This is a genomic window from Cryobacterium sp. N22 (assembly GCF_002929555.1).
Taxonomy (GTDB): Bacteria; Actinomycetota; Actinomycetes; order Actinomycetales; family Microbacteriaceae; genus Cryobacterium.
This window is the reverse complement of sequence record NZ_PJJP01000039.1, coordinates 456904-514574: the sequence shown is the minus strand read 5'-3', so window position 1 is coordinate 514574 and position 57671 is coordinate 456904. Positions and strand designations below refer to the sequence as shown.

At 67.9% G+C, this 57671-nt stretch carries 46 protein-coding genes and 1 tRNA gene (1 of these 47 running past the window's edge); 41 read left to right on the top strand and 6 right to left on the bottom strand.

The features are described from left to right. From CXY76_RS17810 to CXY76_RS17800, 3 genes are all read left to right on the top strand, one after another. Positions 1 to 19, top strand: the end of a protein-coding gene (locus tag CXY76_RS17810; protein WP_104166852.1) for a response regulator transcription factor. The gene continues 668 nt to the left of window position 1, outside the view; 19 of the gene's 687 nt are visible here — the last part of the coding sequence; its start codon lies off the left edge, out of view; its stop codon occupies positions 17 to 19. Further along, positions 16 to 1122 carry a HAMP domain-containing sensor histidine kinase gene (locus tag CXY76_RS17805; protein ID WP_104166851.1) on the top strand — a complete coding sequence of 369 codons (1107 nt, stop codon included), beginning with the start codon at positions 16 to 18 and terminating at the stop codon, positions 1120 to 1122. The genes CXY76_RS17810 and CXY76_RS17805 overlap by 4 nt, the downstream gene beginning before the upstream one ends. 95 nt (positions 1123 to 1217) lie before the next feature. Beyond that, a complete protein-coding gene (locus CXY76_RS17800) occupies positions 1218 to 1796 on the top strand; it encodes a M15 family metallopeptidase (protein ID WP_199190351.1) in 579 nt (192 codons plus the stop codon). A gap of 53 nt (positions 1797 to 1849) precedes the next feature. Here the strand turns inward: CXY76_RS17800 and CXY76_RS17795 are convergent, their stop codons facing one another. Beyond that, on the bottom strand, positions 1850 to 2254 hold the full coding sequence (locus CXY76_RS17795) for a hypothetical protein (RefSeq protein WP_104166850.1): 405 nt from the start codon (positions 2252 to 2254) through the stop codon (positions 1850 to 1852). A 106-nt stretch (positions 2255 to 2360) separates the two neighbouring features. Further along, a complete protein-coding gene (locus CXY76_RS17790; protein WP_104166849.1) occupies positions 2361 to 3032 on the bottom strand; it encodes a GAP family protein in 672 nt (223 codons plus the stop codon). Positions 3033 to 3163: 131 nt separating this feature from the next. Between CXY76_RS17790 and CXY76_RS17785 the strand changes: the two genes are divergently transcribed. From CXY76_RS17785 to CXY76_RS17660, 26 genes are all read left to right on the top strand, one after another. Then, the gene (locus tag CXY76_RS17785; RefSeq protein ID WP_158253937.1) at positions 3164 to 4306 is read left to right on the top strand and encodes a hypothetical protein; all 1143 of its coding nucleotides are present in this window, start codon (positions 3164 to 3166) and stop codon (positions 4304 to 4306) included. A 50-nt stretch (positions 4307 to 4356) separates the two neighbouring features. Continuing rightward, positions 4357 to 5004, top strand: a complete 648-nt coding sequence (locus CXY76_RS17780) for a hypothetical protein (protein WP_146073488.1) — start codon at positions 4357 to 4359, stop codon at positions 5002 to 5004. Between the two features lie 138 nt (positions 5005 to 5142). Further along, the gene (locus CXY76_RS17775; RefSeq protein WP_104166846.1) at positions 5143 to 6123 is read left to right on the top strand and encodes a C4-dicarboxylate transporter; all 981 of its coding nucleotides are present in this window, start codon (positions 5143 to 5145) and stop codon (positions 6121 to 6123) included. Between the two features lie 73 nt (positions 6124 to 6196). Next, a complete protein-coding gene (locus CXY76_RS17770; protein ID WP_104166845.1) occupies positions 6197 to 7531 on the top strand; it encodes a phosphoribosyltransferase family protein in 1335 nt (444 codons plus the stop codon). 210 nt (positions 7532 to 7741) lie between these two features. Next, positions 7742 to 12109 (top strand): FtsK/SpoIIIE domain-containing protein, encoded by a 4368-nt coding sequence (locus tag CXY76_RS19790; RefSeq protein ID WP_158253936.1) that lies wholly within the window; start codon positions 7742 to 7744, stop codon positions 12107 to 12109. 1 nt (position 12110) lies between these two features. Beyond that, positions 12111 to 12674, top strand: a complete 564-nt coding sequence (locus CXY76_RS17760) for a hypothetical protein (protein ID WP_104166841.1) — start codon at positions 12111 to 12113, stop codon at positions 12672 to 12674. Further along, complete coding sequence (locus CXY76_RS17755; RefSeq protein ID WP_104166839.1) at positions 12671 to 13630, top strand: hypothetical protein; 960 nt, start codon at positions 12671 to 12673, stop codon at positions 13628 to 13630. The genes CXY76_RS17760 and CXY76_RS17755 overlap by 4 nt, the downstream gene beginning before the upstream one ends. Next, the gene (locus CXY76_RS19465) at positions 13620 to 15707 is read left to right on the top strand and encodes a hypothetical protein (protein ID WP_158253935.1); all 2088 of its coding nucleotides are present in this window, start codon (positions 13620 to 13622) and stop codon (positions 15705 to 15707) included. Before CXY76_RS17755 ends, CXY76_RS19465 begins: the two co-directional genes overlap by 11 nt. 241 nt (positions 15708 to 15948) lie before the next feature. Next, positions 15949 to 16269, top strand: coding sequence for a hypothetical protein (locus tag CXY76_RS17745; protein ID WP_146073487.1), 321 nt, complete (start codon positions 15949 to 15951; stop codon positions 16267 to 16269). Between the two features lie 122 nt (positions 16270 to 16391). Next, complete coding sequence (locus CXY76_RS17740) at positions 16392 to 16778, top strand: WXG100 family type VII secretion target (RefSeq protein WP_233199992.1); 387 nt, start codon at positions 16392 to 16394, stop codon at positions 16776 to 16778. Positions 16779 to 16830: 52 nt separating this feature from the next. Continuing rightward, complete coding sequence (locus tag CXY76_RS17735; protein ID WP_104166835.1) at positions 16831 to 17130, top strand: hypothetical protein; 300 nt, start codon at positions 16831 to 16833, stop codon at positions 17128 to 17130. Next, the gene (locus tag CXY76_RS17730; protein ID WP_104166833.1) at positions 17127 to 19043 is read left to right on the top strand and encodes a hypothetical protein; all 1917 of its coding nucleotides are present in this window, start codon (positions 17127 to 17129) and stop codon (positions 19041 to 19043) included. Before CXY76_RS17735 ends, CXY76_RS17730 begins: the two co-directional genes overlap by 4 nt. Positions 19044 to 19078: 35 nt before the next feature. Next, positions 19079 to 19606, top strand: coding sequence for a hypothetical protein (locus CXY76_RS17725; RefSeq protein ID WP_158253934.1), 528 nt, complete (start codon positions 19079 to 19081; stop codon positions 19604 to 19606). Between the two features lie 121 nt (positions 19607 to 19727). Continuing rightward, a complete protein-coding gene (locus tag CXY76_RS17720; RefSeq protein WP_104166829.1) occupies positions 19728 to 20456 on the top strand; it encodes an SAF domain-containing protein in 729 nt (242 codons plus the stop codon). A 3-nt stretch (positions 20457 to 20459) separates the two neighbouring features. Next, positions 20460 to 21305, top strand: coding sequence for a hypothetical protein (locus CXY76_RS17715; RefSeq protein ID WP_104166827.1), 846 nt, complete (start codon positions 20460 to 20462; stop codon positions 21303 to 21305). Further along, entirely contained in the window at positions 21302 to 22861 is a 1560-nt protein-coding gene (locus CXY76_RS17710) for a CpaF family protein (protein ID WP_104166825.1), read from the top strand. The genes CXY76_RS17715 and CXY76_RS17710 overlap by 4 nt, the downstream gene beginning before the upstream one ends. Further along, the gene (locus CXY76_RS17705) at positions 22858 to 23742 is read left to right on the top strand and encodes a type II secretion system F family protein (protein ID WP_104166823.1); all 885 of its coding nucleotides are present in this window, start codon (positions 22858 to 22860) and stop codon (positions 23740 to 23742) included. The genes CXY76_RS17710 and CXY76_RS17705 overlap by 4 nt, the downstream gene beginning before the upstream one ends. A 1-nt stretch (position 23743) precedes the next feature. Beyond that, positions 23744 to 24622: a type II secretion system F family protein gene (locus CXY76_RS17700; RefSeq protein ID WP_103460404.1), complete on the top strand. Its 879-nt coding sequence runs from the start codon at positions 23744 to 23746 to the stop codon at positions 24620 to 24622. A 51-nt stretch (positions 24623 to 24673) separates the two neighbouring features. Then, positions 24674 to 24865, top strand: a complete 192-nt coding sequence (locus CXY76_RS17695; protein ID WP_103479793.1) for a hypothetical protein — start codon at positions 24674 to 24676, stop codon at positions 24863 to 24865. A gap of 85 nt (positions 24866 to 24950) precedes the next feature. Further along, positions 24951 to 25292 carry a TadE/TadG family type IV pilus assembly protein gene (locus CXY76_RS17690; RefSeq protein ID WP_233199990.1) on the top strand — a complete coding sequence of 114 codons (342 nt, stop codon included), beginning with the start codon at positions 24951 to 24953 and terminating at the stop codon, positions 25290 to 25292. After that, positions 25289 to 25744 carry a TadE/TadG family type IV pilus assembly protein gene (locus CXY76_RS17685; RefSeq protein WP_233199988.1) on the top strand — a complete coding sequence of 152 codons (456 nt, stop codon included), beginning with the start codon at positions 25289 to 25291 and terminating at the stop codon, positions 25742 to 25744. The genes CXY76_RS17690 and CXY76_RS17685 overlap by 4 nt, the downstream gene beginning before the upstream one ends. A 53-nt stretch (positions 25745 to 25797) precedes the next feature. Beyond that, the gene (locus CXY76_RS19460) at positions 25798 to 26439 is read left to right on the top strand and encodes a hypothetical protein (RefSeq protein WP_158253933.1); all 642 of its coding nucleotides are present in this window, start codon (positions 25798 to 25800) and stop codon (positions 26437 to 26439) included. A 611-nt stretch (positions 26440 to 27050) separates the two neighbouring features. Next, positions 27051 to 27425 carry a hypothetical protein gene (locus CXY76_RS17675; protein ID WP_233199986.1) on the top strand — a complete coding sequence of 125 codons (375 nt, stop codon included), beginning with the start codon at positions 27051 to 27053 and terminating at the stop codon, positions 27423 to 27425. Between the two features lie 80 nt (positions 27426 to 27505). Beyond that, positions 27506 to 27853, top strand: a complete 348-nt coding sequence (locus CXY76_RS17670; RefSeq protein WP_146073485.1) for a hypothetical protein — start codon at positions 27506 to 27508, stop codon at positions 27851 to 27853. A gap of 20 nt (positions 27854 to 27873) precedes the next feature. Continuing rightward, positions 27874 to 30693, top strand: a complete 2820-nt coding sequence (locus CXY76_RS17665) for a LysM peptidoglycan-binding domain-containing protein (RefSeq protein WP_158253932.1) — start codon at positions 27874 to 27876, stop codon at positions 30691 to 30693. Between the two features lie 88 nt (positions 30694 to 30781). After that, positions 30782 to 31882, top strand: a complete 1101-nt coding sequence (locus tag CXY76_RS17660; protein WP_104166813.1) for a DUF475 domain-containing protein — start codon at positions 30782 to 30784, stop codon at positions 31880 to 31882. Positions 31883 to 31884: 2 nt separating this feature from the next. Here CXY76_RS17660 and CXY76_RS17655 read toward each other — a convergent pair whose 3' ends face one another. Continuing rightward, on the bottom strand, positions 31885 to 32262 hold the full coding sequence (locus CXY76_RS17655; RefSeq protein ID WP_104166811.1) for a YciI family protein: 378 nt from the start codon (positions 32260 to 32262) through the stop codon (positions 31885 to 31887). A gap of 21 nt (positions 32263 to 32283) precedes the next feature. Continuing rightward, on the bottom strand, positions 32284 to 32922 hold the full coding sequence (locus tag CXY76_RS17650; RefSeq protein ID WP_104166809.1) for an MBL fold metallo-hydrolase: 639 nt from the start codon (positions 32920 to 32922) through the stop codon (positions 32284 to 32286). 145 nt (positions 32923 to 33067) lie between these two features. On the opposite strand from CXY76_RS17650, the gene CXY76_RS17645 reads away from it, so the two are divergent. Together CXY76_RS17645 and CXY76_RS17640 are read left to right on the top strand one after the other, a co-directional pair. Then, a tRNA-Glu gene (locus CXY76_RS17645) sits at positions 33068 to 33143 on the top strand. 152 nt (positions 33144 to 33295) lie between these two features. Beyond that, positions 33296 to 33856 (top strand): DoxX family protein, encoded by a 561-nt coding sequence (locus tag CXY76_RS17640; RefSeq protein ID WP_104166807.1) that lies wholly within the window; start codon positions 33296 to 33298, stop codon positions 33854 to 33856. A gap of 94 nt (positions 33857 to 33950) precedes the next feature. On the opposite strand, the gene CXY76_RS17635 is transcribed toward CXY76_RS17640, so the two are convergent. Beyond that, the gene (locus CXY76_RS17635) at positions 33951 to 34244 is read right to left on the bottom strand and encodes a 2TM domain-containing protein (protein ID WP_104166806.1); all 294 of its coding nucleotides are present in this window, start codon (positions 34242 to 34244) and stop codon (positions 33951 to 33953) included. Between the two features lie 199 nt (positions 34245 to 34443). On the opposite strand from CXY76_RS17635, the gene CXY76_RS17630 reads away from it, so the two are divergent. The 10 genes from CXY76_RS17630 to CXY76_RS17585 all read left to right on the top strand — a co-directional run bounded on the left by CXY76_RS17630 (position 34444) and on the right by CXY76_RS17585 (position 55551). Continuing rightward, positions 34444 to 35325, top strand: coding sequence for a PP2C family serine/threonine-protein phosphatase (locus CXY76_RS17630; protein WP_104166804.1), 882 nt, complete (start codon positions 34444 to 34446; stop codon positions 35323 to 35325). A 21-nt stretch (positions 35326 to 35346) separates the two neighbouring features. Continuing rightward, a complete protein-coding gene (locus tag CXY76_RS17625; RefSeq protein ID WP_104166802.1) occupies positions 35347 to 36669 on the top strand; it encodes an FHA domain-containing protein in 1323 nt (440 codons plus the stop codon). Next, positions 36669 to 38384 (top strand): serine/threonine-protein kinase, encoded by a 1716-nt coding sequence (locus tag CXY76_RS17620; RefSeq protein WP_104166799.1) that lies wholly within the window; start codon positions 36669 to 36671, stop codon positions 38382 to 38384. Before CXY76_RS17625 ends, CXY76_RS17620 begins: the two co-directional genes overlap by 1 nt. Continuing rightward, on the top strand, positions 38368 to 39147 hold the full coding sequence (locus CXY76_RS17615) for a hypothetical protein (protein WP_369826176.1): 780 nt from the start codon (positions 38368 to 38370) through the stop codon (positions 39145 to 39147). The genes CXY76_RS17620 and CXY76_RS17615 overlap by 17 nt, the downstream gene beginning before the upstream one ends. A gap of 143 nt (positions 39148 to 39290) precedes the next feature. Further along, positions 39291 to 44591, top strand: coding sequence for an Ig-like domain-containing protein (locus tag CXY76_RS17610; RefSeq protein WP_146073484.1), 5301 nt, complete (start codon positions 39291 to 39293; stop codon positions 44589 to 44591). A gap of 206 nt (positions 44592 to 44797) precedes the next feature. Next, complete coding sequence (locus CXY76_RS17605; RefSeq protein WP_146073483.1) at positions 44798 to 50077, top strand: Ig-like domain-containing protein; 5280 nt, start codon at positions 44798 to 44800, stop codon at positions 50075 to 50077. 13 nt (positions 50078 to 50090) lie between these two features. Further along, positions 50091 to 51059, top strand: a complete 969-nt coding sequence (locus tag CXY76_RS17600) for a MoxR family ATPase (RefSeq protein ID WP_104166791.1) — start codon at positions 50091 to 50093, stop codon at positions 51057 to 51059. Further along, positions 51056 to 52357, top strand: a complete 1302-nt coding sequence (locus CXY76_RS17595; RefSeq protein WP_104166789.1) for a DUF58 domain-containing protein — start codon at positions 51056 to 51058, stop codon at positions 52355 to 52357. The genes CXY76_RS17600 and CXY76_RS17595 overlap by 4 nt, the downstream gene beginning before the upstream one ends. A 119-nt stretch (positions 52358 to 52476) precedes the next feature. Further along, positions 52477 to 54870, top strand: coding sequence for a transglutaminase domain-containing protein (locus tag CXY76_RS17590; RefSeq protein WP_158253931.1), 2394 nt, complete (start codon positions 52477 to 52479; stop codon positions 54868 to 54870). A gap of 9 nt (positions 54871 to 54879) precedes the next feature. Next, entirely contained in the window at positions 54880 to 55551 is a 672-nt protein-coding gene (locus CXY76_RS17585; RefSeq protein ID WP_146073482.1) for an FHA domain-containing protein, read from the top strand. Between the two features lie 3 nt (positions 55552 to 55554). On the opposite strand, the gene CXY76_RS17580 is transcribed toward CXY76_RS17585, so the two are convergent. Continuing rightward, positions 55555 to 57219, bottom strand: coding sequence for an MFS transporter (locus CXY76_RS17580; RefSeq protein ID WP_158253930.1), 1665 nt, complete (start codon positions 57217 to 57219; stop codon positions 55555 to 55557). Between the last annotated feature and the right edge of the window lie 452 nt (positions 57220 to 57671).

Below are 57671 nucleotides of genomic sequence, written 5' to 3'. Positions count from 1 at the left end.
CGTCACGGGCCGCTCATGAGCGCCCGACTCCGGCTGACCCTCAGCTACGCGGGCTTCCTCCTCGTGGCCGGCATCGCGCTCATGGCCCTCGTGTTCTACATCCTCCGATTCGTGCCCGACGGGAACTTGGACAACGGCGGCCCGTTCATGCCGAATCGCAGCGACCTGCTCGCCGTGCTCTGGCCCCGCACCTGGCAGGTGCTCCTCGTGCTCCTGGCGATCGGGTTCGGCGGCGGCTGGTTCCTGGCGGGCCGGATGCTGCGCCCGTTGGAGCAGATCAACGGGGTCGCCCGCCGCGTCGCCGCCGGGTCGCTCGATCATCGCGTGCACCTCCGCGGCCCGCACGACGAGTTCCGCGAGCTTGCCGAGACCTTCGATTCGATGCTCGACCGGCTGCAGGGTTCGTTTGAGGAACAACGCCGGTTCGCCGCGAACGCCGCGCACGAATTGCGGACCCCGTACGCCATCGAACGATCGATGCTGGATGTCGCGCTGGCCGATCCCGCCGCACAGGATCTGGGGAGGTTGCTCAGTCGGCTGGACGAGACGAACCGGCGTGGCATCGAGGTGGTCGAGGCACTCCTCGCCCTGGCGACCATTGACGCCGGTCACCCCATCGAACACGCCCCGATCGACGTGGCCGAAACCGTCGGCGACGTCATCCGTGAACTCCGCCCGCTCGCCGACGAGGCCGGGGTCACCATCTCCAGCGTGCTTGGTGAGGGCGACATCGATGGCAGCAGCACGCTGGTGCGGCAGGTCGCCGCCAACCTCATCCTCAACGGCATCCGCCACAACACGACATCGGACGGCTGGGTCACGGTGCGCACCGAGACCGTGGCCGACGGTGGCGTGGAGCTCACCGTCAGCAACTCGGGGCCGGTCGTGGCCCCCGCCGTGCTGGGCACGCTGACGGAGCCCTTCATCCGCGGAGCCGGCCGCGTCGGCAGCCGATCAGCAGGCCCGGGCACGGGGCCGGTGGGCAGCGGACTGGGTCTCGCTCTTGTGGCCCGAGTGGTCGACGTGCACGACGCGGTGCTTGACATCACAGCGCGCTCGGCCGGCGGGCTCGACGTGACGGTGCGGTTCCCCGGCCCGGGTTCCGCCACCTCCCGGCGGTGACCTGGGGCGTATCGGAAACATATCCAAATTCCGAAACGCTCCCGCAACGGCGCCCCTGATGGACTGAAGTCTCCACGAATTAAGGAGACGCACCAGTGTTGAAGAAGAGAAGCGCCGCCGCCATGCTCGGCCTGTTGCTGCTCGGCGGGTTGGCTGTCGGCCTGATCGCCCTGACCGGACCGTCCCGCGACGACGCTGCCGTCGCTGGCGGGCTCTGGCCCGCCGGCCCCGCTGTGGGCGTTGAGGACGGCGCGATCGAGGAAGGCGAGGCGGTCTCTCCCTTCGCTGACGACCTGCCGGCCATCGCGAAGCTCGAGCCCGGGCTGCGCTCGGCCATGCAGGACGCCGCGCGCGACGCCATTGCCGACGGCATCGACTTCGTCGTGACGAGCGGATGGCGAAGTGCCGCTTACCAGCAGTCGCTGCTCGACGCCGCGGTGATCGAGTACGGCAGCGCGGAGGTTGCGGGGGAGTTCGTGCTCTCGCCGGAGCAGTCCAAACACGTCACCGGCGAGGCCGTGGACATCGGGCGAACCGATGCGGACAGCTGGCTCAGCCAGCATGGAGCCGACTATGGGCTCTGCCAGATCTACGCCAACGAGATGTGGCACTTCGAACTCGCGACAAGCCCAGACGGAGAGTGCCCGACGCAGCTCATGAACGCCGGTGGCTAGATTCGCCGGTCGGGGCTTTGGTGGTCGCCGATTGTCACGGGCAGCTCAGGTGCCTAGAGCACGTAACGCGTGTCCCATCCGTACTCGGCGAAGAACAACGCCTCTGAGTAGGTCAGCTCGATGGGGAACGTGAGTGTGCGCATCCGATCGCGAAGGTAGGCAACCGTCTCGAGGGTGTCCGGTTCTCCCGCCGTGGATTTTTCCGGAACGCTGATGAGCTCGCTGCCTGGCCCGACGACCACCTGCACGACCATCTCATCGCCGTCGCTGTTGACCGCGGGTAGTTGGAACAACTCGGAGTCGTGGCCCCCCGGAAACGCGACGACCAACTCCAGAAGCGCATCCGCGGCCCCATCTGTGGTCAGGAACGATTCTCCGCAATACGAGACTCTCTTCATGGACCTACCGATTCCCTGCCTTGTCGACGCAAACCCGCCGAGAGAGACGGCAGCCGTCATGAACGGATGCGATTCCTCTCCCGGGGACCGACTGTCGATGCGTCAAGGTACCAGTGGAAGGTCGTTGACCGCAGTCGGCGCAAAAGGGGACCAGAAGTTCTTCCGGTCAGAACGATCCGATGCCCTTGCCGATGAGGACGACGCCGATCACGAGCAGCAGCACGGCCATCACCGTGGCGTTGTTGTGCACCAACCACCCGCGGAGCGCCTCAAGGGGGCCGGCCATCCGGTTCGATGCTGCGAGGTAGGCGATGACGGGCAGGGCAACCGTCGACGCGGCGATCACGGTGAACACGACGATTGCGACGGTTGTGGAGCCCACGCTGAGCCCGGCGGAGCCGATCGATACCCCGGCGGCGGCGCCGAGGAGCAGGTTCTTCGGGTTGAGTCCCGAGAGCGCGATGCCGAGCACGAGGCCGCGTCCGGCGGTCATGGAATCGATGGCGGCCATCCACTTCGGCAGCGGCGGGTCTGCGTCGCCCGCGGGTCGCGACCGCCACTGTCTCGCGGCCAGGAACAGCAGTGCCGCTCCGAGCACCAGCTTGACGACGCCGGCGACCGGCTGCGAGCCGTCGTCGCCGGGCTCGGGGAGGAGCGATGAGAGGAGCGTGAATGCCGTGACGACCACCACCACCCCGAGCACCCAGCCGATCAGGAAGCCCACGCTCGTGCCGCGGGCCTTCGGCGAGAGGAGCATCAGGATGGCGGCGATGATGGGGATGGGACTGATGGCGATGCCGAGCGCGAGCGGGAGGATCTCGCCGATGACGGAATTCATGGTGTCCTCCTCCGAGGCAGTCCGCGTGCGGTCAGTATCACCGGCCCCCCGGCCGGGCGAAAGAGGCGTGCGACGAAACGGTTGGGCGCGATCGCGTTCGCGCGCGCACTAACGTGAGTGTCGGGGGATCGATGACCATGGAACTACGCTGGTTGACCGCGCCGGCTGACGAGGTCGCTGCGGCGATGGCGTCCGTGCGCCGTGACTCCCGGCCGAAGTGGGTGCCGACGCGGCGGCAGGTGCTCGTGCATGTGAACAACTGCCTGATCCTGTGGTACCTCTTCATCGTCTTCATGACATTCGGTGTGCGCGTCGACGTGTATCACGACGGCCAGGCAGACGCGTCCGACATCGGCGGTCTCACGGTGACCATGACGATTCTCGCCGGCTGGCTCTTCGGGACTTACTGGCTACATCGCTGGGCGGCCAGGCCGCCGTCGCCGCGCACCCGGCTGAAAGAATGGCGGCAGACCCTGACCGCCCTAGCGAACGGTTTCGAATACCGGCCGAGTTCGGTCGCGACGTTTTCGTCGCTGATCACCACTCCCAGCCGCGGAGTGAGTGAGCATCCACGTTTCGTCGCGCCCGGTGTCGAGTTCGGCAATCTGGTGCGCCGGGCCGGCCGGTCGGGTACCTGGCACTATCTCGCCGTCAGGCTGCCCGCGCCGCTGCCGCACCTGATCCTTGACGCGACCTCGAACAACCGGCTCGGCAGCGACCTGCCCGGAGGAATCGACCGCGCCCAGCGATTGTCTCTCGAGGGAAACTTCGACCGATGGTTCCACCTGTACGCGCCGATGACATACCGGTCGGACGCGCTGTATCTGCTCACGCCCGACGTGATGGCGGCGCTCATCGACACCGCAAGCGACTACAACATAGAAATCGTCGACGACACCCTGGTCTTCTTCACCTCGTCAGCTGTCGACTTCGGCACGCCAGAGCCTTGGCAGGCCGTCCACGCAATCCTCGCCGACGTCGCTTCACGAATCGCAGCCAGCGCCCGACGATATCGCGATGAACGCGTACCCGGGCAAGAGATCCCACTCGTGATCTCGGCAATCAACGCCGCGCTCAAGAATCCCGACGTGGTGTGGGTTGCGCCGCGCCCCCGTATCGGGCCAGACGGACGCCGCCTCAACTTCCGGGACCGCACCAACGGCTTCTGGTCGATGCTCGGCGGGCTTGGCTGGTTCGTTTTTCTCACCTTGCTCTACGTGGTGCCCGGGATCTTCGCCTTTGCGGGGCTGATGTCCATCATTGACGGCCGGTAGGCGCGCGACGACCGGCGTCACAGCGAACCGTCGGGTCTATGGTTGGCGGCATGAGCCCGGACGATACACCCGCTCGAGTTGGATGGGCGAGCGCCATGATGGTGTTGGGCGGACTGCTTTCGGCCGCGCTCTGGCTCGTCTTCACCACGGTGCATGGCCCGACGTCGTTCAACGAAGACCGCGCTGTTCTGGGCGGCTCGATGCTGTTCTGGGGCATGTTGCTCGGTGGTATTCCGAATCTGCTGATTGCAACGGGGCTGGTCCTTCTCGCGTCGCGTCTGGTGCCGACTCCGGGCCGCGTTGCACGGGTCGGCTACGTGCTGCTACTGATCGGGCTCATCGTTCCGGCGCTCGTCGATCTGAGCATCCAGGCCTTGGGGGCACCCTTCTTGCTACCTGTCGCCGCAATCGGCCTGGCCCTGCTCGCTGTGGGTACGCGGCGCAACCCACGAGTCAGCAGGCCGAGCCGCCTTCTGTTGCTGCTGATTGGAGTACTCCTCGCGAGTGCCTTCGCCTGGGCCTTGCTGCCGAGTACGCTGACGGACCCGATCGGCGGCTACCGAATCTACGGCGTTGTCGCGCATCTCGGGGCGGGCATCTGCTGGGTCCTGTTCGGTATCAGCGTCCTGCGGGCGCGAGCGCTCTCCGAGCCGGCTGCAAACAGGATTCCTGGACCCATACATGGGGACTCACTGTGACGAAGGTCCCGCCCGACCCCGCGTAGCGTGGACCGGGCGGGATCGGGATGCTGGACGATGTGATGGGCACGACGCTCACCGCTCACCGCTCACCGCTCACCGCTCACCGTTCACGTCCGTCCGCGAGGAGACCATCGCATGAGAACCGCCCCGTTGTCGCGCGCCCGCACCGGCCGGGCCCCGCTCAGCAGCCTCGGCATCCCGTTCGGGCTCTCCGGCCTTGCCGGCACCTGGACCATGGCCGCCCACACTTCCCTCGCGCCGCCCATCATCGCCGAGGGGCTGTGGATGCTCGCCGCAGCCGCCTGGATCGTCGTCGTCACGAACTACCTGTGGCGATCCCGTAATCGAGGCGGAAGCATCCGCGAAGACCTGCGCGACCCTGTGCAGGGCGCCTTCGCCTCGCTCGCACCGACGTCGGCGATGCTCGTCTGCACGCACTACGCGCAGTATCTCCCGCTCGCCGGCCGCATCGCCACGGGAGTCTTCATGATCATCGGCCTGCTTTTCGGCGCTTGGTTTCTCGCTCAGCTCGCGCTCCGGGAGCGCAGCATCGACACCGTCCACGCCGGCTACCTGTTGCCCACGGTCGCCGCCGCGTTCATCGTCGGGCAGGGCGCAGGCACCTTCGGCTGGACGCTGCTGGGCGAAGCGGCCATCGCCGTCGGGATCCTCTTCTGGCTGATTCTGGGCACGATCATCCTGGCGCGGATGGCGTTCCGCCCCACCCCGCCCGCCGCTCTCCTACCGACCTTCGCGATCTGGTCCGCGCCCCCGGCCGTGGCGGGAAACGCCTGGTTCGCCGTCAACGGCGGCCGCATCGACCTGATCGAGACCATGTTGCTCGGCACGTTCGTCGTGCTGATCCTGGTGCAGCTGATGATGCTGGGCGCCTACTGGCGGCTGCCCTTCACGCTGGGGTTCTGGGCCTTCACCTTCACCGCCGCCTCCAGCGGAACGTATGCGGCACATTGGCTGGCGCTCTGGGGCGGCCCTGGTCACGCGGTGTGGGCGTGGCTGGCCATTGGGCTCGCCACGGTGCTGATCGGGAGCATCGCCGTGCGATCCGTGGCCCTGCTGAGCAGGCACAGCCTTCGTTCGACAGCGTCGGCGGCGTGAGGGTCTCAAACAGCTGAGACCGACGCAGCCCCGGTGACTAGCGCCCGGCTGACTCGGGGACGATCATGGGCCGATGGTGCTCTTCACTGATCGCGTCGAGGCCGGCCGCCGGCTGGCCCTGCAGCTCGACTACCTGCGTGGGCAGGACATCGTTGTGCTCGGTATACCCCGTGGGGGAGTGCCGGTGGCGTTCGAGGTCGCCGCAGCGCTCGACGTGCCGCTCGACGTCATCGTCGTGCGCAAGCTCGGTGTGCCCTTCCAGCCCGAATTCGCGATGGGCGCCATCGGCGAGGGCGGGGAGCAACTCATCGACGAATCGACCGTGGCCTTGACCGGGGTGACCGACGCCGAGGTGAGCGCGGTCGAAGCCCGCGAGCGGGTGAACCTTGACGCGCGGGTGGCGCGGCTTCGGCCGGGACGCAGCCGGATCCCGCTCGATGGCCGTACCGTCGTGATCGTCGATGATGGGGTGGCCACCGGGGCGACCGCACGGGTGGCCTGCGACGTGGCCCGCCGGTTCGGCGCCGAGAACGTGATCCTCGCGGTGCCCGTAATTGCCGCCTCGACCCTGGCGGAGATGACCGGCGCCGACGACATCGTCTACCTGGCGGCACCGGAGACCTTCTGGGCGGTGGGCCAGTTTTACACCGACTTCTCGGCCACCACCGACGACGAGGTCGCCCGGCTGCTCGACGAGGCGGCCCGCCGGCTCACCGGACCGTCGGGCACCACGACTCCGAGCCCCGAGGCGGGCGTCGACGACGAGGTCGAGATTCCCGTCGACGTCGTGACCCTGAACGGGCACCTGCACCTGCCCGTGTCGCCGACCGGAGTGGTGCTCTTCGCCCACGGCAGCGGCAGCAGCCGGCACAGCCCCCGCAACCAGTACGTGGCCGATGTGCTGTTCGAGGCAGGGCTGGGCATCCTTTTGTTCGACCTGCTCACGCCGGAGGAGGAGCTGGACCGTGGCAACGTCTTCGACATCGAGCTGCTGGGCCGGCGATTGGCCGCCGTCACGCACTGGCTGACCGAGAGGCCCGAGACCGCCGGATGCCGCATCGGCTACTTCGGCGCCAGCACCGGAGCCGCCGCGGCGCTCTGGGCGGCCGGCGAGCCGGGCACACACATCGCCGCCGTCGTCTCCCGTGGCGGCCGACCGGATCTGGCCGGCACCAGACTGCCGCTGGTGACCGCCCCCACCCTGCTCATCGTCGGCGGTGCCGATATCACCGTGCTGGAGGTCAACCGCGAGGCGCAGAAACACCTGCGCTGCGAAAACAGTCTGGCCGTGGTGCCCGGGGCCACCCACCTGTTCGAGGAACCGGGTGCCCTGGGCGCCGTTGCCGAGCTGGCCGCCGACTGGTTCGCCCGCCACCTGTTGCCGGCGAGCACCGGGGCGCCCGCCTAGCTGCTCGAAGTTGCCCGATCAGAGGCAAAAAGCACCGCCCAGGGGGCCCGATGCCGTATGGTCGCCCCTGGGGGAACAACGATGAAGCTTCGACTTGCCGTAAAAGATTCGTCCGGGTTGGTGGGCGATGTCGTCGTGACGGCGGATGTCACCGCGACGGTCAGTGATATCGCCAGACACCTCTCGAGCCGAACGGTTCGGGGAACGCCGGTGCTTTCGCCAGAGACGGCAGGCGCAGGGCCGGCCCCGGACCTCACCCTGCGAGCGGAATACCCCGGCCGGGTCCAGGCCCGGCTGCTCAACCCGTCGGCCACCATCCACGAGTCGAATCTGCGCTCCGGCTGCACCGTCGAAGTGGTCTCCAGCCTGGAGCGCCGAGACGGCGACGACCTCTTCGGCACCGCCGCCGCGATCGTGCGGGTGCTCGAAGGCCCGGATGCCGGGAACGAGTTCACCATCGCCACCGGCGTCAACTACGTCGGCGGCGCCCCCGACTCGCAGGTGCCGCTGACCGACCCGAATGTGTCGCGCCGCCACGCCTCCATCACGGTGGGCGACACCATCAGCGTCACCGACCTGAACTCGGCCAACGGCCTCACCGTCGACGGCGCCCTCTGCCACCGCTCGCTGCTCTCGGCCTCGTCCCGGCTGCAGCTGGGCGCATCCGTGCTCATGGTCATCCCGCTGCCGGTGCCCGCCGGGGCGTCGGCGGAACCGGCCGCCGCGGACTTCTCCCGCTCACCGCGCGTTGAGCCGGTCTATCTCGGCCGCACCTTCACCGCACCCGAGCTGCCCAACCCGCCGGAGAAGCAGCGCTTCCCGACCCTGGCCCTGATCGCCCCAGTGGTCATGGGCGCGGTGCTGTTCCTGGCCACCCGGCAGGTGTACACGCTCCTGTTCATCGCCATGGCCCCGATCATCCTGCTCGGCACCTGGATCGACAACCGCATCCAGGGTCGCCGTAAGGGTCGCGCCGAGAACGCACGCTTCGACGCCGCCGTCGTCGACCTCGAAGACAGCCTGGCGGAGGAACGCGAAAGCCAGATCGACGCCCGGCTGGCCGAATCGCCGTCCGCCGCCGCCATCGCCACCGCAATGCAGGAGCACTCCGCGTTGCTGTGGACCCGCAAACCCGAACACGCCAGCTTTCTCGAGGTGCGCCTGGGCCTGGGCGCACAGCGCAGCCGCAGCACCATCGCCCTGCCGTCCAAGCACACCGGCACCGTGGACGAGTGGCACCGGGTGAACGCCATCATCGACGAATACGCCCAGGTGGACGGCGTGCCCGTCTCGGAAAACCTCGCCCGCTGCGGTGCTCTCGGCATCGCCGGCTCGTCGACCCAGGCGGCGGATGCGGCCCGCGCCGTGATCACCCAATTGGTCGGCCTGCATTCCCCGGCCGACCTCGTCGTCATGGCGTTCGCCGGCGGCGACGCCACCGCAGACTGGGCCTGGCTGAAATGGCTGCCGCACGTGAACTCCCCGCACAGTCCGCTGCGGGTCAACGGCCTCGCCGCGGACTTCCCTGCCGCGACGGCCCTGTTGGCCGCCCTGGAGGGCCTGATCGCGGCCCGTCGCACGGCCGGATCCGGCGCCGAGCAGGTGCGGTCGCGGTTGACCGAATCGCGCACGGCCACCGACGACCTGGCCGCCGCGGTGGACCGGCTCCCGGCCCGACCGGCGATCATCGTGCTGGTCACCAACGAAGCGCCCGCCGACCGGTCCCGCCTGGTCGCGCTCAGCGAAGAGGGCGCCGACCACGGCGTTTTCCTGGTCTGGCTGGCACCCTCCGTGGCGGCGCTGCCCGTGGTCTGCCGCACCTACCTCGACGTGCAGCCCGCCGGCACGAACGTCGGGTTCGTGCGTGTCGGGCGCACGGTGGCCCTGGCGACCCTGGAAACCGTGGACCCGGCCGGTGCCGCGACCGCCGCCAGGGCGCTGGCTCCGGTCGAAGACATCGGCGCCCGGGTGCTCGACGAAACCGACCTGCCGCACAGCGTCAACTTCCTCGACCTCTACGACGGTGACGTGGCCGACGACACCGCGGCGGTCCTGCAGCGTTGGGTGAAGAACGACAGCCTCAGTTCGAGCTGGGTGCCCGGCACCTCGCGTGAGGCCGGCGGCATCCGTGCCCTCGTCGGGCAGGGCGCCAGTGAACCGTTCTACCTCGACCTGCGCACGCACGGCCCGCACGCCCTCGTCGGCGGCACGACCGGGTCGGGCAAGAGCGAATTCCTGCAGACCTGGATCATGGGCATCGCCGCGGAATACGCGCCGGACCGGGTGACCTTCCTGCTCGTGGACTACAAGGGCGGCGCCGCATTCGCCGAGTGCGTCGACCTGCCGCACACCGTGGGCCTGGTCACCGACCTTAACCCGCACCTCGTGCGCCGGGCGCTCACGTCGCTGCGCGCCGAGCTGAGGTTCCGTGAGCACCTGCTGAACAGTAAGGGCGCCAAAGACCTCGAGACGCTGGAGAAGCGTTCCGACCCGGATGCCCCGCCGGCGCTGATCCTGATGATCGACGAATTCGCCGCCCTCGCCTCCGAGGTGCCGGAGTTCGTCGACGGCGTCATCGACGTGGCCCAGCGCGGCCGGTCGCTCGGCCTGCACCTGGTGATGGCCACCCAGCGGCCCGCCGGCGTGATCAAAGACAGCCTGCGCGCCAACACCAACCTGCGGGTGGCGCTGCGGGTGGCCGACGAGGCCGACAGCCAGGACGTGCTCGGCGTGGCAGATGCCGCGGGCTTCGACCCGGGAACCCCCGGTCGGGCCGCGGCCAAGCTCGGCCCCGGCCGGGTGCTCGACTTCCAAACCGCCTACCTCGGCGGCCTGACCCCGCCCGCGTCGGCCTCGGTGCCGGCACCGGATGTGGAGGTCGCCGACCTGTCCTTCGGCCCCGGGGCCACCTGGGCCAGCAACGTCGCCCGCCCCCGCAGTGCCGGCGGAGCCCGCGACATCGAACGCCTGGCCCGCACCATCGCCGGCGCCGCGGACAGCCGCGACCTGGCCCTGCCCCGCAAGCCCTGGCTCGACCAGCTGCCGGCCCTGTTCGACTTGGCCGGGCTGCCCGTCGCCGGCGAGGGGCTGCTGCCGGTGGGGATGCTCGACGAACCCGAGGAACAACGCCAGTCCCCGTTCGTCCTGGACCTCGACACCATCGGCAACCTGGTCATCCTCGGCACCGGCGGGGCGGGCAAAACCGCGGCGCTCCGCACGATCGCGGTGGCCGCCTCGGCGGCGGCCGAGACGCATCCGGTCGCCGTCTACGGACTCGACTTCGCCGGCGGCGGCCTGAGCATGCTCGAGTCGCTACCCACCGTGGGCGCGGTGATCGCCGGCGACGACACCGAACGGGCCGCCCGCCTGTTCAAGGACCTCGCCCAGCTGGTGGACGACCGGGCCGCCCGGTTCGCGCTGGCCAGGGCCGGCTCGCTCGGCGACTACCGGCGCATCACCGCCGTCGCGGAACCGCGCGTGCTCGTTCTCATGGACGGGATGGCGGCGTTCCGCGCCGACTACGAATTCCGCGGCGCCGGCGAACTGTTCGACAGGTTCCTCAAGCTCGCCGCCACCGGCCGGCAGGTGGGCGTGCACTTTGTGCTCACCGCCGACCGCTCGGGGGCGCTGCCGACACAGCTGCTGGCCAACGTGGGGCAGCGACTCGTGCTGCGCCTGGCCGGTGAGAGCGAGTACTCGGCCGCCGGGGTGCGCCCCGACGTGCTCACCGACGCCGTGCCCGGCCGCGGCCTGGTCGACGGCCACGAGGTTCAGCTGGCGGTGCCGGGCGGCACGGCCGACCTCACCGTGCAGTCCACCTGGGTGGAGACGCTCGCCGCTCGGCTGCGCGCCGCCGGCGTCGACGCCGCGACCGGGGTCGAGCGTCTGGCCGTGCACATCCCGCTCGCCGACCTGCCCGCGCAGGTGGCCGGCCGGCCCACCCTCGGCGTCAGCGACGAAAGCCTCGAGCCGGTGGGCGTGCCCCTGGACGGCCTCTTCGTGGTCACCGGGCCGTTCGGCTCTGGCCGTACGACGACGATGACCACCATCCTGCAATCTGTGCGCGCGACCCGGCCCGAGCTGCGGCCGTGCCTGCTCGTGGGCCGGCGCAGCGCCCTCGCCGACGTCACCGACTGGGCGGAACTCTCGACCGACGCGGACGAAGCCGAAGCGTTGGCGGTGCGCCTCGCGACCGTGCTGGAGCAACCGGCCACGGCCGGCGGCACCGACCTCCTGATCGTGGTCGAAAACGTGGGCGACTTCGAGGGGCTGCCCGCCGAGGGCGCCGTGGCCCGGCTGATCAAGGCGGCCCGCCGCGCCGGTGTGCCGGTGATCGCCGAAACCGACACCGTCACCGCCGCCAGCGCCTGGCAGATCTACAGCGAGCTGAAGACCGCCAGGGCCGGCATCGTGCTGCAACCCGAAGAGACGGATGGCCTCAGCCTGTTCCGCACCCCCTTCCCGCGGGTCACCCGCAGCGACTTCCCACCCGGCCGTGGCCTGCTCGTCGACGCCGGCCGGGCCATCCAGGTGCAGGTGGCCTTCCCGCGCCCGATCCCCATAGAGACCCGGAGCTGACATGTACGGAGACACCAGCCGGATGCGCACGCAGGCGTCGACCACGCGCGACAACGCCACCCAGCTACGCAGCCGCGCCAGTGGGCTGCTGACCCAGGTTGAAGGAATGGCCTGGTCGTCGAGCGCGGGGGACACGCTGCGCGCGCGTATTCGCACTGTAGCCCTGGGTCTGGGTAGCGAAGCCCAGTTGCTCGACGACGCAGCCTTGCAACTGGAGGCCCACGCCCGCGCCGTCGATGAAGCGAAAGCGGCCATCGCAGCAGCCCAGGCAGCAGTGCAGGTGGCCTGGGACAGGTCCGTGAACGTGGTCGGCAACGTCATCGAAACGACCACAGACATCGCGGTGGCTTCGGTCAGCAGCGCCATGAACACCATCGGCAGCGCCCTGAGCGGCGCCGCGGACGAGGTGCGCGTGACGATGTTCACCATGGCGGACGAACTCGTGCCAGAGTCAACGGTCGAGCTGGCCCGGAGTGTGGTGCGCGCCGTGCCGGCCTTGCCACCGGCGGGCTCCCGGGATTGGCTTGACCTGGACGGCACCTTCTCCACGCAGGGCTGGAAGTGAGCGGCGCGACCGGCGCCACGGCCCGCGCCTCGGAGACCCTGTTCTCGTTGACCCTGCCGGAGGTGCGCCTGCTCCGGGACCACCTGCCTGGCCTGATCCTGCCGGCGTTTATCCCCGCTGCCGAGTCGACAGGCGCTGCCGATGAGACAACCCAGTCGGCCGGCGTGCTGACAGGACTGAAGGCGCGGCAGCTCGTCAGCAACGAAGTCGGCCTGGACGATCCCGACTGGTCGACACAGATCCCGTCGACCCTGCTGCTGGCGCTGACCCTGCAGATGTCGGGTCGACTGGTCGTCCAGGTCGTGGCCTGGAGCGCCGCCGAAGGGGCCGGGCGCTCGACCACTGTGCACTCCACAACCGTGACCGGGACCGTCTGCGCGGGCTTGACCGTGCGCTCCACCGCGAAAACCGAGGATGAGCCGCAGGTGGAGGTCACCATGGCGCCCTTGGCGGGGTTGTACCCGTCGCTGGCCCGGCTGCTGCCAGCCGATTCACTCGTGGCCGGCCCGCCGGTCAGCGATGGGTCGGGCAGGGCCGTGTCGCTGGGGATCGTGGAGTCGCGTGCGTTGATCGCCGCGATCCGCGGCGACGACCACAGGGTTGTGGCGAACCTCACCGCCGAACTCCACGCCGCAGACGCCCGTGAGGTGCTGCAGGATCTCAGCGGGGCGATGGGCACGGGGTACCGGATCAAAGCCTTCGGTGTGGTTGGAGACACGGCAGGTGGGGCTCTGTTCGCCCGGGACTGGTTCAGGGGACCGCGGGGCTGGCTGAAGATGTCTGTGGCCCTGCCCCGGCCCGCCGCGGGTGCTGACGCCGCGCAGGCCATCACCGACCAGGGGCGGGTGACGATCCGGCGCACCGCCTTGGCCGGTATCCGCCAGGACCTGCTCGGGCTGGTTGCCGAAACCCTCCTGTCATCCAACGACCTGACCGGAGCAACCGATGCCCGCTGAAGACAAGGCCCCACCGGCCCCGACCATCGTCGACGCGTACCGTGATGGAATCGGAGATACCGCCGCTGCCGGCGCCACCGCCACACACAATCTGCAGGATGCGCAGGCGACCGCCGCGGGCGACGTGCAGGATGCGCAGGCTGCTGCCGCGCATGATCTGCAGGATGCGCAGTCCACCGCTGTGCACGACGTGCAGGATACCCAGGCTGTCGCCGCGCACAACACACAGGATGCGCAGACCGCCGCCACCGCCGCTGTACTCGGCTCAGTGGGCCGCGCCGCGGCCTCAACGAGCCGGGCCGTGACATCGGGCGGGGCCGCTGTCGCGGTCACCTTCGCCGATGTCGAGGCGATGACGACATCCATCCAGTCGTTGAACCGGCTGGTGGCACCCATGATCGGCACAGTCGCGGCCCTGGCCGTGGACCCCGACCTGCTGGAATCTCTCGTGCTCTCCCCGCTGACCGGTGCCAACGCCGAGGCGGCTGCCCTGCGGGCGGCCACACGCCTGACCACGCAGCTCGTGGTGACCGAGAGTCTTGCCCTGGTCACAGCCTCCGTGGTCACGACCTACCAGCTCGCCGACAGCGCGCTGCAGGTCTCGGCGGCGGCGCTGGGCGGCGGAGTGTCCGTCGGCGGGTCCGTCGTCGGCGGTGCGGTCACCCTGGCTGGAACGAGCATCCACGGCGCCGGTGACGTGGTCGGCGCGACCGTAACCGGTGCCTGGGATGTGGCTGGCGCCGCCGTCACCGGCGTCGGAGGCTTTGCCGGTGCGGCCGTCTCAGGTGCAGGAAGTATTGCCGGCGTGGCCGTTGCCGGCGCGGGAAATCTCGCCGGCGCCGCGGCCTCCGGTGTCGGGGGAGTTGCCGCCGCCCAGGCCGACCTCGCCGTGACGATGGTGACAGCTACTGGAGTGGTGGTGGGCCTGGCCAGTGCGGTGGCCGCATCGATCAAAATGGGCATTCTCCAGGAGACCGGTGAAACGTTGGCCGTCGCCCTGATGGCCGCTGCGGACGAATATCAGGAGAACTCTTCCGACGCCGGTTGGACTCGTGTATTCCCGCTCGCCGTCGGTGTGGGCCAATCGGTCTTCGAGAACTTCTCCTTGAGCGACGTTTCGGCCAACGGCGTCTCGAGCATCGGAAGTCTTCTGGACGCAACCGGTCCGTACTTCGATGACATTCTGGGCATGCTCATCCATGACGCGCAGACCCTCGGGATGGCCAACGATGGAGAGGCCGAACTCGGGATTTCCGGGCTGAGCGCCGAAGCGCTCGAGGAGAGGGCAGGGGCAGCTGCCGATAGGAGTTGGACTGAGATAGCCGGGACTGAGGGTTCGTTCGAAGAGGATCTGTCTGGTCGCATAATCCCAGGTGACGTTTCATCCCTCTTAGCCAGTGCCAAACAAATTGACGCCACCGGTGGGCAGGACTTCGCTGAGATTCGCATTTTCGAGAGCGTGACGATGGTAGAAGATGCACAGCACGAACTGGTCGAACAGCATGCTTATACGGTGCAGATTCCGAGCACGCTGGTGTGGAATCCGTACGCGGGGGCGGTCCCGAACGACTTGACGGCCGATCTTCTTGCGGTGCACGGCGATCAAACGGCGTTGATGAACGCGGTCTTCGACGCCATGGAAGAGTATGGGATCCCCACCGGTCCCAATGCCCCGCCCGTGATGACCACCGGCTTCAGCTTGGGAGGAATCACAGCGGCGGCGATGGCTGCCGACCCCCGCGGTTACAACATCGAGCAGGTTGTCACAGCAGGGTCTTCCATCTCGGGCATGGCGATCCCGGACGATGTGCGTGTTACTGCCCTCGAGGCCGATGAGGACCTTGTCCCGGTCGCGGCGGGCGGGAGAAATCCAGAGAGTTGGACGACTGTGGGCGGACCTGGATCCCTTCTTGCGGGAGAATCCGACTCAACAATCATTTACCCAGGAAACGTTCACGACGCGAACCGGTATGCCGTAATGGCAGCCGAACACGCCGAGATCAATACGGATCCACAGATCGCCCGTTTCTTCTCCGGTGAAGTGACCGCGACCGACTACTACGCAACGCGAAAGTGACCATCTGATGACTCAATGTGCTACCTGCCCCAGCGCCAAGCCATGGCCGGGCCGGCTAGTTGGTGTATCGATAGGTGTTGCGGCCCTGTTGACGACGTTGATGGGATGTGCGCTCATCGGCTCGGATGGGCAGTCGAAGGAATCGGTAGATGCTGCTTTGTCGGCCATTCCTGGTGTGAGCGAGGCGTCCGTCAACACGAGGAGCATCCGAAGTGGCTTTCAGATGGAGACCACTACGACCGTGAAGATCAGCCTCCAAACCGGGTTCGAAGTGCCACGCCCGGACGTGCTTGTGAACTACCTGGTGGCGGCTGCGTGGTCGACCGAGACGAAGGAGGCAAATTCGAGCATTGTGGTGATAGTGAGTGGTCACCCGCAGATCTCCGTCCTCGACGCCCTAGACGCGGGAGAATGGACGAGAAAGTCAGGCAACCCGCAGCGCGCGAGGCAGGCGTCGGTCAGCGCTGACGAAGTTAAGGACCGCTTTGGGGACTGGCCCGGCGAGGTGCCTGCGTTGCCGGATGGACTCATCGTCGGCCCGACGCCGGAGCCCACGCCGTGACCCGCGTATGAGCACCGCATGTCGTGGACTTTCCTCGCGAGCGCGTTTCACACCGCCAAACGACCCCCACTCGGGTGGCATTCGGCCTGATTTCGACCATATATCCAGGTAAACAGGACATTTTGCCTGAAATCAGCCTAAGCTGGCGGCTTGCACGGGGGGTGCGGCATCTCGCCGCATCATTGCATGTTTATCTTTTGGGGGAGTTCGCCATGGCGAATATCAATGTTTCGTACCAGGAAATCAATTCCAATGCCGACCGCCTTGTGGCCGGCCGCGACGAGATCAACGCGACGCTGGGCAAGCTCCAGTCGCAGATCGCCGCACTGATCAGCTCCGGCTTCTCAACGGACAAGTCCTCCGGCGCGTTCTCGGATGCCTACAACCGCTTCACCACCGGAGCTCAGAACACCATCGGCGGACTCGACGACCTGTCGCTGTTCCTGCGCACCACGGCGCAAACCCTCGGCGAGGTCGACGCGCAGCTAGCTGCCCGTCTCTCCCGCTAACAGCACGCGTTCTGCAGCGCGGCGGCGATGCGACGCTGCGCTGCGGTGACGCGTGGTTGACCTGAACGTCGATGCCGCCTTTGTGAAGGGCATCGCCTCATCGATGGATCGCGCCAGCGCGCCATTGAAGCTCGGCGGCGACCTCACCCGTGGCGCGGGCAGCGCCGCGCTGGGGTCTGGGCCCGTGGCAAGCACGCTCGACGAGTCGACGACCCAGCGCGCATCCCGCGCTGTGCTGGCCGGCGAGACGATCGCGGACCTGGGCCGCCGGGCCACCGACTACGTCAACGAGATCCTCGCCGCGGATACCAAGCTCGTCACTCAACTGGAGAACGGTCGGAGGCCACTGTGAGCTGGACCAGAACCAATCCGGGTGCCGGTGACCCATGGGGCATCCGAAGCCAGGCCAGCATTCGCCAGACCGGTGCCGACAACATACGCACGACAACGCTCACCAACCTGCAGACCGCCGTCACCGACGCCGCATCGGCAACGTGGACCGCGCAAGCGGCGACGGCCTTCGCCGCCAGCGCGGAAGGCCTGATTCCCGACGTGCAGGTGATCATCACCGGGCTCGAGACGGATGCCGGCGCCCTCAATCAGTACGCGGCCATGGTCGAGCAAATCCAAGACCAGGCCCGCGCGGTCCAACGTCAGCAAGACGACGCCCAACGCGACCTGGCCCGACTGCTGTTCACGTCCTTCGGTGACACCGCCGAGACGACGAGCCCCTGGTCGGAACCGGACCCCAACGCCCTGGAGCGAGCACGGGTGCTGGAGGCCCTGAGGGTAACCCGCTCGACGCTCACCCAGGTGGAGGTGCGCTGGGACGAACTCGCGCTCCAGCGCCGGGCCGCGGACGACGCCTGTGTAGCGACGCTGGCCTCGGTAGGTTCGCGGGGAAACCTGGCCGGGCTCGGGACCCAACAGCTGAGCTACTTGAGCACGATAGGGCTGCTCCAGAAACTCGATGGTCTCAGCGCCACGGAGATCACCATTCTGCTGCAGAACAATCCAGGTCTGGCCGAAAAGTTCCGGACCAGCCCGCCGGATGCCGCTGGGGTTGAGGCCTGGTGGTTCGGCCTCGGCGGAGTCTCCCAGGCGGCGCTGATCGCGGCGTTGCCCATCGTGATCGGCAACCTCGAGGGGGTGCCGTACGCCAGCCGGGTGCAGGCGAACAAGCACAACATCAGCGCGGGAATCGCGACTCTGGAGAAGGAGATCGTCGATCTGAAGAAAATCGTCGAGGCCAACAAGGACGGCAGCGGCACCCGGGGCGGGGGGAGCGGCGCCGCCCGACGGGAAGCGCAGGAGAAGATCGATGCCCTGCGGGACCAGATCAGCTACTACAGCAAGCTCCGCGACGAAAAGACCACATTCCCGGACCCCGCGACGGGGCTGCCGGTGACCGTGACCGGCCACAACATCCTCGTCTTCGACCATGCCCAGGATGCGATCGCCGAGTATTCGGGCTTGCTCGACCCGGTCACCGGCAATGTGCCCGCTGCAGTGCGCAGTCTCGGAATCTACGTGCCCGGCACCAATACGACGCTCGGGAACTTCGATGGTCAGGTCCAACGGAGCGAATGGTTCGTCGGACACGCAGCGAATGACGGCAGCATCGCCATGATCACTTGGAAGGGTGGGGCGTTTCCGCAAGGAGGTGAGGCCATCTCCGGAGGAATGACTGAAAAGCTCGGGCAACGGCTGGCTCAGTTCGGTCAAGGAATAGAACTTGCGAACACCGCCACCGTGGTCGGGTTGGGATACAGCGCAGGAGGAGCGATTCTTGGCTCGGCTGAACGGGCGGGTCTAGCGCTGGACCGGTCGCTCCAGATTTCCAGTGCGGGGATGGGTTTCGGCGTGCGTGACTTGGAGGAATACCCTGCCACCGCCGACGTGCCGCATTACTCTCTCATGGCTCCGGGCGATTTACTGGCCTATCCCCAGGGCCTCGAAGCCGGCGACTGGGGCCACGGTGGTAGCCCCTTGACCACCGATGGATTCGTTCGGCTCGAAACCGGATATCTCGAGGCCGGGGACGTGTCCTCCGGGCAGATAAAGGGCCACTCCGCTATCTGGGACAAAGAAGGCACCACGATTCTCCAGATGTACAACGTGATTGCAGGTGAACAAGTGGAGCTTTATGCGAAGCCCGAACTGATCTCGACCGACCCGGACACCGGGCAGAGTGTCTACACCAACCCGGTCATGGAACCCGGCTATAAGCCGAAAATGGTCGATGTGCAGAGTGGCGACAAGTGATGCGAATCAGCTCCGGCCGCGATGCTAGACGATCGTTGACCTCATTACTGCTGGTCGCCGCGCTCGCGATGACCGGCTGCAGCCAAGAAACGGGAGCGAGCACGAACATGACATTGGACGAGGCGGAAGAGATCACCACGTCAGACGTGGAAGCGCTGATCGCAATCATCGATCCGGCCCTCATCGAGCGTATCGATGATCGTACGAATGAGTCGACGAGCTGCAACGGGCCCGACGTCGATCCTGAGCAGCGAGTGCGCCAGTGGGAGAACCGACGTTCAATCTGGTTTGTTGACAGCGTGCGGCCGCTCAACGGGCTGGAAGCCCTCGATGAGCTCGTCAAGGCGCGGGTCGGCGACGGCTGGACACTAGCGAGAGACACCCTGGAAGATGACGGCAAGGTCCGCCGCGTGCAGCTCTTCTCGCCCGAAGCGGGCGGGAACGAAGAGGGCGTCTACGGCATCAATATCGCGGGCGGCAACGAGGTTGGCGGCCTGACCTCCCTGAATATCAGCGCTGTGAGCCCGTGCTTCGAGGTTGCCGAGGGAGAGTCGTGGAACTGACGATGAGCCGGGGGGATCGAGGCGTCACCCTCGTCCTCGGCCCGTACGACAACGGCCACAGGGCCACCACCATCAGTGCGGACGGCCCGTGCGTCACAGCTAGTGAGAGAGCAGCGCGGTCATGACCGAACAGATCAGCCCCGACAAGACCAGCACGGGGACCAGGCGCCGCACACCCCGCCTGTCCCGCCCGGGCAAGCCGGCGGCGGCGAAGGCTACCGGAACGCCCCGGGGAGCCGTGCGCCCGCCGACGAAGTCCCGCCGGCGGCCGGCCGTGATCGCTGCCGGCGTTGCCCTCGCCATCGTCGGCGGCCTCGGCAGCTGGTACTACGCCTCCACCGTGGGCAATACCGTCACGGTTCTGTCGACGCAAACGGATGTCGCCCGCGGCGCCACCATCACCAGTGCCGACCTCACCACACTGCAGATCGCCGGTGGGCAGGACACCCCCGCCTTCACCGCCGCGCAGGCCACCGACGTGATCGGTCAGACGGCCACGGTCGACCTGCCGGCCGGCACGCTGGTCACCACGGCGAATGTGGGGGCGGGAATCAGCATCACCGCGGGCGAATCCATCGTGGGCGTGGCCCTCACCGTGGCGCAGCTGCCGAACTATCCGCTCGCCGCGGGGGACCGGGTGCGCGTTGTGGACACCCCGATCGCGCAGGGTGACCCGCCGGCAACCTCGCCCAAGTCCTTCGTCGCCACGGTGTTCACCAGCCGGTTCGACGAAGGCACCGGCACCTGGGTCGTCGACCTCGTCGTGCCGTCACAGGAGGCGGCCGACATCGCCGCGCGCAGCGCCACCGGCCGGGTCGCCCTGATCCTCGATGCACCCAAGGGAGAGTAGCCGATGGCGATCCTTGCCCTGACCAGCCTCGCCGGCTCGCCCGGCGTCACCACCGTGGCCGTCGGCGCGGCGCTGAACTGGCCGCGACCGGTGATCCTCGTCGAGGCCGACATCTCCAAGTCCAGCAGCATCCTGCCCGGCTTCCTCCGCGGCCAGGTAGACCACGCCCTCGGACTCACCCCGCTCTCGGTCGACCACCAGCGCGGTGAGATCACCCTGGCGAACCTGTGGGCCCAGACCATCGAACTCGCCCCGGAGCGCTACCTCATCCCCGGCTTCTCGAGCCTGCAGGCCGCGCGCGGCACGACCACGCTGTGGGTGGCGCTGGGCGCGGCGCTCGCCGGGCTCGAAGCGGCCGGCGTCGACGTTCTGGTCGACCTGGGCCGGCTCAGCCAGAACGACTCGCGGATGCCGCTGCTGCAGCAGGCCGACGGCGTGCTGCTGGTCGCGCGCCCGGTGCTGCCGGATGTGGCCGCGCTCGCCCCTCGGGTGGCGGATCTTGGCACGGCGCTCGGCCTGGCCGGCCGCGACGGTGCCCTCTCGCTGCTCCTGGTGGATTCGGCCCACGAGGGTTACTCCTCCGCCGAGATCAGCCGGGCCCTGGGGCTGCCGGTGGCCGCCCGGCTCGACTGGGATGTGCGCTCCGCAGCGGTGTATTCGCTGGGCGCCGCCCGGCAGCTCCGATTCGACCGGGCACCCCTGGCCCGTTCACTCACCACCGCCACCGAGGCCCTGAGCCAGGGCCTGGCCGAGCGGGCGATCCGACTCGGCCGCCGCCCGAGCGCACCGACCGACGCGCGGACCAACACAGTGCTCGCCGATGCCAGCCAGACCGGAGATCCCTCGTGACCGACCGCATGGAATCGATCGAAGAGGTCGACCGCACCCTGGACCTTGCCGACCTGCCGTTCTTCTCCGGCGGCTCGCCGATCAGCATTCCGGATGAGGTGCCGTCCGACGCCCCGCAGGTGCATCGCCGTCACAGCGACGGACCAACCGCCGTCACGGCTCCTCCGGCCGTCGATCCGCTGTGGGCCGGCGGGCTGACCGGTGGCGCGCCCGTTTCGCTGCCCTGGGATATCGTGGCCGGGCTCCGCGAGCAGGTCGCGAACCTGCTCGCACAGTCCGAACTGGCCTCGCCCAGCCTCACCGACGCCTCCCGGCAGGCCCTGGCGCAGGCGCACATCGTTGACGTCATCCGATCCCAGGTCGACGACATGGTGCGCCTGGCCGGCGGCACCAGCGCCTGGGACCCGCGCACCCAGACGGCCATGGCCAAGGCCATCTTCGACTCGCTGTTCAAGCTCGGCCGGCTGCAACCGCTGGTGGAGCAGCCCGAGGTGGAGAACATCGACATCTACGGGTACGACAACGTCTGGCTCACCTACGCATCCGGTGAGAGGAAGAGGCACGAACCCGTGGCCTCCTCCGACGCCGACCTGATGGCCGAGATCGCGTTCCTCGCGGCCCGGGGCGGCGAGAGCGGGCGGGCGTTCACGGCCACCAACCCGATCCTCGACATGGACCTGCCCGGCGGCGCCCGGCTCGCCGCCGTTGCCCCGCCGATCTCGCCGCGGCCCAAGATCGTCATCCGCATCCACCGGTTCGTCGACATCACCCTCGACGACCTCGTGGTCAACCACGGCACCCTCACCCACCCGATGAGCGCGTTCCTCGACGCCGCCGTGCGTGCCGGCAAGTCCATCGTCGTCGCCGGGCATCCCAACGCCGGCAAGACCACCCTCGTGCGGGCCCTGTGCAACAGCATGGACCCGATGGAGGAGATCGTGACCATCGAGAAGGAGCGGGAGCTGCACCTGGACCGCATGGGCGACCGCCACCACATCGTGACGGCCCTGCAGTACCGGCCCGGTCAGGGTGAGCGCACCAGCGACGGCAGCCGGCCGGGCGAGATCACCCTGGTGGAGCTGCTCGAGGAGGCGCTGCGGCTGAACGCCCAGCGAATCGTCGTCGGCGAGGTGCGTGGCGGCGAGATCGACGCCATGTTCCAGGCGATGCAAGCCGGTGTCGGCTCGCTGAGCACCCTGCACGCCGAATCGCCGTCCAACGCCATCGAGCGCATGGCCACCCTCACCCAGAAGAGCCTGAACACCTCGGATGCCTACGCCTACCGGCAGATCGCCCAGCACATCAACTTCATCGTGCAGGTGAGCAAGGTGCGCGACCTCGCCACCGGACGGGTGCGCCGCATCGTCACCGAGATCTCCGAGGTCGGTCCGGGGGAGGGCTCGCGGCCCATCGCCACCCCGATCTTCCGCGCCGACCCGTACACGCACGAACAGGAGACCGCCAACCGTCCGCGCGATGAGACCCTGGCCCAGCTGGTGCACGCCGGGTTCGACCCGGCCCTGCTGATCCCCACGCAGGGCGGTGCGCCCTCGTGAATACCACCCTGCTGATGCTCTGCACCGTCGTGGGCCTGCTCGGTCTACTCGTCGTGGTGCTCGGCGTGCTGCCGGCGCCACCGCCCACCCAGGCCAGGCCGCCGGGCGTGCTGCGGTTGCGGGTGCGCGCCTACCGCAGCCAATTCAGCCGGAAACGTCAGTTGTTGGCGCTCGGCGGCCTGGTCCTGGGTGTGCTTGCCTGGCTGGTCACCGGGTGGTTCGTCGCCGTGATCGCCGTGCCCATCGCCGCGATCGGCCTGCCGGTTCTGCTCGTCAAGGGTACTGAGAACGAGACCATCGAACGGCTGGAAGCCCTCGAAACCTGGACCAGGAGCCTGTCCGGCCTGATCGTCTCCGGCGCCGGAATGGAACAGGCCATCGCCGCGTCGCTGAGCAGCTCGCCCGGCGCGATCAAGGAACAGGTGAGCATGCTCATCGCCCGGATCAACGCCCGGTGGGCGACCTCCGCGGCGCTGCAGGGCTTCGCCGACGATCTCAACGACCCCACCGCCGACCTTGTCGTGGCGCACCTGCTGCTTGCCGAGAAGCAGCGCGGCCCCGGCCTGGTGAACGCCCTCGACGACCTCGCCCAAATCGTCTTCGACGAGGTCCGGGTGCGCCGGCAGATCGAAACCGACCGCGCCAAGCCCCGCGTCAGTGTGCGCATCATCACCATCGTGACACTCGCGCTGCTGGCGGTCATCCCGTTCGTCGGGGAGTTCATGAAGCCCTACCAGACCTTCTTCGGCCAGGTGGCCCTGTTCGTATGGCTCACCCTCTACGTGGTGCTGCTCGGCTGGTTGGGGCGCATCACGGTGGGCAAGCCCACGCCCCGCATCCTGGAGAACCCGCTCGACTCCACGCACAGCAAGGTGGCCTGAGATGTGGCAGCTTGCCCTGATCCCCGGCGTGATCGCCGGGCTCGGCGTCGCGCTCGTGCTCTCCCAACTGCTGCCCAAGCAGCCGCAGCTGGCCGCCGCGATCACCCGCCTGGGCAATACCGCCGCCGTCGACGCGAAAACGGATGCCTCCTTCGAGGTGCGGGTAGGCAGCTGGGTGCGCGCCCGGCTGCCCGACCTGCCGGGTTTCACCCTGCCCACCCGCAACCTTGCCCTCGTCGGCGTGTCGGTGAACAAGTACCTCTCCGACAAAGCCCTGCTGGCGGCATTCGGCCTGATCGCGCCCAGCCTGTTCGGCCTGTTCCTGCAGGTGCTCGGTGTTGTGCCGTTCTACCTGCCGGCCCTGCTGGGCATCCCGCTCGGTGTCGCGCTCTGGTTCGGTCCCGACCAGGATCTCAAGGCCAAGGCCGCCACCGCCAGGGAGGAATTCTCCCGGGCCGTGGCCGTCTACCTCGAGCTCGTCGCCGCCGAAAGGCGCCGCGGCGCCCCTGCCGGCCATGCGCTGCTCTCCGCAGCGCAGGTCGGGCGGTCGTGGGTGTTCGTGCGCATCCGCCAGGAACTCACCCGGGCGCAGTACGCCGGCACCCCGCCCTGGGACGCCCTGACCACGTTCTCGGAGGAGATCGGCGTGCCCGAACTCGCCGACGTCGCCAAGATCGTGCGGCTGTCGGGCGAAGAAGGAGCCTCCGTGTACGAGACCCTCCGGGCTCGCGGCAAGTCCCTGCGGGTGCAACTGCTCAACAACGAGCACACCCACGCCAACGAGGCGAGCGAGCGCATGACCATCCCGATGACCATGCTCGCCATGGTCTTCGTCGGCATCATCCTCACCCCGCTGGTCATGAACCTTCTCATCGCCTGATTCCTCGCCCGACCCAACCGTTGTCAACCCGCATATCACCAGGAGCGCCACATGTTCACTCTCGCCCAATCCCTCTTCACCGAAGTTCGCCGCCGCGCCCGACTGGTGCGCTCCACCGGAGACGCCGGTCTGCAGACCGTTGAGTGGATCTTCCTCGTCGTCGGCATCCTTGTGATCGCCGGCATCGTCATCGCCGCGGTGACGGCGTTCGTGCAGGCCCAGGTCGGCAAGCTGCCGGGCTAAGCCGACCATGGCCAGACGACCGCGTTTTCGCACCACTCTCACGGCACTTCGCCGTGAGGGGGCGTCAGAGCGCGGTTCGCAGACGGTGGAAGCCCTCATCGTGCTGCCGATACTGTTCGGCGTGTTCTTCGTCATCGTGCAGGGTGCGGTGTGGTTGCACGCCGGTAACATCGCCCAGGCCGCGGCGTCCAGCGCCTACAACTCGGCTCGGCTCTACGACGCCGTGGCCGCGGATGGTGTGGCCGCCGGCACCGTGTCTGCCCAGCAGACCGGCACCGTGCTGGACGCCGCCGTTGTGGTGGTGGATCGAACGATGACCACGGTCACGGTCACCGTCACCGGCAACGCGCCCACCTTGATTCCCGGCTGGGACACCCACGTGGAACGCACCGTGTCCGGTCCGGTAGAACGGTGGATCGCACCATGATGTTTCGGCGATGGGTGCGCAGGCGGCTGCACGGCTCCGGCGAGCGCGGCTCGATGTCGGTGGAACTCGTGCTGATCGCGCCGGCGTTGGCGCTGGTCATCCTGCTGCTGGTGGCCGGCGCCCGGGTGGCCCTGGCCGGCAACGCCGTCGAATCCGCCGCGGTGGCCGCGGCCCGGGACGCCTCCCTGTCCCGCACGACCGCCGGCGCCCAGGCCAGCGCACAACTGGCCGCGCAGACCTCGGTGGCGCAGTCCGGCCTCGCCTGCGCTGACTTCAGCGTGGTCGTCGACGACAGTGGGCTCAACGTTCCCCTCGGAGAGGTGGGCACGGTCAGCGCCACGCTGAACTGCACGTTGGACCTGACCGACATCGCCCTGCCCGGCCTACCGGGAACGAAAACCATCACCACCACGGCGAGCTCGCCGGTGGATGCCTTCCGGGAACGACCATGACTTCTCGCCGGCTCATCGCATCAGATGCACTTCCAGCCTTTCAAAGGAGCACCATGACCACGCAGAACACACCGACGTCATTCCGTCAGAACCGCACGGTCGGCCTTTTGGGGGCGTCGCTGGTCGTGGCCCTGCTTGTGGGAGGCTGCTCCAGCCCACAACCCGAGGCTACGAAGGAGGCGACCACTCCCGCCGCAAGCGCCACGCCCACACCGACGGCTGTCGTCGGCGGGGTCGAGGAACCGCTGAGCGAGGAACACGCGATCGCCGGAGCAACCCTTGCCGCTGAGGCGTATTTCGCTCTCCGTACTGAGATCGAGGTGGAGCACCCGACCGACCCGAGCGTGATCGACACCGTCGCGACCGGAGCCGCGGCTGAACACGTGCGTACTTTCGCGCTCAACCTAGTGGAGAACGGTACCACCAACAAAGGGGCCTACGCGTATGACGTGACCGAGAGCTCATACGCCGGAGCTTCAGAAGGCTCCGACGGAACGGTGTACCCGTTTGGTCTAGCCCAGCTGGTTGGATGTTTCGACAGTTCGGGGATAACGGCCACTAATGCTGATGGCTCGCCTGGAGCGATGAGCGCAACTCGGCGAGGAATCCTAAACCTAACGGTTCTGTACTACGCGTCAGAAAAGGCATGGCTCGTGCAGGATGTCCAAGCGCCAGCGGAAAATGTAATGTGCTGATCCACAACTCATTCGCACGCTTCGCCCGCGGTCTCAGCTGCACCGTGTTGCTGGCGCTATTCGTCGTCGTAGGCGTTCAGTGGGCACCCCAGGCGGCATCTGCAGACTATGTGACCTGTGAAGACAGATTAGAGGCGACGAATTGCCACGTCACCCAAACCGAGGCTGCGAGCCCGGGTGATCCGGGCGTTGATCCCGTGAGCGGCTTCACTCCGTCGCCGCCTGTCTGCCTGGATCGCCGATCCAACAGTGAGTACTTCGAGATACCCTGCCAAGGGGATCTGGGCTGGTGGAGCAACAAGTCACAGTGTTACCAGCGATTGAGCGCTCGACAGAATCCGGCGCCGCAGGGCTGGGACCCTGCGGGTGCCTGGTACGACTGCAGCTCGACGATGGAAACCTTCTGCAACCCCGGAGTTCATTGCTTGGGCCCCTACTCTTACACGCGATGGCTGCTTAACCCTCCGCCTGGGGTGAATACCCTCACCCCCGGCCAAGCCGCACTAAGCCTCATCCAGTCGTTCCGGCTCGAGGGCATCACGGTGGGTTTTGCACCGGACCCGACCGTAGCCGGCTCGAAGAGTTACGTAGGAGTTCCTATTTGGATGTGGGTGGAGAACCCGACCCCGCTCAGCTTCGGCCCCTACGTGCAATCGACGACCCTGGGTGGTGTGACCATCACGGCGACGGCGCAGGTGAGCTCCATCATCTGGAACATGGGCGATGGCACCAGCGTCGCCTGCGCTAACGCGGGCACCCCGTTCGTGGTGGCCTACGGCGCCGTGGACTCGCCCACTTGCGGTCACCGGTACGCCCGCACCTCGGTGACGCAGCCGGGCGGGACTTTTCCGATCACCGCGACCAGCCAGTGGCAGGTCAGCTGGGAGGGTGGCGGGGCCTCCGGAGTCATCCCAGTGACGACAACGGCGACCAGTGCGGTGCGGATCAACGAGATCCAATCGGTCAATGTGGGAGCCGGGCGGTGATCGGGCCTCAAGCGTTTCTCCGGGCCCGGCTCGGCGCGCTTCGCGGGGACCGCGGGTCTGCGTCGGTTTCGTTCCTGCTCGTGTCCGTCACCCTGATCGTGGTGATCGGGCTGGTTGTCGACGGGGCCGGGAAAATTCAGGCGAACGAGCGTGCGGACCTGGTGGCGGCATCTGCTGCCCGCACCGCCACTAACTCGATCGGCGGCGACACCGTGCGGGTGGGCTCGCTCACCCTCGACGCCGCGAAGGCGACCGCGGCCGGCGAGGCCTACCTTGCGGCAGCCGGCATGCCCGGCACCGTCACGGTCAACGGTGAGGTCGTCACCGTCACCGTCAGCACCATCTACAGCACCCGCTTTCTCAGCCTTATCGGCATCGTCGAGCTCCCCGGCACAGGCGAAGCCTCGGCCCGGCTGATCACCCAATAGTCACGATGCAGGAGACCACCATGAAAAGACTCGCTCTCGGACTCGGTTCGTTGGTGCTCGTGCTCGCCCTGCTGGTGGGCATCCCGGCCGCCCTGCTGTTCCTGGCCGGCAACCCGTTCCCCAGCGGAGATGAGCTGTCCCGGGCGTTGAGCACGCCGGACTACGGCGGTGAGTTCCTGGTGGGCACCCTGCTGCCGTTGATCGCCTGGGTCGCCTGGGCCACCTTCGCCCTCGGTTTCCTGGTGGAGCTGCCGGGTCACATTCGCGGCATCCCCAGCCCGCACCTGCCCGGCCTCGGCCTGCAACAGCTCTGGGCCGCGGCCCTGATCGGTGCCATCGTCGTGATGCTCACCGGCGTCGGAGCCCTCGCCGGGTCTACCGCGGGATCGCCGACAGCGGCCCCCGCATCCGTCAGCGTGACCCAAAGCAGCGCCGATTCAACATTCGGCCTGACGCAGGCGGATGGCGACACCGGCGCAGGATCGACGGACAGCGCCGCGGTGAGCATCGACACGGCGGCGGAGGCCGCACCCGCCGCACCCGTCGCCGCCGCACCCACCTACATGGTGCAACCCGGCGACTCACTGTGGCGCATCGCCGAGCAGCAGCTGGGCTCGGGGGAGCGGTTCGCCGAGATCGCGGCCCTGAACCTGGGCGTGGCTCAGGGCGATGGCCATGCGCTCACCGCCGAGAACTGGCTCAACGCCGGCTGGGTGCTGACCCTGCCCGCGGATGCCGCGGTCCCGGCTTCTCCCGATGCCGCCACCCCGGCCGGGCACGTTGTCGTCGAAGGCGACACGCTCTGGGACCTGGCCGCCGACGCGTACGGCGACGGCACCCGCTACCCGGAGATCTTCGCGGCCAGCGCTGCGGTGGTGCAGCCTGATGGTGCCACGATCACTGACCCCAACCTGATCCAGCCCGGCGAGAGGGTGAACCTGCCCGGGATGGGCGCACCGTCGACGGATGCGGCCGCCGCGGTCGCCGAGACAGCTGCCGTTGCCAGTCCCGTCGTGGAGGCAGCATCGCCGACCGTCACCCCGGCCGTGGCCGCTCCCGTTGACGCCTCAGCCGAAGCCGGCGCTGCCGGGGCCGCCGCGTTTTCGCACACGGCCCCTGCACGCACAACGGGTGGCATCGGGGCGGTGCTCGCCGTGGGCCTGCTCGGGCTGCTCGCACTGCGCCGGACCGGTCAGCGTGGACGACGGGAGTTCGGGCGCCGGATCGCCCTGCCCACCGCGGAAGCCAGCACCCTGGAACTCGAACTGCGCGCCGTGGAGAACCGGGTGGGCCTGGACGACATCGATCACGCCTTGCGGTACCTGGCCGTGTGGGCCGAGGACACCGGGAGGACCCTGCCGTCGATTGAGGCCATCCGTCTCGCCGATGATGACATCACCCTGTATCTGTCCGGCACCGACCCGCTGCCGCGACCGTTCCGCACCGAGGCGGCACCTGACGGCGCGGCGACCGGGAACGGCACGGCCTGGACGATCGGCCGGGCGGCGCTACCGGGCGTGGAGCGCCTGCCGCAGCCGCCGTACCCGGCGTTCGTGACGCTCGGCCACGACCAGGCCGGAGCGCACATCCTGGTGGACCTCGAGAGACTCGGCACGCTCGGCGTGACCGGGCCGCCCGAGTTGCGGCTGGGCGTGCTCACCGCGATCGCCGCTGAGCTGGCGACCAGCCGTCGCTCTGAGATCCGCGTCACCGTCGTCGGCGCCGCCGACGAGCTGGCCGCGGCGCTGGCCTCGCCCCGGCTGCGGCACGTGCCGGACGTGGCCACACTGCTGGCGCACCCGGCCGAAGACACCCTCGCCGCGGACACCCCGGAAATTGTGATCCTCGCCTCGACGCCACCACTGTCCGACCGGCAACGGGCAGCACTGGCGGGCCGGTCTGCTCGACTGGGCATCGTCCAGGCAGGGTCTGCGGCCCGCGCGGCGGCACCGGCTCACGATCAGGCCCACTGGGCGCTCAACGTCGACGACATCGGCGCCGCCCGGCTGCTGCCGTTGGGCATCGGCCTCGCCCCGCAGCTGTTGGGAGCCGCTGAGTGCACCCGCCTGATCGATCTGTTCCGCAGCACCGCGGGCCAGAGCGTGGCCGGGCCCGAGTGGGCACGCCGGATGGAGGTCGGGGGCACCCGTGAGGCCGGCTCGGCCGGCGGGGCGGAACCAGCCAGCGTCGGTGCATCCGGTGCGCCGTGGATTCGCCTGCTGGGGCCGGTGGAGGTGATCGGCGCCCGCGGTGTCGAACCTCGCGGTACTGCCGGCGGAGAGGAACGCTCCCGGCTGCCGTGGGCGACCGAGCTGGTGGCCTTCTTCACAGTGCACCGCACCGCCAGCGCGGTCGACGTGCAGACGGCACTCTGGCCGGCCGACCTGCCCACCGGCCTGGCCGCCCAGCAGAACCGCAACGCCCTGATGAACGAGACCAGGGCGTGGCTCGGCGACAGCACCGACGACGAGCCGTACCTGCCGGTTGTCGGCGCGGACGGCCTGCGCCTGCACGCCGATGTGCGGAGCGACTGGGACCTCTGGCGGCAGCTGCTCGGACACGACGTCACCCTCACGACGACAGCCACGCTGGTCAGCGCCCTGCGCCTGGTCACCGGGGCGCCGCTGAGCGGCCTTCCGACCAACCACTTCGCCTGGGCCGAGGCGCTGCGGGAGGAGCTCACTTGTGCCGTCCTGGACGCCGCCCACGAACTTGCCGCCCGGGCCCGGATCTCGGGCGACGCCGACGCAGCGGCCCTGGCCGTCAACACGCGCAGGCTGGTCGAGCCTGTACCGTTGGTCGAGCCTGCGGCGCTGGTCGAGCCTGTCGAGACCCGGTGAGACAGGTCAAAAAACTGCACTGCCGCGAATTATTCCTCAGAAAGGATGCGGAGAGCCCGACCAAACGGGTGATCCCAACCACGCCCGTATGAAAACGTTCTTCCACCACTTCTCGTGGTCGCTCGTCGTGTCCATGATTGCGCTCGCGATCGCGCTGCTCTACGGAGGCTGGGCGGCGGTTGCGCTCTGCGTGATCCTCGGGCTGATGGAGATTTCGCTGTCATTCGACAACGCGGTTGTCAACGCGAGGGTGCTCGAGAAGATGTCGGAATTCTGGCAGAAGATCTTCCTCACCATCGGCATCCTCATCGCCGTCGTCGGGATGCGCCTGATCATGCCGCTCGTTCTGGTGTCCGCAACCACGGGCCTGTCCTTCGGAGAGGTCATCACCCTGGCCCTGGAGAAGGGCGACCCGGCCACCGTCGGCACCTATGGTCACTATCTGCACGATGCACACCCGCAGATCGCGGCCTTCGGCGGAATGTTCCTGCTCATGCTGTTTCTGGACTTCATTTTCGAAGACCGGGACATCAAATGGCTCAGCTGGCTGGAGAAGCCCCTGGCAAAGGTCGGACAGCTCGATTCGTTGTCGTACGTTGTCGCACTCGCGGCACTGCTCGGTGGAGCTGCCATTGCCGAAGACCCCACGGTGGTGCTCATCGCGGGCGTGCTCGGCCTCATCACCTACATTCTGGTGAACGGACTCGGGTCACTGTTCGAGGGCGGGGACGACGCCGAGGAAGATTCAGACGCCGCACGCGGCGGGGCGTCGTCGCTGGCCGTGCTCACCGGCCGGGCAGCGTTCTTCTCGTTCCTCTACCTCGAGGTCCTCGACGCGTCCTTCTCCTTCGACGGCGTCATCGGCGCGTTCGCGATCACCGCGGACCCGATCATCATCCTGCTGGGTCTCGGTCTGATCGGTGCGATGTTCGTCCGCTCGCTCACCATTTTCCTGGTGCGCCAGGGCACCCTCAACGACTACATCTACCTCGACCATGGCGCCCACTGGGCCATCGGCGCGCTCGCGGGCATCCTGCTTCTGAGCATCGGTTTCGAGATCCCGGAGATCGTCACCGGACTCATCGGAGTGTTCCTGATCTGCGCAGCGTTCTTCTCGTCGGTGCTCGCGAACCGGCGCGAATCGGCAGACACCCCGGCGAAGGCCCCTGAGCTCGTCGACAGTCCCTAGGCTCAGCTCTCGCCGCGCCACCGACCGTCGTGGAAGGACAGCGCCGCCGGGCGCACCTCGACGACACCGTAGAGCGCGGCGGGGCATTTCTCCGCCCACTCCAACGCGACGGCCCGGTTCGGCACGTCGATCACGAAGCAGCCCGACAGGGACTCGACGGCGTCGATGAACGGGCCGTCGCGCACCTCCCGGCTGCCGCCCCGGAGCGTCACGGTGGTGGACTCCGCGGCGGGCCGAAAGATATCCGCAGCCACCAGCGCGCCCGACTCCTGCAACGACGCCGCGTACGCGTCGAACAGCTCCCGGAACGGCGGCAGCTCCTCCTCGGAGATGTCGCCCTCCCTGGTCTCAGCCTTGATGATGAGCAACGAGAAGCGCATGGGATCTCCTTCGATATGCGGCTACAGGTCGAGCGATGCGTGGGGTTCGAGCGGGAAGAAAGTGCCGCCGTTCTGCTCCGTGGCGGACTTGATGCGGGAATTAGCGAGGTCCTTGCCGCTCCGTGACAGTCCCATCTCGTGGGTGGGAAAACTGCGTACGGGCTTGACCGCGAGCACATAGTCGATGACCTCGCTGATCTTCAGCCACGGTGCACCGGCCGGCACGGCCAGGGTCTTCACGGTGACGCCCTCGGGGATCGTGAACGCGTCACCCGGGTAGAACAGCTCGTCGTTGACAAGCACGCCCACGTTGTCGATCACCGGGATCGACGAGTGGATGACGGCGTGCTTCTCACCGAAGAACCGCAGGGTGAACGGGCCCGCTTCAATGGTGTCACCCTCGGCGACCACGGTCACAGCGATCTCGCCGGCCGCAGCGGCAACACCGGCCGGCCCGTAGATGGGCACGCCGGGGTTCATGGCGATCACGCGGTTCAACTGCTCTGGCGTCCAGTGGTCGGGGTGCTCGTGGGTGATCACGATCGCGGCCGCATTGGCGGTCTCGGTCAGCGCGGTGGTAAACGACCCGGGATCGATGAACAGCTTCTGCCCTGAGGCTTCGAGGACGAGTGCGGCGTGTTCGAGTTTGGTCAACTTCATGTCTCGAGCTAATACCCAAACCCAAGCATGGGCAACGCGCGACACGCGCACCTATGAGCACCCGCAGCCCCACACGACGCGCGGACGACGTACTCGATTTGAACTCGGTAACCAGGCTGTGGCATACTCGTGAAGTTGCAAAAACGGCCCCATCGTTTAGCGGCCTAGGACACCGCCCTCTCACGGCGGTAACACCGGTTCGAATCCGGTTGGGGTCACCACCACCCGGCTTCCTTCTCGCGAAGGAGGCCGGGTTTTTTTGTTGTTGTAGGACGTTCGACCCTGTCGTTGCTGAAAGCTCGCTGTGAGTATGGGACTCACGGCCCAATGTCAGTCGACATGGGCATCGCATCCGACACGAAGGAACCCTCCCATGGCCACCAGCACCACCCGCGGGGCAGCGGTCACCGCCCCCGCCGCGACGTCCGGCACCACCCTGCTCCAGCGTCGTACCCTCGCGGTGCTGCGACTGGCGACCGGATTCATCTTCCTGTGGGCGTTCCTTGACAAGACCTTCGGCCTGGGCTTCTCCACACCCGCCGAGCGCGCCTGGCTCAACGGCGGCACCCCGGCGCAGGGCTTCCTGAACAGCCCCGGCGTCACCGGACCGCTGCAGCCGTTCTTCGTCGGCATCGCCAGCCCTCTGGTGGACTTCCTCTTCATGCTCGGAATGATCGCCGTGGGACTGGCCGTCATGCTCGGCGTTGGCCTGCGCATCAGCGCGGTCGCCGGCAGCCTGATCATGGTCTTCATGTACCTGGCCGAGTGGCCCTTCACCGCCGGGGCGGCCTCGACCAACCCGCTGGTGGATTACCACATCATCTACGCGCTCGCCCTGATCGTCGTGGCCGTCTTCGCGGCCGGTGACACCTGGGGACCCGGCAAGACCTGGAAGGCCCTGCCGATCGTGCAGAAGTACCCCTGGCTTATCTAGCCAGTCGGAATAAGCATCTGGCAACAGCACTACCTGACCGGCCGCCCTTCGGGGCGGCCGGTTCTGTCTGCCGGCCGCTGCTGCCGGCCACTGGCTACTTGGCGCCGCCGCGCTGGTTGCCGCGAGTGATCCGGGCCACTTCGTCGTCGATGGCGTCTTCGGTGATGATGCCCCGGTTGGGTCCGAAGGCGTCGAGGCCGATGAAGAAGGCGGCGATGCCCATGCCGCCGATCGGCCAGATCGGCCAGAAGTAGCCACCCGGATCGGTCAACAGCCACACGGCGATGACGATGAGAGAAACCCCGAGCCAGACGCCGCAATAGTTCCAGAAGTCCCGGCGTGCCTTGAGCCGCTTCGTCGCGAGTTTGCGGAGTTCTTCGTTGTTCATACCGCGAGGCTATCGCCGGTGCGGGGCCGCGACCATCCCCTAACCGGCCGAGGCCGCCCCGGCGGGAGCCCTAGCCTCGTATTACCCGGTCAGAGTGCGTCTGAACGGGCCCGGGGTATTGGTACGGTGGTACCTCGACTTCCCCCGAACGGGGCGGAAGCGCTCCGAACCGGAGCCGAACGGATTTTGCGGAGTGCACATGGCGGTCAACGGTGAGAGTGCGATCACCCTCGGCGACTCGAGCGTGCACTTCACCTTCAGTGCCGGCAGCGATGTCGGACGCGTGCGGAAGGTCAACGAGGACAGCTATCTGGCCCAGTCTCCGGTGTTCTTCGTCGCGGACGGCATGGGCGGACACGCCCACGGTGACGCCGCAAGCCAGACCGTCATCCGGGTCTTCAACGACCACATCGAACAGGGCTTACCCTCGACCCCCGAGCGGATCCTCGACGCCATCCACTCGTCGAACGACGCGGTGCGCGACCTCAGCGCTGCGGACGACTTCGGCACCGCCGTGTCCGGCACCACCCTCACCGGCGTCGCATTCGTCGATGCCGGCGACGACGTTGGCTTTCACTGGATGGCGTTCAACATCGGTGACTCCCGCATCTACACCTGGGATGGTCGCACCCTCGAACAGCTCAGCGTCGACCACTCCGCGGTTCAGGAGATGGTGGATGCCGGCCTGATCAAGGCAATGGATGCCGAAAAGCACCCCGACCGCAACGTCATCACCCGCGCCATCGGGGCCGACGAATCCGTCGACGCGGATGTCTGGCTGTTGCCCGCGACCGGACGCCACACCTTCCTGATCTGCTCCGACGGCCTCACCAAGGAACTCTCGGTCGTCGAGATCGCGGAGTTGCTCGCCTCACACGCCGTTCCGGAAGACCTCGGATCGCTCGCCGACGTTCTTGTCGCCGCAGCCCTGGCCAAGGGCGGCCGGGATAATGTCACTGTCGTCATCGTCGAGTCGACCTGGGGTGACCCTGGCCAGGACACCGATGTGACCCGCGAACGCCCGACGGGGCTGCACCAGAATCTTGAAGACACTCGGCCACGCAACACGAATCCGGACTAAAAGACGGCAATAGGGGGATCTGTGCTTTCGTACGACGACGACAACCGGGGCGGATGGCTTGCGGCAGCGACGGGGGACCGACTGGTGTTGCTGCCCGCCGCCGATTCCGCTGCCGGCGCGCGAGTCTGGGCGAGCCTCACCGATGCGGGGTCCAGCGAGCAGGGTGCCCGCGCCGTGCTCGACGAGCTCACCGCCGGCGGACTGTCCAAGACTCCGCCGTTCGCGCTCCTCACCTGGGACGAGGTTGTTCCGGCAACGGTGCGCGTCTTCGTGCGCGGAGACGTCGTGGTCGTTCTGGCCACGGCTGCCGGCGACGTGTCGATCGGCGGCCTGGGCATCTCCACGTGGGTGGAGCGCTCCGTCGCGGACGTGACCGCCGTGTCGGTGACCGCTGTGCCCGTTTCTGTGGACGCCGACCCGATCGGCGCGGATGACCTCGCCGCGCTGCCGCTCGGAGCCGGCCTTCCCCTGCAGTCGGGCATGGTGCGCACCCGGCGCCTGCGCCTGGTCGTCGACGGCGCCCGCGCGGCAGAACAAACTCGCTCCGAGCCCGCTCGTGCCGAGCCGGCCGCGCTGATCGTGCCGCCGCCGCCCGCGGCGCCGAAGACCGCGCCGGCACCGCTGCCGCTCCACACGATCGCCGAACCGGCCAGCGAACAGACCATCTCCGACATCGCTGTGGCTGAGCCCGCCGCCGAACCGGCCGCCGAATCCGCCCCGGAGCCCGACGCCGACCCCGCCGGCGGCTATGACCACCTGTTCGGCGCCACCGTGATGCGCGGTGTCGAGCAGGCAGCCGTGCGGCCTGATGCCGAGGCCGAGGACGACGAGTCCGCCGCACCGGCGGGTGCCGCGCGCGACACGGCCGACGCCGATCCGGTCGACACCGAGTCGGACAGCGATGTGCCCGGGGACCACGACGGGCACACCGTGATGAGCGGCGACATCCAGAAGATGCGTGATTCGCGTCGTCGGGTCGCCGCCGAACCTGCGCCGGCCGCCGCGCCCCGGCTCTACCTGCTGCTGCCCAGCGGGGTGCGGGAACCGCTGAGCCAGCCGATCCGGGTGGGTCGGGCACCGAGTGTCAGCAAGGTGTCCGGCGGCCTCGTGCCCAAGCTGGTGAGCCTGGGCGGCGCCGACCAGGACGTGTCGCGCAACCATGTGCACTTCACCGTCGAGGGAGACACCGTGGTCGTCACCGATCTGCACTCGCGCAACGGCACCCTCGTGGTCTTACCGGGCAAGCCGGCGCAGAAGCTGCGTCAGGGCGAACCCACCGCGGTCATCGTGGGAACCGTCGTCGACCTCGGTAGCGGCATCACCCTCACGGTCGGGCAGGAGTGATGCGCCGCGCACCCTCCATCGCCCCGGAACTGCCCGGCTACGAATTCGTCTCCATCCTCGGCTCCGGCGGCTTCTCCGACGTGTTCCTCTACCAGCAGCGACTGCCCCGCCGCCGGGTCGCGGTGAAGGTCCTCCTCACCGAACAGCTGAACCCCTCGACCCAGGCGCAGTTCGTCGACGAAGCCAACCTGATGGCGCAACTGTCGACCCACCCCTATATCGTCACGATCTACCACGCCGACGTCGCCGGCGACGGCCGGCCGTACTTCGTGATGGAGCACTGCTCGGGCCCGAGCCTGGCCGAACGTTACAAGCGCCAGAACTTCGGTGTCGAGGATGCCCTGCGCACCGGCGTGCGCCTCGCCGGCGCAATCGCGACCGCCCATTCGGCGGGCATCCTGCACCGCGATATCAAGCCGGCCAACGTTCTCACCAACGACTTCGGCTGGCCTGCCCTCACCGACTTCGGCATCTCGTCGAGTCTCGACGAGGAGCTGCCCGTGCAGACCATCAGCGGAAGCCACCTGCCGGCCGCGTCGGAGTCCACCGGCACCGGGGAAAGCCAGTCGGTCGGCATGAGCGTGCCCTGGTCGCCGCCGGAGATGTTCGAGGACGACCCCCGGCCCGACGTGCGCAGCGACGTATTCTCGCTGGCGGCCACCATCCACACCCTGCTGGCCGGGCAGACGCCGTTCGAGATCCGCGGGCGCTCCAACGGCACCCTCGATCTGATCGGTCGCATCGAACGCGGTGCCATCACCCCCATCGGCCGTGACGACGTGCCCCGTTCGCTCGTGGCCGTGCTGGCCAAGGCCATGGCCACCCGGCGCGACGACAGGTTCGCCACCGCCGTCGACTTCGCTCGGGCCCTGCAGCGGGTGGAGCTGGAACTCGGCTACGCCCCCACGGGCATCGACATCCCCACCATCGCAGGCACCCAGCACGGCAAACCGGATGCGCCGGCCGGCGACGACGAGACCCGGGCACGTTCGGTGGTGTCGATCGCCGCGCAGGCCCCGGCAGCCCCGGCACCGGCCCGGCCACGCCCGGCGACGCCCGCAGCGCCGCCCGCCGAACCGGACCAGGCCGACGCGACCCGCGTGCGCGGCGCCCGGGTGATCGAACCCGGCAGCGCCCCCGCCGGCGGCACTCCCACCGGCAAGGCCGGCCCTGGCAAGCCGAGCCCGGTCAAGGAAGCCACCATCGTCCGCCCCCGCGGCTCGGTGCGGGCTCAGGAACCGGTCGCGGCATCCGTCGCCGACACTCCCGACGACAGCCCGGTCGAAGGCGCATCAGGCCGTCGCCGCCTGGTGCTGATCGGGTCCATAGCCGCGGCCGTGCTCCTGATCGGCGCCGTGGTCGCCGCCGTCACTCTCACCGGCACCGACAAGTCCGCCCTGACCCCCACAGCCTCCCCGGTGCCGGCCAAACCTGGCAGCGTGAATTCCGCCGCCGGAGTGCCGGTGCCGGTCCTCGAGGGCACCGCCACCTCCGAGGACGGCAGCCAGGTCACCTTCACGGTCAGTAACCCGGCCCCGTTGGACGGCGACGTCTACAGGTGGGCCCGCGCCGAAACCCCCAACCAGCCCAAGCTCAGCACTGTCGCAGACATCACCGTTGACGGGGTCGTGCCCGGCAGTACGGTCTGCGTGGATATCTACCTGCAACGCACCGACGGCAAGATTTCGGAGGCCAACCGTGCCTGCAACCGCTGAAATCATGCCGGTGAAGCCGCTGCGGGTGGAGTTCTGCGGCGAGTGGTACGACGTGGAACCCGGAGCCGACTTCTCGATCGGGCGTGAGTCCGACCTCACCATCGACGACAACCCGTACCTGCACCGCACCTTCCTGCGGCTCTACGAGGACTACGGCATGTGGTGGATCGCGAACGTGGGCAACCTGTTGTCAGCGACGGTGTCGGACACCACCGGCACCGTACAGGCCTGGCTGGCGCCCGGCGCGAAACTGCCCATCGTTTTCCAGACCTTGCACGTGATGTTCAGTGCCGGGTCGTCCACCTACGACTTCAGCATCCACGCCGAGTCCGACTTCTACAACACGTCGCTGTCGGCCTCGCACGAGGGCGGCACCACCACCATCCTGCCGGTGACCCTCACGACAAGCCAGCGCCTGCTGATTGTGGCACTGTCCGAGAGCATCCTCACCCAGGCGGTGCCCGGCCGGGGCGCCATCCCCAGCTCGGCCGAGGCCGCGGCCCGGCTGGGCTGGAGCATGACGACGTTCAACCGCAAGCTGGACAACGTCTGCAGCAAGCTCGACAAACTCGGCGTGGCCGGGCTCCGCGGGGGCACCGGCAACCTGGCGACCAACCGCCGGGGGCGGCTCGTGGAATACGCCGTCGCCACCCGGCTGGTGAGCCTGGACGACGTGGTTCTGCTGGACCGGGCGGCCGAGGATTCCAGGCTGTCGGCCGCGGAGAACGACGAAGACACAACCGTAGGAATTCTCGAGTCCTAGCCCGGCCCGGCGGGGGAGTGGTCCCCGTGTGGGTGCCGCCCATTGACGTGTTAGCGTAAGAGCCGGTCAGGAGCCTATGCCGGGCGTGTCGCGGTCGCGGACGCCGTCTCACACTCCTGCCGAAACTCGCGAGGGGGAAACGGGTGGGGACCCTGAGTTCGTGGTTGCGCGGCCGCAAAATGTCGGCCTCCGTCGTGGCCCTGTCGGTCATGGCCGGCGTGCCGCTGTCGTTCGCGGTGCTGCACGAGGGTTTCCCGGTGACGGATGTCGACCTCTCCGCCCGCGACGTGTGGGTCACCAACGGCAAGGAACTGCTCGCCGGCCGGTTGAACCGGCAGATCGAGGAGCTCAACGCGTCGGTCAACGCCTCGTCCATCGCCTTCGACGTGCTGCAGGACGGCGATGATGTCTTCCTCATCGACAGCAGTGTGGGCTCGATCGAACGCATCGACCCGGCCTTCACCACCCTCGGTGAACGTGTCGACGTGACGCCCGGCTCCGAAGTGCTCCACGGCGGCGACTCGATCGCCGTGATGGCGGCCTCCGGCGACGTGTGGGTGATCAACGCCGCCGGCGAACTGAGCTTCGACCCCAAGACCACCGACCCGGTGATGAAGCTGGGCACAGGCGGTCACATCGCCGTTTCCGCCGACGGCCTGGTTTTCGGAGCGTCGTCGACCGAGAAGACCCTCTTCAGCTACGACCCGTCCTCCGAAGACGCGGCGAAACCGGTTGAGAGCGCCCTGCCGAAGCTGGGTGAGTTCCAGCTCGCCGCGGTGGGGGATAAGCCCGTGCTGCTTGACACGGAGAATCATCGCCTCGTCGTCGACGGCGAGAGCATAGAGGTTCCCAAGAACGCCCTGAAGCTGCAGCAGACCGGGGCCGAGAACGACGTGGCGCTCGTCGCGACCTCGAAGGCGTTGCTGAGGGTTCCGCTGAACGGCGGCGACATCGTGTCCGTCGATGCGAAGTTGGATGCTGCCGTGACCGACCCGAAGTCGGTGTCGGCTCCGGTGTGGTTGAACGGGTGCGCGCACGCGGCCTGGTCGGGTGCGCAGCGTTACCTCGCCGACTGCGAGGGTTCCGACGTGTTGCGGGAGACGATTCAGCAGCCCACCCAGGGGTCGGTGCTGGAGTTTCGGGTCAACCGTGATGTGATCGCGCTGAACAACCTTTCCAACGGCAACGTGTGGCTGGTCGATTCGAACATGCGCCTGGTGGAGAACTGGGAAGAGGTCACTCCGCCGGAAGAGTCCGACGCCGAGGACGGCACCGAGAAGGCCGCCCAGCAGTCCTTCGAAGACACCATCGCTGAGCGCACCGACGTGAACCGGGCGCCGCTCGCGCGCGACGACGCCTACGGGGTGCGGCCGGGCAAGACCACGGTGTTGCCGGTGCTGGAGAACGACACCGACCCGGACGGTGACGTGCTCACGGTCACAAACGTCAGCGGCTTCTCCCAGTCGCAGGGCAGCCTGGATTACATCGACGGCGGCCGGGCGCTGCAGTTCACTCCCGCCGAGACTGTGGCCGGAACCGTGTCGTTCCGGTACACGGTGGCCGATGGCCGCGGCGCCGTCGCCGAGGCTCAGGTGAATGTGACCATGCGGCCGTTGGAGGAGAACCTGGCCCCGGTCTCGAACCGGGCCGGCGCGATCAGCGTGGAGCAGGGCCAGCTGGTCAGTTACAACGTGCTCTCGGACTGGATCGACCCCGATGGTGATGACATCTACCTGGTGTCGGCGTCGCCGACCACCGGTGACGGGGTGCGGTTCGGGCCGGAGGGTTTCGTCACCTTCGAATCCAAGACCGCCGAGCTCGGTGTCAAGGAGGTGCAGTTCGTCATCTCCGACGGCCTGCTCACCGCCACCGGTGTGCTCACCGTGGATGTGAAGGCGGCGGGCACGCTGAACCCGGTGGGGACACCGGACTTCAGCACGGTGTTCGTGGGGGAGACGGCGTTGATCGAGCCGCTCAAGAACGACGTGACTCCGTCGGGAGCGCCGTTGGCGTTGATCGGGGTGAACGAGGTCCCCAAGGACCTCACCGCCGTGGCGAACCTGGAGCGTGGCACGATCGCCGTGTCGTCAGGCAAGGCCGGCAGCTACGTCTTCACCTACAGCCTTGGCGCCGGCGCCACCTCGAGCGTCGGCCTGATCCGCGTCGACGTGGTTGAAAACCCCGCTGAGATCCTGCCTCCGATCGCCGTCAAAGACACCGCCTACCTCCGCGCAGCCGAGCCCGTCACGATCCCGGTGCTGGACAACGACGTCTCACCCAGCGGCCGGGTGCTCGCGGTGCAGTCCGTGGACCTGAGCAGCACCGACGACCTCGTCACTGTCGAGATTCTCACCAACACCGTGTTGCGGGTCACCGCATCCGCGGCTCTCACCCAGCAGGTGCAGTTCACCTACACGATCAGCGATGGCGAGGGCACCTCCACCGCCGGTGTCACCGTTGTTCCGGTGCCGCCGCTGATCAAGCATCAGCCGCCGGTTGCGGTCGACGATTCGGTGAGCGTGCGCGCCGGCGACATCGTGAGCGTGTCGGTGCTCGACAATGACTTCCATCCGGACTCAGCCACCATGAGTGTGCTCCCGGAGCTGACCGACACGACCGACGCCGGAGGCCTGGCGTTCGTCACGGGCAGCCAGGTGCGTTACCAGGCGCCCGCCGAACCCGGCTCCTACAGCGTCGCCTACACGATCTCGGATGCCTTCCAGGAGACCGCGACAGCCACCGTGCGTTTCACCGTGATCGCCGTGAACGCGGCGGACAATCAGGCGCCCACCCCGCTGCCCCTGACGATGCGCACGTTTGCGGAGTCGACCATCAAGGTGCAGGTGCCGTTGGACGGCATCGACCCCGACGGCGATTCGGTGTATCTCACCGCCGTCACCTCGCCTCCGACGCTGGGTCGTATCGTGGACCAGGGCAGCGATTTCTTCATCTACGAGGCCCACCCCGGCACGGCCGGCACGGACTCGTTCACCTATCAGGTCGCCGATACCGTCGGTGCGACGGCCGAGGGTACGGTGCGGATCGGCGTGATCCCGCGCCCGGTGGAGTTGCTGCCCCCGAATGCGGTCGATGACGCCATCGAGATCAAGCCCGGCCGCGACGGATCGATCCCTGTTGTGTTGAACGACTCCGATCCCAACGGGTACAAGCTGACGCTGTCGAAGAAGCTGCCCGAGGTGGACCCCGGCATCACGGCCACGGTCGACGGCAGCCGGGTGATCGTGGAGGCACCCGCCGAGGAGGGCACCTACACGCTGCGGTACGAGATCACCAATGGGCACGGCGGTGCCGATACGGCGTTTGTGCAGGTGAAGGTGACCGCTGACGCCAAGGCACAGTACCCGGTCGCGATCGACCACTTCGTCGAGCCCGACCAGGTCCTGGCCGGCACGCCGATCGACGTTGCGGTACTCGACGGCGCGGAGAACCCCAGCGGTCTGATCGAGGACCTGGTGATCACCCTCGAGGGACCGAACGCCGGCAACGGCACGCTGCAGGCCAACGGCACGGTCCGGGTCGAACCGTCCACCGACCGGCAGGCGATCGCGTACAGGCTCACCAATGAGCTCGATCAGCTCAGCGCCACGGCGTTCATCATCGTGCCGCCGCAACCCAAACCCGTGGAACCGGTGAACCAGCCGTCCACCGAGCCGACACCCGACGAGGAGCAGTTCCCGCCGCCGTTCCTGAAAGACATCGGCCCGCAGGTCGTCAAGATGAACGGGTCCAAGTCCTGGACCCTCGGCGACATCGTCGAGGTGCCCTCCGGCCGCCCCGCGCTACTGCTCAGCGCCACCGCCACCAACAGCGACGGCTCGAAGGTGGCCGGTGGCTCCTCGCTGAGTTTCGTCGCCGCCAGGGACTACCGCGGCCCCGCGTCGGTGACCTTCGTGGTCACCGACGGCAGCGGCGCCGACGACCCAGCGGGCAACCAGGCGACCCTCACCATCCCGATCACCGTCGGCGACCCTGACTTCGAAGACGTCGCCCCCACCTTCACGCCGCCCAAGGTCACCCTCGAGGCCGGCGAGTCCGCAACGGTGGTGAACCTGCGTTCATCGAGCGGGCATCCGAACCCGGCAATCATCGAAAACCTCAGCTACGGCGCCCTGGCCGGCGCCACAGCGGATGTCGCCGCGGCCATACAGGGAGCCAACCTTACGGTCTCCTCCCCACTGGGCACCCAACCCGGCACCAGGGTGCGCCTCACCTTCAGCGTCACCTACAGGGAGTTCACCATCCCCGGCTCGGTGGACGTCACTGTCGTGTCCTCGACCCGCGCCGTGCCGCAGGCCGTGGACGACGCCGGGCCCAATGGCGCCGGCATCGAAACCACTCCGAGTTCGGTCGTGCAGGTGCCCGTGCTCGACAACGACTACAACCCGTTCGCGCAGGACGGCAAACCACTCACCGTGGTGTCCGCGACGATCGAACAGGACGTCAGCGGGGGCAAGGCCTCGGTCTCGTACACCGCGAGCGGGGTGACCATCACGACGGGACCCGGCGCCACCGGCACCCTTACCGCCGTGTACCGCATCCTCGATGCGACCAAGGATCAGGCCAGGGCCACCCAGGGACGCATCACCCTGGTCATCCGCGACCGCCCGGACGCCCCCAACGCGCCGACGGCGGCCGAAGACGATGCCGGAGCCACCATCAGCTTCGCAGCGCCCTCCTCGAACAACTCGGCCATCACCGGCTACACCATCAGTTGGGCCAACGGTGGCTCCAAGAACGTGACCAGCGCCGGGACCTACAACATCACGGGACTCACCAACGGGCAGAGCTATGCGTTCCAGGTGACGGCCCAGAACGCCAAGGGCACCTCGAACGTCTCGGCGTCCAGCAACACGGTGACCCCCTACGGTGTGCCCGGCGCTCCCGCCAGCGCCAATCTCACGGCATCGGCCACCGGCAACGGTGCGCTCGGGCTCAGCTGGGCCGCACCGGGCAGCTCCGGCGGGCGCGGGGTCAGCGCCTACAAATACGAGTGGGTCACCGGCGGCGGCGCTAACGGCTCGACCAGCGGAGCCAAAACCGCCTCGGCCACCGGAACCGCCAACACCCAGTACCAGTACCGGGTGCAGGCCTGCAACGCGCGCGGCTGCGGCGACTGGACCACCTCCAACGCTGCGACGCCCACGACCCCGCCAGCCTGGGCACCGACCCACTACGGCTACTCGGTGACCCAGCAGGCCTGCCCGGAACCGGACTCCACCTATGGCGAGACCGTGACCAACGGCAACTCGGGTTGCACCATGAACGCCCGCGGCTATCTGCAGCCCGGAACCGTGATCGACGCGATCTGCCTGTCCGTGCGTAACGGCAAGAACTGGTACTACTTCCAGATCGAAGACCGCAGCTATGACGGTTGGTTCATCCGGATCTCGGACACCAACGGCACGATCATTCCAAATTGCTGATGAAAAGACGCGAATGGGGACCTCTACCCATCCGGGTGGCCCCCGTTCGCGTGTTAGCGTAAGAGCCGGTCAGGGGACAGTGCCAAAGGTCACGGTGCACCAGACCTGACATTGTTTCGACGTAACGCATCAACATCACATTTGGGGGAAATCGGGTGGGGACCCTCAGGTCGTTTTTGCGTGGTCGGCGGGTATCGGCATCCGTGGTGGCACTGTCGGTCTTGGCGGGTGTGCCGCTGTCGTTCGCGGTGCTGCACGAGGGTTTCCCGGTGACGGATGTCGACCTCTCCGCCCGCGACGTGTGGGTCACCAACGGCAAGGAACTGCTCGCCGGCCGGTTGAACCGGCAGATCGAGGAGCTCAACGCGTCAGTCAACGCCTCATCGAGCACCTTTGACGTCGTGCAGGACGGCGAAGACGTCTTCCTGATCGACGGCAGCTCGGGCACCATCGAACGCATCGACCCGGCCTTCACCACCCTCGGCGAACGGGTCGACGTGGCCCAGGGGTCCGAGATCGTCTACGGCGGCGACTCCATCGCCGTGATGAACCAGTCCACCGGTGAGGTCTGGGTGATCAACGCCGCCGGCGAACTGAGCTTCGACCCCAAGGCCACCGACCCGGTGATGAAACTGGGCAAGGGCGGCCACATCGCCGTTTCGCAGGACGGCGTGGTCTTCGGCGCCTCGAAGACCGAGGAGACCCTCTTCACCGTCGACCCGGCGGCCGAGGAGCCCGAGGCTGTCACCGCCGAACTGCCCAAGCTGGGCGAGTTCCAGCTCGCCGCGGTGGGGGACAAGCCGGTGCTGCTGGACACCGAGAATCATCGCCTCGTTGTCGACGGTGAGAGCATAGAGGTTCCCAAGAACGCCCTGAAGCTGCAGCAGACCGGGGCTGAGAACGACGTGGCGCTCGTCGCGACCTCGAAGGCGTTGCTGAGGGTTCCGCTGAACGGCGGCGACATCGTGTCTGTCGATGCGAAGTTGGATGCTGCCGTGACCGACCCGAAGTCGGTGTCGGCACCGGTGTGGTTGAACGGGTGCGCGCACGCGGCCTGGTCGGGTGCGCAGCGCTACCTCGCCGACTGCGAGGGCACCGAGGTGCTGCGGGAGACCATCGAGCAGCCCACCAACGGATCGGTGCTGGAGTTCAGGGTCAACCGTGATGTGATCGCGTTGAACAACCTCTCCAACGGCAACGTGTGGCTGGTCGATTCGAACATGCGCCTGGTGGAGAACTGGGAAGAGGTCACCCCGCCCGAAGAGTCCGACGCCGAGGACGGCACCGAGAAGGCCGCCCAGCAGTCCTTCGAAGACACTCTTGCGGAGCGCACCAATGTAAACCGGGCGCCTCTTGCCCGTGACGACGCGTATGGTGTGCGGCCGGGCAAGACCACGGTGTTGCCGGTGCTGGAGAACGACACCGACCCCGACGGTGACGTGCTCACGGTGTCGAACCTGAGCGGGTTCTCGGAGTCGCAGGGCAGCCTGGATTACATCGACGGTGGCCGGGCCGTGCAGTTCACCCCGGCCAAGGATGCGGCCGGAACCGTGTCGTTCCGGTACACGGTCGCCGATGGCCGCGGCGCCGTCGCCGAGGCCCAGGTCAATGTGACCATGCGGCCGATGGAGGAAAACCTGGCCCCGGTCTCGAACCGGGCCGGCGCGATCAGCGTGGAGCAGGGCCAGCTGGTCAGTTACAACGTGCTCTCGGACTGGATCGACCCCGATGGTGATGACATCTACCTGGTGTCGGCGTCGCCGACCACCGGCGACGGGGTGCGGTTCGGGCCGGAGGGTTTCGTCACCTTCGAATCCAAGACCGCCGAGCTCGGTGTCAAGGAGGTGCAGTTCGTCATCTCCGACGGCCTGCTCACCGCCACTGGCGTGCTGACCGTGGACGTGAAGGCGCCCGGCAGCCTCAACCCCATCGGCACGCCGGACTTCGCCACCGTGTTCCTGGGCGAGACCGCCCTGATCGAACCGCTCAAGAACGACGTCACCCCTTCGGGCGCGCCGCTGGCCCTGATCGGCGTGAACGAGGTGCCCAACGACCTCTCCGCCGTGCCGAACCTCGAGCGCGGCACCGTGGCCGTCTCGGCGAACAAGGCCGGCAGCTATGTCTTCACCTACAGCCTCGGCGCCGGGGCCACCTCGAGTGTCGGCCTGATCCGGGTGGACGTGCTGGAGAACCCCGACGACGTGCAACCGCCGATCGCGGTCAAGGACACCGCCTACCTGCGCGCCGGCGAACCGGTGATGATCCCGGTCCTCGACAACGACGTCTCACCCAGCGGCCGCGTCCTCGCCGTGCAGTCCGTCGACCTGACCGCAACACAGGACCTGGTGACTGTCGAGATCCTCACCAACACCGTGCTGCGGGTCACCGCGGCCGCCGCGCTCACCGAGCAGGTGCAGTTCACCTACACGATCAGCGACGGCGACGGAACCTCAACCGCCGGCGTCACCGTCGTTCCGGTGCCGCCGCTGGTGAAGCATCAGCCTCCCGTGGCCGTGGACGATTCCGTGAGCGTGCGCGCCGGCGACATCGTCTCGGTGCCGGTGCTGGACAACGACTACCACCCCGACTCCGCGACCATGACGGTCGCCCCCGACCTGGCCGACACCACCGACGTCGGCGGCCTGGCCTTCGTCACAGGCAACCAGGTGCGCTTCCAGGCTCCCCAGGAAGCCGGTTCCTACAGCGTCGTTTACAGCATCAGCGACGCCTTCGCCGAGACAGCGACGGCGACGGTGCGGTTCACCGTCACCGCCAAGGACGACAAGAACAACCGGCCGCCCACCCCGCTGCCGCTGACCATGCGCACCTTCGCCGAATCCACCATCAAGGTGCAGGTTCCGCTGGACGGCATCGACCCCGACGGCGACTCGGTGTACCTGAAAGACGTCACCAGCGCACCGGAGCTCGGCCAGATCATCGAGTCGGGCAGCGACTTCTTCGTCTACGAGGCGTACCCGGGCACGGCAGGCACGGATGTCTTCAGCTACCAGGTCGAGGACACCCTCGGCGCCACCGCCGAAGGCTCCGTGCGCATCGGCGTGATCCCGCGCCCGGTGGAACTTCTGGCGCCGAGCGCCCTGGACGACGCCATCGAGATCAAGCCGGGCCGCACCGGTTCGATCCCGGTCGTACTCAACGACTCCGACCCCAACGGCTACAAGCTCACGCTTTCTGAGAAGCTGCCCGAGGTGGACCCGGGCATCACCGCCACCGTCGACGGCAGCCGTGTCATCGTTGAAACGCCCGCCGAGGAGGGCACTTACACGCTGCGCTACGAGATCACCAACGGACACGGCGGCGCCGACACCGCCTTCATCCAGGTGAAGGTCACCGAGGACGCCAAGGCCCAGTACCCCGTGGCGATCGACCACCTCGTCGAGCCCGAAGAGGTCGCATCCGGCCAGGCCGTCGACATCGACGCACTCGAGGGCGCCGAGAACCCGAGCGGCCTGATCGACGAACTTGTCATCAGCCTGGAGGGACCCAACGCCGCCTCAGGCGCCATCCAGTCGAACGGCATCGTGCGGGTCGAGCCCACCTTCGAGCGTCAGGCGATCGCCTACCGGCTCACCAACGAGGTCGACAAGCTCAGCGCCACGGCGTTCATCATCGTGCCGGCCAAGCCGAAGGCCGAGCCCAACACCCCGAAGCCGTCTGATCCCGCGAACGCCGAACCGAGCACCCAGCCGACGCCGGAAGAAGAGGTCTTCCCGCCGCCGTTCCTGAAAGACATCGGCCAGCAGGTCATCAAGATGAACGGCTCGAAGAGCTGGTCCCTCGCGGATATCGTCGAGGTCCCCTCCGGCCGCCCCGCCGTGCTACTCAGCGCCACCGCCACCAACAGCGACGGCTCGAACCCCATGGGCGGTTCCACGTCACTGAGCTTCACGGCCGCGGCCGACTACCGAGGACCCGCCGCCCTGACCTTCGTGGTCACTGACGGTGCCGGCGCCGGTGACCCCAAGGGCAACCAAGCCACCCTCACCATCCCGATCACCGTCGGCGACCCGAACTTCGAGGACGTCGCTCCCACCTTCACTCCCTCCAAGGTCACCGTGGAGGCCGGAGAGGGCGCGCAGGTCGTGAACCTGCGCAACTCCACAGGTCACCCCAACCCCGACATCATCCAAAGGGTGAGTTACGGATCGCTCGGCGGCACCAACGGCTCCGTCGCCGCGACCCTCGCCGGCGCCGACCTCACCATCTCGTCGCCGCTGGGCACCCAGCCGGGCGCCAAGGTGAAGCTCACGTTCTCGGTGACCTACAAGGAATTCACCATCCCCGGCTCGATCGAGGTGACGGTGGTCTCGTCAACCCGCCCCGTTCCCCAGGCCGTCGACGACGCCGGCCCCAACGGCGCAGGTATCGAGACTCGGCCGAGCACCTCGGTGACGGTGCCCGTGCTCGACAACGACTACAACCCCTTCGCCAAGGACGGCAAGCCGCTCGTGGTGATCGGTGCGGTCATCGAACAGCAGGTCGGCTCCGCATCCGTGGCGTTCACCGGCAACGACGTCACCGTCAAGACTGGCTCGGGCGCCACCGGCACTCTCACGGTGGTCTACACGATCAAGGACGCCACCGGCGACCCTGCCCGCCAGACAAAAGCCAGGATCACCTTTGTGATCCGCAACAACCCGGATGCCCCCAACAAGCCGACCGCGGTCGAGGGCGACGCCAGCGCGACGGTGAGCTTCACCGCCCCGTCGTCGAACAACTCACCGATCACCGGATACACGATCAACTGGGCCGGCGGCGGCTCACTGGATGTAACCAGCGCGGGAACCCACTCGATCACCGGCCTGAGCAACGGCTCGAACTACGCCTTCACCGTCACGGCGCGAAACGCCCTCGGTGTGTCCAGCCCGTCGGCCGCGAGCACCACCGTGACTCCGTACGGCAAGCCGGGAGCGCCGGCCAGTGCCACCCTCAAGGCGCCAGGCACCGGCACCGGGGAACTCAGCCTCACCTGGGCGGCCCCCGGCAGCAATGGCGGCCGCGCAGTAAGCAGTTACAACTACGAGTGGATCAAGGGCAGCGCCGCGAACGGGTCGACCAACGGAGCCAGGTCGGCATCTGCCACCGGAGCCATCGACCAGCCGTCCCAGTACCGGGTGCAGGCGTGCAACCCGGCCGGCTGCGGTGCGTGGACGTCCTCGGACACCGCGACCCCGCAACCGACCCCGCCGCCGCCGGCGCCCAAGAAAATCATCGATCTTTCCAAGGGAAATCCGGGAGAAATCCGGCAGACCTATTTCTACAACATCGACCTGCGCGACTGGCCCGCCGGCAGCTACGCCACGATGCTGTACTGCAACGGTGGCCCGCTCATCACCGCCCCGAACATCACGGTCGGCGCTGACGGCACGGGCAGTTACCGAGGCAACACGGGCTACTGCGGATACTCCAATACGTACGTAACCGTCGACGGCAAGAAGAGCGACGTTCAAGACTGGTCAAGATAAGGATGACGAAAAAATGGCAGTAACACAGGAACAGGCAGACTGGTTCGCCGAAGCGTTCGGCAAGCTCGTCGGCAACGTCGAACAGGCAATCCTCGGCAAGGACCACGTGATCCGGCTCGTTGTCGCCGCGATGCTCACCAACGGACACGTGCTGTTGGAGGACTTCCCAGGCACGGGTAAGACCGTGCTGGCCAAGGCCTTGGCCAAGACTCTCGACGGCACCAACTCGCGCATCCAGTTCACCCCCGACCTACTGCCGTCCGACGTCACCGGTGTCACCATCTACGACCAGGGCAAGGGCCTCTTCGAGTTCCACAAGGGACCGATCTTCGCGTCGATCGTGCTAGCCGACGAGATCAACCGGGCGAGCCCGAAGACCCAGTCCGCGCTGCTCGAGGTGATGGAAGAGGGCCGGGTCACCGTCGACGGCATCAGCCACGAGGTCGGCAGCCCGTTCATGGTCATCGCCACCCAGAACCCCGTCGAGCAGGCCGGAACGTACACCCTGCCCGAGGCCCAGCTCGACCGCTTCCTCTTCAAGACCTCGCTCGGCTACCCGGACCACGACACCGCCGTCACCCTGCTGCTGGACTCGTCGAACCGGTCCAGGGACGCCGGGATCACGCCCATCATCGCGTCCAGCTCGGTCACTACTATGGCCCAGCTGGCCTCAGAGGTGTTCGTGGACGCCGCAGTACTCGGTTACCTCAACGAGATCGTCACCGCCACCCGCACCGACGTGTCCTCGACCCTCGGTGTGAGCATGCGAGGCGCCCTCGCCCTGGCCCGTGCAGCTAAGACCTGGGCCCTGTCGCAGGGGCGCACCTTCGTCAGCCCCGACGATATCCGCGACCTGGCCATCCCGGTGCTCGCGCACCGCATCATGGTCGACCCCGAAGCCGACTTCGCCGGCGTCACCGCCGAAGACATCGTCAGCCGGATCCTGGTCGAGGTGGCTCCTCCCGCCTTCCGCGCAGCATGAAGCGGGCCTCCGAGCGCGGGCCCGTCAGGGTCTCACCGGCCAGACACGCCCTGAGATCGGTCGGTCGCGCGCTCGGGGCCGGTGCCTCCCACGCCTGGCGGTTGCTCCGCCAGGTGCTCGCCATCGTGCTGGGGCGCATCCGCCCCGTCGTCGATGTGATCGGCCCGGCCGGACGGCTCGTGCTGCTCTGTGCCGTCGTCGCGTTTATCGTGAGCGCCGTGTTCGGCTGGGTTGAATTCACCTACCTGGCGACCACCCTGCTGGCCGCCGTGCTCGTTGCCGTACCGTTCATCGTCGGCCGGGCCACCTACGCCGTCGAGTTGCAGCTGAACCCGCACCGCGTCGTCGCCGGCGAACGCGCCCTGGGGCAGATGACCGTCACGAACTCGGGGGAGCGTGCCCTGCTGCCCGCCCGCATGGAACTGCCCGTCGGCATGGGGCTGGCGGAGTTCGTCATCCCCGGGCTGGCGCCTGCCGCCGTGCACGACGAACTGTTCGCCGTGCCCACCCAGCGCCGGGCCGTGATCGTCGCCGGCCCCGCCATTTCGGTGCGCGGAGACCAGCTGGGCCTGATGCGGCGCACCGTGCGCTGGACCGAAGCCGTGGAGCTGTTCGTGCACCCGGTGACCACCAGAATCGCCTCCTCGGCCGCCGGCCTCATGCGCGACCTCGAGGGTGAGATCACCAAGAAGATCACCAGCGACGACATCTCGTTCCACGCACTGCGCGCGTACGAACCCGGCGATCCGCTGCGCAACGTGCACTGGCGCACGTCGGCCCGCACCGGGCAGCTGATGGTGCGTCAATTCGAAGAGACCAGGCGCACCCAGCTCACCATCGTGCACAGCGCGGAGAGCGCCTACTACGCCTCGGACGAGGAATTCGAACTGGCTGTGTCGGTGAGCGCATCGCTGGCCCTCCAGATCATCCGCGACGGCACCGGACTCAGCGTGGTCACCGAGAAGTTCGCCCTGCGCACCGCAACCCCGGTGTCCCTGCTCGACGACACCTCCAGGATCGACGCCGTGTCCGGCCTCTTCCCGAGCCTGCGTGAATTCGCGCGGGCCGCCACCCGGCGCCTGCCACCGCCCAGCGTGGTCATGATCATCGCCGGTTCGCTGATGGACCTCACCGAATTCCGGGCCGCGCAGACCCTGTTCGGTAAAGACGCCACCACCCTCGCGTTCCGCATCCACCCCGGGGCGCAGTCCCGACTGTCCACGGTGTCCGGCCTCACGGTCCTCACCATCGGCGATCTGGCCGACCTGCCCAAACTCCTCCGACGGGTACACCGATGAGCCGTTTCAGCCGCCCCCGTTCGAATCCGGATGAGAGGGACCCCTCGGGCGCACCCGTGCGGGCACCGCGACCCAGGACCGCGCCGGCACCGAGGCCACGCCCCGAGCGGCCGGCGGGATTGCGCGCGGCCTGGCGGCCCTTCCCGCGCACCGCCTGGACCGATGTCGCGGTGCTGAGCCTGCTCTCGGTGCTGGGCGTGCTTGGTCTGGAGACCTCCTTCGGCGACTACAACTTCCTGGTCGCCGGCCTCGGCGGCCTGATCGTGGGAACCGGTATCGCCGTGCTCGGCTACGCGCTGCGGCTCGGTGTCGTCACCAGCGTGCTCGCCGCCATCCTGGCCTACTTCCTGCTCGGCACGCCGTTCACCATGCCCGGTGAGGCCCTGCTCGGCGTGTTCCCCAGCATCTCCTCCACCGCCGGACTGGCACTGGGCGCGGTCTTCGGCTGGAAAGACATCGTCACCCTCGGCACGCCGGTGGAAGCGCCGTACTATATGCCGGTGCTGCCGTACTTCGCGGCCTGGCTGGTCGCCCTGGTGGGCACCATGCTGGCCAGCCGGTGGCTGCCCGGACGCCAGCGCACGGTCTGGCGTACCGGCATCCTCCTGATCGGGCCGGTCCTGCTGTACCTGACCGGCATCCTGATGGGCACCGACAAGACCTTCTTCGCGGGCCTCCGCGGTGTGGCCTTCGCCGTTGTCGCCATCGTCTGGATCGGCTGGCGCCGCACCAAGGTGGAACGCGCTGACGCCGCGGGCGCAGCCCGGCTGCTGCGCCGCAAGCTGCTGGGCACCGCCACCCTGATCGTGGGCGCCGTGCTGATCGGCGCTCTCGTCGGCGGCGTCCTGGCGCCGGAGACCAAGGACCGTTTTGTGCTGCGTGAAGAGATTCAGCCGCCGTTCGATCCGCTGGAATTCCCCAGCCCACTGGCCGGGTTCCGGCAGTTCACCAAGACCCTCGCCGACACACCGCTGTTCTCCGTGACCGGGATGCAGCCCGGTGAGACGCTGCGGCTGGCGAGCATGGATGCCTACGACGGCAAACTCTGGAACGTGGCCGCCGCCGACACCCTGGTGAACGGTTCCGGCAGCTTCCGGCTCGTGGGCCGTACCATCCCCGAACCTGCCCTGGTCACCAGCAGTGCGGACAGCACCGTCACCGTCGACGTCGTCGGTTATGAAGACGTCTGGCTGCCGGTGATCGGCTACCCCGCCACCGTGGACTTCGACGACGCGGGCAGCCAGGAGGAGGCCGAGACCCTGCGCTACAACGCCGACAGCGGCACCGCCGTGCTCACCACCGGCGTCGAACCCGGCTACGAGTACACGGTCAACGCCATGCTGCAGCAGACCTACCGGGACGAGGACCTCCAGGAGGTTCCCGTCGCCGACGTCACCCAGCCCGCCGTCGGGAACATCCCCGATGTCGTCGTGGCCAAGGCCATCGAGTACGCCGGCACCGCCGACACCCCCATCGACAGCCTCCGGGCGATCGAACAGGCCCTCAAGACCAAGGGTTTCCTCAGCCACGGCCTCGCCTCCGACGGCATCCCGTCGCGGGCCGGCCACGGTGCCGACCGCATCAACGAACTGTTCACCCGCACCCAGATGGTGGGCGATGAGGAACAGTACGCCGCCGCTATGGCCCTGATGGCCCGGAGCCTGGACTACCCGGCCCGGGTGGTGATGGGCTTCGCGCCCGACGTGCCCGAGGACGCCGGCACCGTCGAAATCACCGGAACCGATGTGACGGCCTGGGTGGAAGTGGCCTTCGAAGGCGTCGGCTGGGTGGCGTTCTACCCCACCCCGGACCAGACCGACGTGCCCCAGGACCAGACCCCCAAGCCCAAGACCGAACCTCAGCCGCAGGTACGTCAGCCCCCGCGCATGGACAACGAAGCCGACGACCTGCTCACCGCCGTCGAAATCGATGACACCAAGGACGAGGACAAGGACAAGGACTTCGAGCTGCCCGGCTGGGCCTGGGTCGTGATCGGTTCGGTGGGCATCCCGCTGGTGCTGCTGGGGGTTCCGCTCCTCGTCATCGCCGCGCTCAAGTCCCGCCGCCGCCGTAATCGACGCACCAGGGGAACCGGCGACGAACGCGCGGCCGGCGCCTGGTCCGAGTTGACCGACGGCTTCGCCGAGCTCGGGTTCGAGGTGCCGCGCGCGTCGAGCCGTCGTCAGGTAGCCGTCAGCCTGGAATCGCAATTGGCCGCTCAGGTGCTCATCCCCGACGGCTCCGGAGAGGTCGTTGAGGCCGCGGAGTTCGTGGCGCCGCACCGGCTGGTGCCGGTGGCCGACTCCGTGGACAGCGCCGTGTTCGGTGGCCGGCAGGTCAGCGACGAAGACGTGGAGAGCAATTGGACGGCGGCGCTGGCCTCCCTGGCCACCGCCGGGGAGTCCGCCGGGCGCCTGCGCCGGATTCTCGCCAGGTTCAGGCTCCGCGCCAAGCGGGACTGGAGCCAGGTGAACCTGCGCGGCAGCCGGGGCCCCGGCGCGGGCCGCGGGTAGAGTTGCACCGTGGAAAATCCGGACTTCATTGTTCCCCCGCCGGGGATGTTTCGCCCGACTGACGCTGACGCTGACGCCGACGAGGAATCGACGGCGCGGGTGCCGCACAGAAACCTGATCGGCGCCATCCCGCCCGCACCCGGGGGTGCCGCGCCGACGGTCACCGACGACGCCGCGCCCACCGGGCCGGCCATGCCCACCGTGGTGGTGGCCCCCGAGGGGGTTGCCCCGGTGGTGTCGCCGCCGGTCGCTGCGCCGGCAGTGTCCATACCCGCGTTCGTTCCCACGCTCCTGGGTTCGCCGTCGCGTACCCCGCCGACGGGCACTGCACGCCCGCCGGCCGTTCCGGCCGTGCCGGTCTGGCAGCTCACCCTCGCCGACGGCCAGGCCATCCCGGTGACGGGCTCGCTCGTGCTGGGCCGCGACCCGGCCCCCGTCACCCGGCGGGCCGCGACGATGGTCAGTGTCATCGACCCGGCCAGGTCGGTGTCCAAGTCCCACGCCCTCGTGGAGCTGGTGGAGGGGGAGCTCTGGGTCACCGACCTTCACTCCACCAACGGCGTCAGTTTTGGCGACGCCAACGGCCAGCGCACGCCCCTGGATCCGGGCGTGCGCACCGCCCTGGCCGCCGGTGTCAGCCTCTCCCTCGGCGAATTCGCCGTGCAGGTGTCACGGGCCTGACGCCTAGGATTTGTCGGCTGTGCGGGTTGTGCTGGTGCCCGAGCCCGTGCTCGACAGCGGCGGCGTCTTGGGCAGCCGCAGGGCCACAGCGAGGCCGAGTAGTCCGGCGAGAGCCAGTCCGGCGTAGACCACGGTGAGCGATGTCTGACGGGCCTCGGCGTTGATCTCGATGATCTCGGCCCGCTGGTCGTCGGGGAGCTCCGCGATGGCCTCGCCGAGCTGCGCGTCGCTGATGATCTGGGCCTTCTCGGTGACCGCGGTGTCCAGTTGGGACTGTTCGGACTCCGAGAAGACCGGGCTGTCGTCGATGAGGGTCGTGGCGGTCAGGACGAACACCGACAGGATCAGCGCCCCGGCCAACGAGGTGCCCAGGGACGCCCCGATGTTCTGGGCGGTGTTGATCACGCCGGAGGTTTCGTTGGAGCGCTGCGGTTTCACCGACGACATGATGAGGTTCTGATTCTGGGAGGCGATGGTGCCCGCACCGAACCCGACCAGCGCCAGCCCCAGGATGAACTCGGTTCCGCTCGTGGCGTCCCTGGCCAGCACCCCCATGGCCGCCGCGCCGACCACGATGATGGCGAAGCCGGCGAGGATCACCGAGCGCGGTGCGAAGCGGCGGCTGAACACCCGCCCGCTCACCGCCGCAGACAACAGCACGGCCAGGGACAGCGGCAGCAGGGTGAGCCCGCTCTGGATCGCCGAGTAGTCCAGCTCCATCTGTACGTAGAGGGAGAGCGCGAAGATCGAGCCGGTCAGCACGAGGTACTGCAGCAGCTGCACGGCCGACCCCGACGAGACGGCCCGGATGCCGAAGAGATTCAGGTCCAGGAGAGTGTCGTGGTGATGCCGGTCCCGGTTTCGCTCCACCAGGATGAACGCGATGAGAAATACCAGGCCGATCAACACGAGGATCACCGTCGGGGAGACCTGGCCGGCGGTGAGCACGACCCGCCCGAACATCTCAACGTCGACGCGGCTGATGAACAGGCCGTACGCCGAGGCCATCACGATGCCCAGAACCACGGTGATGAGTCCGGCGGAACTGAGGAGGAAACCCGGCCAGTCGAAGCGGGGCTTCCGGCCCAGGAAGGGCGCATCCTTGATGATCTTGAGCTGGGTGAAAATGTACAGCGCCACGAGGAGTTCGCTGGCGAACGCCAGCCGCCAGGACAGGTACGACGTGAACAGGCCCCCGATGATCGGCCCGATCCCCGCGGCGATGCCCGCGATGGCCGCGAAGCCGGCGTAGGCCTTGGCCCGGGCGGGGCCGGCGGGGAAGTTCGAGACGATCAGCGACATCATGGCCGGGAGCATCATGGCCGCGCCCAGGCCCTCGAGGATCGACCAGCCCAGGATGAAGACACCCAGGGTGGGGGAGATCGCGGTGACTGTTGTGCCGACGGAGTACACGGTGAGGCCGATCACGAAGGCGCGTTTGCGGCCGATGATGTCGCCCACCTTGGCGCCGGCGATCATGAATGCAGCCATCACCAGGGTGTAGAGCGTGATGGCGTTCTGGATGCCGGTGACCGTCGTATCGAAATCGGCCACGAGGGTAGACAGCGACACGTTCATGAACGTGGAGTCGACGACGATGATGAACTGGGCCAGCAGGATCACGACCAGCACCCTGCCTGTGGTTTTCTGTGTGGTCACGGTCGTCATGCGCACACCATACGGCGACAGCCCTCCCACAGCCAGCGCCCGCCCCGGCCGACTCTCGTGCCCCGCATCCATCCGCGAACCGTGAGAAAGCACCAGGATGCGCGGTTTTTTGGGGCAAAGCTCACAGTTCGCGGGCTCTACCTGGCCCACCCTCGCTGGTCGAGCCTGTCGAGACCTGGTGAGGTGTGTGAGTTGGGTGAGTTGTGTGTGCTGGCCGGGTCTCGGCAAGCTCGACCGACGACGGGGCGGGGGCGTCGCGCGGGTCGCGACCGGAGACATCCGTGAACCGTGAGAAAAGCACCAGGATGCGCGGATTTTTGGGCCAAAGCTCACAGTTCGCGTACCCGAGAAGACGGATCCCGGCCGCAGTGTTAGCCTGAGGTGTGCTGCAACGTGGACTTCTTCTTCTGTGCCGCGACGAGTCTCGTATCTAACAAGGCCCACTCGTCGCG

Coding starts and splice junctions, on each gene's coding strand:
- CXY76_RS17805 (WP_104166851.1), top strand. CDS start 16: ATGAGCGCCCGACTCCGGCTGACCCTCAGCTACGCGGGCTTCCTCCTC.
- CXY76_RS17795 (WP_104166850.1), bottom strand. CDS start 2,254: ATGACGGCTGCCGTCTCTCTCGGCGGGTTTGCGTCGACAAGGCAGGGA.
- CXY76_RS17790 (WP_104166849.1), bottom strand. CDS start 3,032: ATGAATTCCGTCATCGGCGAGATCCTCCCGCTCGCGCTCGGCATCGCC.
- CXY76_RS17785 (WP_158253937.1), top strand. CDS start 3,164: ATGACCATGGAACTACGCTGGTTGACCGCGCCGGCTGACGAGGTCGCT.
- CXY76_RS17780 (WP_146073488.1), top strand. CDS start 4,357: ATGAGCCCGGACGATACACCCGCTCGAGTTGGATGGGCGAGCGCCATG.
- CXY76_RS17775 (WP_104166846.1), top strand. CDS start 5,143: ATGAGAACCGCCCCGTTGTCGCGCGCCCGCACCGGCCGGGCCCCGCTC.
- CXY76_RS17770 (WP_104166845.1), top strand. CDS start 6,197: ATGGTGCTCTTCACTGATCGCGTCGAGGCCGGCCGCCGGCTGGCCCTG.
- CXY76_RS17760 (WP_104166841.1), top strand. CDS start 12,111: ATGTACGGAGACACCAGCCGGATGCGCACGCAGGCGTCGACCACGCGC.
- CXY76_RS19465 (WP_158253935.1), top strand. CDS start 13,620: ATGCCCGCTGAAGACAAGGCCCCACCGGCCCCGACCATCGTCGACGCG.
- CXY76_RS17720 (WP_104166829.1), top strand. CDS start 19,728: ATGACCGAACAGATCAGCCCCGACAAGACCAGCACGGGGACCAGGCGC.
- CXY76_RS17715 (WP_104166827.1), top strand. CDS start 20,460: ATGGCGATCCTTGCCCTGACCAGCCTCGCCGGCTCGCCCGGCGTCACC.
- CXY76_RS17700 (WP_103460404.1), top strand. CDS start 23,744: ATGTGGCAGCTTGCCCTGATCCCCGGCGTGATCGCCGGGCTCGGCGTC.
- CXY76_RS17695 (WP_103479793.1), top strand. CDS start 24,674: ATGTTCACTCTCGCCCAATCCCTCTTCACCGAAGTTCGCCGCCGCGCC.
- CXY76_RS17685 (WP_233199988.1), top strand. CDS start 25,289: ATGATGTTTCGGCGATGGGTGCGCAGGCGGCTGCACGGCTCCGGCGAG.
- CXY76_RS19460 (WP_158253933.1), top strand. CDS start 25,798: ATGACCACGCAGAACACACCGACGTCATTCCGTCAGAACCGCACGGTC.
- CXY76_RS17665 (WP_158253932.1), top strand. CDS start 27,874: ATGAAAAGACTCGCTCTCGGACTCGGTTCGTTGGTGCTCGTGCTCGCC.
- CXY76_RS17660 (WP_104166813.1), top strand. CDS start 30,782: ATGAAAACGTTCTTCCACCACTTCTCGTGGTCGCTCGTCGTGTCCATG.
- CXY76_RS17655 (WP_104166811.1), bottom strand. CDS start 32,262: ATGCGCTTCTCGTTGCTCATCATCAAGGCTGAGACCAGGGAGGGCGAC.
- CXY76_RS17650 (WP_104166809.1), bottom strand. CDS start 32,922: ATGAAGTTGACCAAACTCGAACACGCCGCACTCGTCCTCGAAGCCTCA.
- CXY76_RS17640 (WP_104166807.1), top strand. CDS start 33,296: ATGGCCACCAGCACCACCCGCGGGGCAGCGGTCACCGCCCCCGCCGCG.
- CXY76_RS17635 (WP_104166806.1), bottom strand. CDS start 34,244: ATGAACAACGAAGAACTCCGCAAACTCGCGACGAAGCGGCTCAAGGCA.
- CXY76_RS17630 (WP_104166804.1), top strand. CDS start 34,444: ATGGCGGTCAACGGTGAGAGTGCGATCACCCTCGGCGACTCGAGCGTG.
- CXY76_RS17620 (WP_104166799.1), top strand. CDS start 36,669: ATGCGCCGCGCACCCTCCATCGCCCCGGAACTGCCCGGCTACGAATTC.
- CXY76_RS17600 (WP_104166791.1), top strand. CDS start 50,091: ATGGCAGTAACACAGGAACAGGCAGACTGGTTCGCCGAAGCGTTCGGC.
- CXY76_RS17595 (WP_104166789.1), top strand. CDS start 51,056: ATGAAGCGGGCCTCCGAGCGCGGGCCCGTCAGGGTCTCACCGGCCAGA.
- CXY76_RS17580 (WP_158253930.1), bottom strand. CDS start 57,219: ATGACGACCGTGACCACACAGAAAACCACAGGCAGGGTGCTGGTCGTG.